The sequence below is a fragment of the Microbacterium sp. 10M-3C3 genome, from assembly GCF_003931875.1.
GTDB lineage: Bacteria > Actinomycetota > Actinomycetes > Actinomycetales > Microbacteriaceae > Microbacterium.
Map to the genome: position 1 here is coordinate 1,360,251 of NZ_CP034245.1, position 54,814 is coordinate 1,415,064.

62 protein-coding genes and 2 pseudogenes (2 of these 64 only partly in view) are annotated in these 54,814 nt (G+C 71.2%); 34 read left to right on the forward strand and 30 right to left on the reverse strand.

All coding sequences use genetic code 11. The features are described from left to right. Positions 1-270, forward strand: the final stretch of a protein-coding gene (locus tag EI169_RS06475) for a crosslink repair DNA glycosylase YcaQ family protein (RefSeq protein WP_125131602.1). The gene continues 822 nt to the left of window position 1, outside the view; 270 of the gene's 1,092 nt are visible here — the last part of the coding sequence; its start codon lies off the left edge, out of view; the stop codon is at positions 268-270. Here EI169_RS06475 and EI169_RS06480 read toward each other — a convergent pair whose 3' ends face one another. Further along, the gene (locus EI169_RS06480) at positions 271-1,188 is read right to left on the reverse strand and encodes a hypothetical protein (RefSeq protein ID WP_125131603.1); all 918 of its coding nucleotides are present in this window, start codon (positions 1,186-1,188) and stop codon (positions 271-273) included. It abuts the gene before it with no gap. Continuing rightward, the gene (locus EI169_RS06485) at positions 1,185-2,471 is read right to left on the reverse strand and encodes a crosslink repair DNA glycosylase YcaQ family protein (protein ID WP_125131604.1); all 1,287 of its coding nucleotides are present in this window, start codon (positions 2,469-2,471) and stop codon (positions 1,185-1,187) included. Before EI169_RS06485 ends, EI169_RS06480 begins: the two co-directional genes overlap by 4 nt. A 113-nt stretch (positions 2,472-2,584) precedes the next feature. Here EI169_RS06485 and EI169_RS06490 point away from each other — a divergent pair, with 113 nt between their 5' ends. After that, on the forward strand, positions 2,585-3,769 hold the full coding sequence (locus tag EI169_RS06490; protein WP_125131605.1) for an AI-2E family transporter: 1,185 nt from the start codon (positions 2,585-2,587) through the stop codon (positions 3,767-3,769). Continuing rightward, a complete protein-coding gene (ilvA, locus tag EI169_RS06495) occupies positions 3,766-4,998 on the forward strand; it encodes a threonine ammonia-lyase (protein ID WP_125131606.1) in 1,233 nt (410 codons plus the stop codon). The genes EI169_RS06490 and ilvA overlap by 4 nt, the downstream gene beginning before the upstream one ends. A gap of 8 nt (positions 4,999-5,006) precedes the next feature. On the opposite strand, the gene greA is transcribed toward ilvA, so the two are convergent. Both greA and EI169_RS06505 read right to left on the reverse strand, forming a co-directional pair. Next, positions 5,007-5,498: a transcription elongation factor GreA gene (gene greA / locus EI169_RS06500; protein ID WP_125131607.1), complete on the reverse strand. Its 492-nt coding sequence runs from the start codon at positions 5,496-5,498 to the stop codon at positions 5,007-5,009. 96 nt (positions 5,499-5,594) lie between these two features. After that, positions 5,595-5,993, reverse strand: coding sequence for a DUF4307 domain-containing protein (locus EI169_RS06505; RefSeq protein WP_346427094.1), 399 nt, complete (start codon positions 5,991-5,993; stop codon positions 5,595-5,597). Between the two features lie 59 nt (positions 5,994-6,052). On the opposite strand from EI169_RS06505, the gene EI169_RS06510 reads away from it, so the two are divergent. After that, the gene (locus tag EI169_RS06510; protein WP_125131609.1) at positions 6,053-6,352 is read left to right on the forward strand and encodes a hypothetical protein; all 300 of its coding nucleotides are present in this window, start codon (positions 6,053-6,055) and stop codon (positions 6,350-6,352) included. A gap of 33 nt (positions 6,353-6,385) precedes the next feature. Here the strand turns inward: EI169_RS06510 and EI169_RS06515 are convergent, their stop codons facing one another. Beyond that, on the reverse strand, positions 6,386-7,078 hold the full coding sequence (locus EI169_RS06515; RefSeq protein ID WP_125133357.1) for a hemolysin III family protein: 693 nt from the start codon (positions 7,076-7,078) through the stop codon (positions 6,386-6,388). A 169-nt stretch (positions 7,079-7,247) separates the two neighbouring features. Between EI169_RS06515 and EI169_RS06520 the strand changes: the two genes are divergently transcribed. Together EI169_RS06520 and EI169_RS06525 are read left to right on the forward strand one after the other, a co-directional pair. Beyond that, on the forward strand, positions 7,248-8,033 hold the full coding sequence (locus EI169_RS06520) for an isoprenyl transferase (protein WP_125131610.1): 786 nt from the start codon (positions 7,248-7,250) through the stop codon (positions 8,031-8,033). A 292-nt stretch (positions 8,034-8,325) separates the two neighbouring features. After that, positions 8,326-9,639: a PhoH family protein gene (locus EI169_RS06525; protein ID WP_125133358.1), complete on the forward strand. Its 1,314-nt coding sequence runs from the start codon at positions 8,326-8,328 to the stop codon at positions 9,637-9,639. Between the two features lie 310 nt (positions 9,640-9,949). On the opposite strand, the gene EI169_RS06530 is transcribed toward EI169_RS06525, so the two are convergent. The 7 genes from EI169_RS06530 to xseA are packed head-to-tail and all read right to left on the reverse strand — an operon-like array spanning position 9,950 to position 16,312. Continuing rightward, on the reverse strand, positions 9,950-10,606 hold the full coding sequence (locus EI169_RS06530; RefSeq protein WP_125131611.1) for a response regulator transcription factor: 657 nt from the start codon (positions 10,604-10,606) through the stop codon (positions 9,950-9,952). After that, positions 10,603-12,009 (reverse strand): HAMP domain-containing sensor histidine kinase, encoded by a 1,407-nt coding sequence (locus EI169_RS06535; RefSeq protein WP_125131612.1) that lies wholly within the window; start codon positions 12,007-12,009, stop codon positions 10,603-10,605. The genes EI169_RS06530 and EI169_RS06535 overlap by 4 nt, the downstream gene beginning before the upstream one ends. A gap of 58 nt (positions 12,010-12,067) precedes the next feature. Then, positions 12,068-13,462 carry a class II fumarate hydratase gene (locus EI169_RS06540; RefSeq protein WP_125131613.1) on the reverse strand — a complete coding sequence of 465 codons (1,395 nt, stop codon included), beginning with the start codon at positions 13,460-13,462 and terminating at the stop codon, positions 12,068-12,070. A 34-nt stretch (positions 13,463-13,496) separates the two neighbouring features. Further along, the gene (locus tag EI169_RS06545; RefSeq protein WP_125133359.1) at positions 13,497-14,105 is read right to left on the reverse strand and encodes a carbonic anhydrase; all 609 of its coding nucleotides are present in this window, start codon (positions 14,103-14,105) and stop codon (positions 13,497-13,499) included. Between the two features lie 38 nt (positions 14,106-14,143). After that, entirely contained in the window at positions 14,144-14,773 is a 630-nt protein-coding gene (locus EI169_RS06550) for a DUF4245 family protein (RefSeq protein ID WP_125131614.1), read from the reverse strand. Continuing rightward, positions 14,773-15,006, reverse strand: a complete 234-nt coding sequence (locus EI169_RS06555; RefSeq protein ID WP_205783889.1) for an exodeoxyribonuclease VII small subunit — start codon at positions 15,004-15,006, stop codon at positions 14,773-14,775. Before EI169_RS06555 ends, EI169_RS06550 begins: the two co-directional genes overlap by 1 nt. A 10-nt stretch (positions 15,007-15,016) precedes the next feature. Then, positions 15,017-16,312 (reverse strand): exodeoxyribonuclease VII large subunit, encoded by a 1,296-nt coding sequence (gene xseA / locus EI169_RS06560; protein ID WP_125131616.1) that lies wholly within the window; start codon positions 16,310-16,312, stop codon positions 15,017-15,019. An 86-nt stretch (positions 16,313-16,398) separates the two neighbouring features. Here xseA and EI169_RS06565 point away from each other — a divergent pair, with 86 nt between their 5' ends. Genes EI169_RS06565 through EI169_RS06585 form a run of 5 tightly spaced genes read left to right on the forward strand, consistent with a single transcriptional unit; the run spans position 16,399 to position 19,827 of the window. Next, positions 16,399-17,460 carry a 4-hydroxy-3-methylbut-2-enyl diphosphate reductase gene (locus EI169_RS06565; RefSeq protein WP_205783890.1) on the forward strand — a complete coding sequence of 354 codons (1,062 nt, stop codon included), beginning with the start codon at positions 16,399-16,401 and terminating at the stop codon, positions 17,458-17,460. Next, a complete protein-coding gene (locus EI169_RS06570) occupies positions 17,457-18,008 on the forward strand; it encodes a DUF6264 family protein (RefSeq protein WP_125131617.1) in 552 nt (183 codons plus the stop codon). The genes EI169_RS06565 and EI169_RS06570 overlap by 4 nt, the downstream gene beginning before the upstream one ends. 51 nt (positions 18,009-18,059) lie before the next feature. Continuing rightward, a complete protein-coding gene (locus EI169_RS06575; protein WP_125131618.1) occupies positions 18,060-18,563 on the forward strand; it encodes a sigma-70 family RNA polymerase sigma factor in 504 nt (167 codons plus the stop codon). Then, positions 18,560-19,246, forward strand: coding sequence for a zf-HC2 domain-containing protein (locus EI169_RS06580; protein WP_125131619.1), 687 nt, complete (start codon positions 18,560-18,562; stop codon positions 19,244-19,246). The genes EI169_RS06575 and EI169_RS06580 overlap by 4 nt, the downstream gene beginning before the upstream one ends. A gap of 35 nt (positions 19,247-19,281) precedes the next feature. Next, positions 19,282-19,827, forward strand: coding sequence for an MOSC domain-containing protein (locus EI169_RS06585; RefSeq protein WP_125131620.1), 546 nt, complete (start codon positions 19,282-19,284; stop codon positions 19,825-19,827). 87 nt (positions 19,828-19,914) lie between these two features. Here the strand turns inward: EI169_RS06585 and fbaA are convergent, their stop codons facing one another. Then, positions 19,915-20,946 (reverse strand): class II fructose-bisphosphate aldolase, encoded by a 1,032-nt coding sequence (gene fbaA / locus EI169_RS06590; RefSeq protein ID WP_125131621.1) that lies wholly within the window; start codon positions 20,944-20,946, stop codon positions 19,915-19,917. A 184-nt stretch (positions 20,947-21,130) separates the two neighbouring features. Between fbaA and glpX the strand changes: the two genes are divergently transcribed. After that, complete coding sequence (gene glpX, locus EI169_RS06595; RefSeq protein ID WP_125131622.1) at positions 21,131-22,120, forward strand: class II fructose-bisphosphatase; 990 nt, start codon at positions 21,131-21,133, stop codon at positions 22,118-22,120. 219 nt (positions 22,121-22,339) lie between these two features. Beyond that, positions 22,340-22,549, forward strand: coding sequence for a UDP-N-acetylmuramyl pentapeptide phosphotransferase (locus EI169_RS06600; protein ID WP_125131623.1), 210 nt, complete (start codon positions 22,340-22,342; stop codon positions 22,547-22,549). Between the two features lie 107 nt (positions 22,550-22,656). Here the strand turns inward: EI169_RS06600 and EI169_RS06605 are convergent, their stop codons facing one another. Together EI169_RS06605 and EI169_RS06610 are read right to left on the reverse strand one after the other, a co-directional pair. Continuing rightward, a complete protein-coding gene (locus EI169_RS06605) occupies positions 22,657-23,982 on the reverse strand; it encodes a DNA recombination protein RmuC (protein ID WP_125131624.1) in 1,326 nt (441 codons plus the stop codon). A 32-nt stretch (positions 23,983-24,014) separates the two neighbouring features. After that, the gene (locus EI169_RS06610; protein ID WP_125131625.1) at positions 24,015-24,611 is read right to left on the reverse strand and encodes an exonuclease domain-containing protein; all 597 of its coding nucleotides are present in this window, start codon (positions 24,609-24,611) and stop codon (positions 24,015-24,017) included. Between the two features lie 173 nt (positions 24,612-24,784). On the opposite strand from EI169_RS06610, the gene EI169_RS06615 reads away from it, so the two are divergent. Genes EI169_RS06615 through ychF form a run of 3 tightly spaced genes read left to right on the forward strand, consistent with a single transcriptional unit; the run spans position 24,785 to position 27,285 of the window. Continuing rightward, positions 24,785-25,537 (forward strand): class I SAM-dependent methyltransferase, encoded by a 753-nt coding sequence (locus EI169_RS06615; protein WP_125131626.1) that lies wholly within the window; start codon positions 24,785-24,787, stop codon positions 25,535-25,537. Then, complete coding sequence (locus tag EI169_RS06620; RefSeq protein WP_125131627.1) at positions 25,534-26,157, forward strand: dihydrofolate reductase family protein; 624 nt, start codon at positions 25,534-25,536, stop codon at positions 26,155-26,157. Before EI169_RS06615 ends, EI169_RS06620 begins: the two co-directional genes overlap by 4 nt. A gap of 51 nt (positions 26,158-26,208) precedes the next feature. Then, complete coding sequence (gene ychF, locus EI169_RS06625; protein ID WP_125131628.1) at positions 26,209-27,285, forward strand: redox-regulated ATPase YchF; 1,077 nt, start codon at positions 26,209-26,211, stop codon at positions 27,283-27,285. Between the two features lie 9 nt (positions 27,286-27,294). Here the strand turns inward: ychF and EI169_RS16550 are convergent, their stop codons facing one another. Together EI169_RS16550 and EI169_RS06630 are read right to left on the reverse strand one after the other, a co-directional pair. Continuing rightward, positions 27,295-27,471 (reverse strand): hypothetical protein, encoded by a 177-nt coding sequence (locus EI169_RS16550; protein WP_164515454.1) that lies wholly within the window; start codon positions 27,469-27,471, stop codon positions 27,295-27,297. A gap of 523 nt (positions 27,472-27,994) precedes the next feature. After that, a complete protein-coding gene (locus EI169_RS06630; protein WP_125131629.1) occupies positions 27,995-28,384 on the reverse strand; it encodes a VOC family protein in 390 nt (129 codons plus the stop codon). A gap of 236 nt (positions 28,385-28,620) precedes the next feature. Here EI169_RS06630 and EI169_RS06635 point away from each other — a divergent pair, with 236 nt between their 5' ends. Further along, positions 28,621-29,889 (forward strand): IS256 family transposase, encoded by a 1,269-nt coding sequence (locus EI169_RS06635; RefSeq protein ID WP_125129915.1) that lies wholly within the window; start codon positions 28,621-28,623, stop codon positions 29,887-29,889. Positions 29,890-30,217: 328 nt separating this feature from the next. Further along, a complete protein-coding gene (locus EI169_RS06640; RefSeq protein WP_125131630.1) occupies positions 30,218-30,466 on the forward strand; it encodes a DUF4287 domain-containing protein in 249 nt (82 codons plus the stop codon). Positions 30,467-30,484: 18 nt separating this feature from the next. Here EI169_RS06640 and EI169_RS06645 read toward each other — a convergent pair whose 3' ends face one another. Then, complete coding sequence (locus EI169_RS06645; protein WP_125131631.1) at positions 30,485-30,853, reverse strand: VOC family protein; 369 nt, start codon at positions 30,851-30,853, stop codon at positions 30,485-30,487. Positions 30,854-30,909: 56 nt separating this feature from the next. On the opposite strand from EI169_RS06645, the gene EI169_RS06650 reads away from it, so the two are divergent. From EI169_RS06650 to EI169_RS06665, 4 genes and pseudogenes are all read left to right on the forward strand, one after another. After that, positions 30,910-31,365, forward strand: a complete 456-nt coding sequence (locus tag EI169_RS06650) for a MarR family transcriptional regulator (protein WP_125131632.1) — start codon at positions 30,910-30,912, stop codon at positions 31,363-31,365. Positions 31,366-31,455: 90 nt separating this feature from the next. Then, a complete protein-coding gene (locus EI169_RS06655) occupies positions 31,456-32,322 on the forward strand; it encodes an AraC family transcriptional regulator (RefSeq protein WP_125131633.1) in 867 nt (288 codons plus the stop codon). A gap of 58 nt (positions 32,323-32,380) precedes the next feature. Beyond that, positions 32,381-33,157 (forward strand): alpha/beta hydrolase, encoded by a 777-nt coding sequence (locus EI169_RS06660; RefSeq protein WP_125131634.1) that lies wholly within the window; start codon positions 32,381-32,383, stop codon positions 33,155-33,157. A 27-nt stretch (positions 33,158-33,184) separates the two neighbouring features. Continuing rightward, a pseudogene (locus tag EI169_RS06665) lies at positions 33,185-34,300 on the forward strand (ATP-binding cassette domain-containing protein); the annotation flags it as partial. 201 nt (positions 34,301-34,501) lie between these two features. On the opposite strand, the gene EI169_RS06670 reads toward EI169_RS06665, so the two are convergent. Continuing rightward, complete coding sequence (locus tag EI169_RS06670) at positions 34,502-35,068, reverse strand: zinc ribbon domain-containing protein (protein ID WP_164515455.1); 567 nt, start codon at positions 35,066-35,068, stop codon at positions 34,502-34,504. A gap of 255 nt (positions 35,069-35,323) precedes the next feature. Here EI169_RS06670 and EI169_RS06675 point away from each other — a divergent pair, with 255 nt between their 5' ends. Continuing rightward, positions 35,324-36,592 (forward strand): IS256 family transposase, encoded by a 1,269-nt coding sequence (locus EI169_RS06675; RefSeq protein ID WP_125129915.1) that lies wholly within the window; start codon positions 35,324-35,326, stop codon positions 36,590-36,592. Between the two features lie 302 nt (positions 36,593-36,894). On the opposite strand, the gene EI169_RS06680 is transcribed toward EI169_RS06675, so the two are convergent. Beyond that, positions 36,895-37,437: an ATP-binding protein gene (locus tag EI169_RS06680; RefSeq protein ID WP_240640692.1), complete on the reverse strand. Its 543-nt coding sequence runs from the start codon at positions 37,435-37,437 to the stop codon at positions 36,895-36,897. Positions 37,438-37,530: 93 nt separating this feature from the next. Here EI169_RS06680 and EI169_RS06685 point away from each other — a divergent pair, with 93 nt between their 5' ends. The 6 genes from EI169_RS06685 to EI169_RS06710 all read left to right on the forward strand — a co-directional run bounded on the left by EI169_RS06685 (position 37,531) and on the right by EI169_RS06710 (position 41,832). Next, entirely contained in the window at positions 37,531-37,815 is a 285-nt protein-coding gene (locus tag EI169_RS06685) for a metal-sensitive transcriptional regulator (protein ID WP_125131636.1), read from the forward strand. Positions 37,816-37,864: 49 nt separating this feature from the next. Next, positions 37,865-38,221 (forward strand): heavy-metal-associated domain-containing protein, encoded by a 357-nt coding sequence (locus EI169_RS06690; protein ID WP_125131637.1) that lies wholly within the window; start codon positions 37,865-37,867, stop codon positions 38,219-38,221. After that, positions 38,218-40,509, forward strand: coding sequence for a heavy metal translocating P-type ATPase (locus tag EI169_RS06695; protein ID WP_125131638.1), 2,292 nt, complete (start codon positions 38,218-38,220; stop codon positions 40,507-40,509). Before EI169_RS06690 ends, EI169_RS06695 begins: the two co-directional genes overlap by 4 nt. 26 nt (positions 40,510-40,535) lie before the next feature. Further along, positions 40,536-40,814, forward strand: a complete 279-nt coding sequence (locus EI169_RS06700; RefSeq protein ID WP_125131639.1) for a YHS domain-containing protein — start codon at positions 40,536-40,538, stop codon at positions 40,812-40,814. Between the two features lie 30 nt (positions 40,815-40,844). Beyond that, positions 40,845-41,105 (forward strand): hypothetical protein, encoded by a 261-nt coding sequence (locus EI169_RS06705; RefSeq protein WP_125131640.1) that lies wholly within the window; start codon positions 40,845-40,847, stop codon positions 41,103-41,105. A gap of 106 nt (positions 41,106-41,211) precedes the next feature. Next, entirely contained in the window at positions 41,212-41,832 is a 621-nt protein-coding gene (locus EI169_RS06710) for an alpha/beta hydrolase (RefSeq protein ID WP_346427095.1), read from the forward strand. A 28-nt stretch (positions 41,833-41,860) separates the two neighbouring features. On the opposite strand, the pseudogene EI169_RS06715 reads toward EI169_RS06710, so the two are convergent. The 10 genes and pseudogenes from EI169_RS06715 to EI169_RS06760 all read right to left on the reverse strand — a co-directional run. Then, positions 41,861-42,367 (reverse strand): annotated as a pseudogene (locus EI169_RS06715) (nitrilase-related carbon-nitrogen hydrolase); the annotation flags it as partial. Between the two features lie 79 nt (positions 42,368-42,446). Continuing rightward, complete coding sequence (locus tag EI169_RS06720) at positions 42,447-42,722, reverse strand: hypothetical protein (RefSeq protein ID WP_125131641.1); 276 nt, start codon at positions 42,720-42,722, stop codon at positions 42,447-42,449. Between the two features lie 89 nt (positions 42,723-42,811). Further along, a complete protein-coding gene (locus tag EI169_RS06725) occupies positions 42,812-43,540 on the reverse strand; it encodes a cytochrome c biogenesis CcdA family protein (RefSeq protein ID WP_125131642.1) in 729 nt (242 codons plus the stop codon). Beyond that, a complete protein-coding gene (locus tag EI169_RS06730) occupies positions 43,540-44,160 on the reverse strand; it encodes a TlpA disulfide reductase family protein (protein ID WP_125131643.1) in 621 nt (206 codons plus the stop codon). The genes EI169_RS06725 and EI169_RS06730 overlap by 1 nt, the downstream gene beginning before the upstream one ends. 21 nt (positions 44,161-44,181) lie before the next feature. Further along, positions 44,182-44,457, reverse strand: a complete 276-nt coding sequence (locus EI169_RS06735; RefSeq protein ID WP_125131644.1) for a hypothetical protein — start codon at positions 44,455-44,457, stop codon at positions 44,182-44,184. 26 nt (positions 44,458-44,483) lie between these two features. After that, a complete protein-coding gene (gene ccsB, locus EI169_RS06740) occupies positions 44,484-45,479 on the reverse strand; it encodes a c-type cytochrome biogenesis protein CcsB (RefSeq protein ID WP_125131645.1) in 996 nt (331 codons plus the stop codon). Further along, complete coding sequence (locus EI169_RS06745; RefSeq protein WP_125131646.1) at positions 45,463-47,109, reverse strand: cytochrome c biogenesis protein ResB; 1,647 nt, start codon at positions 47,107-47,109, stop codon at positions 45,463-45,465. Before EI169_RS06745 ends, ccsB begins: the two co-directional genes overlap by 17 nt. Continuing rightward, positions 47,087-47,971, reverse strand: coding sequence for a prolipoprotein diacylglyceryl transferase (gene lgt / locus EI169_RS06750; protein WP_125131647.1), 885 nt, complete (start codon positions 47,969-47,971; stop codon positions 47,087-47,089). Before lgt ends, EI169_RS06745 begins: the two co-directional genes overlap by 23 nt. Next, positions 47,971-48,642 (reverse strand): M23 family metallopeptidase, encoded by a 672-nt coding sequence (locus EI169_RS06755; protein ID WP_164515456.1) that lies wholly within the window; start codon positions 48,640-48,642, stop codon positions 47,971-47,973. The genes lgt and EI169_RS06755 overlap by 1 nt, the downstream gene beginning before the upstream one ends. A gap of 366 nt (positions 48,643-49,008) precedes the next feature. Beyond that, the gene (locus tag EI169_RS06760; protein ID WP_125131649.1) at positions 49,009-49,473 is read right to left on the reverse strand and encodes a DUF6153 family protein; all 465 of its coding nucleotides are present in this window, start codon (positions 49,471-49,473) and stop codon (positions 49,009-49,011) included. Positions 49,474-49,623: 150 nt separating this feature from the next. On the opposite strand from EI169_RS06760, the gene EI169_RS06765 reads away from it, so the two are divergent. The 5 genes from EI169_RS06765 to EI169_RS06785 form a co-directional block, all read left to right on the forward strand. Next, on the forward strand, positions 49,624-50,094 hold the full coding sequence (locus tag EI169_RS06765) for a DUF6153 family protein (protein ID WP_125131650.1): 471 nt from the start codon (positions 49,624-49,626) through the stop codon (positions 50,092-50,094). Positions 50,095-50,198: 104 nt separating this feature from the next. Then, on the forward strand, positions 50,199-50,813 hold the full coding sequence (locus EI169_RS06770) for a DUF305 domain-containing protein (protein WP_125131651.1): 615 nt from the start codon (positions 50,199-50,201) through the stop codon (positions 50,811-50,813). Positions 50,814-50,930: 117 nt separating this feature from the next. Then, a complete protein-coding gene (locus EI169_RS06775) occupies positions 50,931-51,791 on the forward strand; it encodes a F510_1955 family glycosylhydrolase (RefSeq protein ID WP_125131652.1) in 861 nt (286 codons plus the stop codon). Positions 51,792-51,849: 58 nt separating this feature from the next. After that, positions 51,850-54,303, forward strand: a complete 2,454-nt coding sequence (locus EI169_RS06780) for a phosphoketolase family protein (protein WP_125131653.1) — start codon at positions 51,850-51,852, stop codon at positions 54,301-54,303. Next, on the forward strand, positions 54,300-54,814 hold the beginning of the coding sequence (locus EI169_RS06785; protein WP_125131654.1) for a heavy metal translocating P-type ATPase. Its footprint extends 1,993 nt past the window's final position; 515 of the gene's 2,508 nt are visible here — the first part of the coding sequence; it begins with the start codon at positions 54,300-54,302; its stop codon lies off the right edge, out of view. Before EI169_RS06780 ends, EI169_RS06785 begins: the two co-directional genes overlap by 4 nt.

Sequence of the window (54,814 nt, forward strand, 5' to 3'; positions counted from 1 at the left end):
CGGGAGATCTTCGATTTCGAGTACATCGTCGAGATGTACAAGCCCGCGGCCCAGCGGCGGTGGGGGTACTTCGCGCTGCCGATCCTGGTGGGTGACGACCTCGTCGGCAAGCTCGACGCCCGCGTCGACCGCAAGGCCGGGGTGCTCCGCGTCAACGCCGTGCACGAGGACGGTGCGTGGGACGACGACGACCGCGACGCCGTGCACGCCGAGGTGCGGGAGCTGGCCGCGTGGCTGGGCGCCGAGGTGGTCGGGCTCCCGGAGCGCTGATCAGCGGACCGACAGCGTCATCCCGGTGTCGTCGACGGTGACGTCGCCGCGCAGCGCCCACGCGTCGTTGCGGTAGGTCGCGCTCGTCTCGCGACCGTCGCGCGCGACGCCGCTGACCGTGACGACGACGGACCCGTTGACGGCCTCGAACGTGCGGCCGTCGTCGGAGACGGTGACGACGGGCCGGCGCTCGACGCGGTACGCGAAGGATCGGGCCTCGCGGAGGTCGGCCTGCCACGGGATGTGCAGGGCGCACGCCTCGGGCACCCGGCCGGCGGTCTGCGTGCACGCATCCGCGTAGGCGTCGATCTGCTCCTGGGCGCGGGTGCGGGCCTCGGCGGTGAGGGCGGCGGGCACGCTCGCCGACGCGGCCGCGCCGTCGTCGGCGGGAACGTCGATCACGACGGCACCGGACAGCAGCGTGCCGGGCGCCGCCGTCACCCGGTACTGCGCGGGTAGGAGCGAGAGCGCCCCGGCGGGGAGCACCGTGCCGCCGATCCCGATGCTCGTGCCGATCGACGTCGTGACCGTCACGGTGCGCAGCGCGTCGTCGGCCACGAGCCATCGGCCGTCGCGCCGTTCGAGCGAGAATCCGACGTCCACTGCACGCCCGTCGAGCGTCGCGGTCGCCGCCGCCCGCGCGCGGTCGTCTTCGACGTCGACCGCGGTGACGTGCGCGTCGGTCACGTGCGCCTCGGCGGCCGCGAATGCGTCGGCGAGCCCCGGATGCGCCGCCGCATCCGCGAGCGCTCCGACGGCCGCGGCGCCGTCGCCGCTCTCGAGGGCGGCGACGAATCCGGCGGCCGCCTGCGCGGGGTCGGGGGAGCGTGTGAGCGACCACACGGCGGCCGCGGTCACCGCCGCGGCGACGACGGCGGCGACGACCGCGGCGATCGTCCACGCCCGCCGGCGGCTCATGCGGTCGGCTCGTCCGGCGCGAGCGGGACGGGCTCGACGTCGGCGCGGTCGTGCCGGGCGGCCTCGGGCAGCTCCGCGGCGATGCCGTCGACCGCGTCGCCCCAGCGCGACACCGAGATGCGTTCGAGACCCTGCCATCGCGCGGCGCGCCGGAGCTCGGCGGCGACGCGCTCGGCGGCTCCGGCCGGCGCATCTGGCTCCCACCACGCCGACTGCACGAGGAGGGTCCCGGCCGCCCGGTCGGCCTTGAGGTCGGCGCGGCCGACGATCCGGTCGCCGACGAGGAGCGGGAGGGAGTAGTACCCGTAGCGTCGCTGGGGCCCGGGCGTGTAGATCTCGATGCGGTACTCGAACGAGAACAGCCGCTCGGCCCGGTCGCGGAACCACACCACGGGGTCGAACGGCGTCAGCAGCGCCGCCGCGTCGATGCGACGGGGCACGATCGCGTCGCGATGCAGCCACGCGGGGGCCGGGCGCCCCGCGCTCGTCCACCCCTCGACCGTGACGCGGGTGAGCTCGCCCGCGTCGGTCAGGTCCTCGAGGGCGGCGGTGACGGCGCGGCGGTCGCGGATGCGCCAGTAGTCGGCGACGTCGGACGCCGTCGCGACGCCGTACGCGCGCGCCGCCCGGCGCACCAGCTCCCGGACCGCCTCGTCGCGGGGCACGCGCACGGCCAGCGCGTCGGCCGGCAGGACGTCGCGGGCGAGTGCGTAGCGCCGTTCGAATCCGCGTCGGCCGGCGATCGCCACCTCGCCGAACATCCACAGATACTCCATCGCGCGCTTGACGTCGTCCCATCCCCACCAGCCGCCGCGCGGGCGGTCGCCGAGATCGCGCTCGATCTCCGCCGGCCGGAGCGGGCCGCGCTCGGCGAGTTCGGCGCGCACCCAGTCGACGGTCTCGCGGTGACGCGCGAACCACGTGTCGTCGGCGCCGTACTTCGCCCGCATGTCGTCCATGCGGAATGCGAACAGCGGCCAGTCGGCGGAGCGGATGAAGGCGGCGACGTGCGCCCAGTACTCCACCCACGGCGGGCGCCGCGCGAACAGGAGCGCGTCGAGCGTCGCCGTGTCGTACTCGCCGAGGCGGGAGAACAGCGGCATGTAGTGCGAGCGCGCGAAGACGTTGACGGAGTCGATCTGCAGCGTCGCCATGCGACGCAGCGCGTCGTTCAGCTGCCGCGTGCCCGTCGCGGCCGGATGCGGGCGTGCGAAACCCTGCGCCGCGAGCGCGACCCGCCGAGCCTCCGCTGCACTGAGGGTGCGGCTGCCGCTGCTCTTCACGCGGTCAGCCTAGCCGCGGGGCCCGACACGGACCCGACCGACGCCGCGGACGCCCTCTCCCCGCCCCGCCGGGCGGCCACCGGGGAGGGTGGGACGCGGCCTAGACTGCTGGGATGAGCGCGCCTGACCCCGAGTCCCGCGGGACGCTGTGGGACGCGCTGCGCCGCCGCACGGTGGCCACGGAGGTGAGCGGTTCCGTGCCCCGCGGCCTGCGCATCGCGACCGCCTACGCGTGGCGCCTCCTCATCGTCGCCGCCGCCCTCGCCGTCGTCATCTGGCTCGTCATCCAGCTGAAGCTGCTCATCATCCCCCTCCTCATCGCGATCCTCGTGACGGCGCTGCTGTGGCCGGTGTTCTCGTGGATGCTGCGCCACCGGTGGCCGCGCTGGCTCGCGATCGTCGTGTCGGTGATCGGCACGATCGCCGTCGTCAGCGGCCTGCTGTGGCTGGCGGTGTGGCAGATCACCCAGCAGTGGGGGTCCGTCCGCGCCCGCACAGTCGCCGCCGTCGAGCAGTTCCGCCAGTACCTCATCGACGGGCCGCTGCACCTCACCGCGCAGCAGATCGACGACGTGCTGGCGCAGGTCGGACCGTTCCTGCAGCAGCAGACCGAGACCCTGTGGACCGGCGCCCTCGCGGTCGGCAGCACGGTCGGCCACGTGGCGACCGGGCTGCTGCTGACCCTGTTCATCCTGCTGTGCCTGCTCGCCGACGGCGGCGGCATCTGGCGCTGGACGACGCGCCTGTTCCCGCGCGCCGCGCGGCCCGCCGTCGACGGCGCCGGCCGGGCCGGGTGGCGCACGGTCGTCACCTACGCGCGCACGCAGCTGCTCGTCGCCACGATCGACGCGGTCGGCATCGGCGGCATCGCGTTCCTCCTCGGCGTGCCCTTGGCGGTCCCGATCGGCGTGCTGGTCTTCCTCGGCGCCTTCATCCCGTTCGTCGGGGCGGTTATCACCGGCGCGCTCGCGGTGTTCGTCGCGCTCGTCTACAACGGCCCGCTGATCGCCCTGTTCATGCTGATCGGTGTGCTGGGCGTGCAGCAGCTCGAGAGCCACGTCCTGCAGCCGATCCTCATGGGCTCCGCCGTCAAGGTGCACCCGCTCGCGGTCGTGCTGGTCGTCGCGGGCGGCGCGCTCATCGGCGGCATCGCGGGCGCGCTGTTCGCCGTGCCTCTGGCGGCCTTCGTCAACGTCGTCGCCGTGTACCTCTCGCGCCGCGGGTGGGAGGGCGCCGACGGCACCCCACCCGACCTCATCTGGCGCACCGTGCCCCGCACCCGCGGAAGGAACGCATGATCACGACCGCCCCGACGCTCGCCGAGTTCGAGGACGCCGCCGCCGTCCTGGCCGGCATCATCGCCCGCACGCCGCTCGACGAGTCCCAGCACCTCGGCGAGCTGCTCGGCGTGCCGGTACATCTCAAGCTCGAGAATCTGCAGCGCACCGGGTCGTTCAAGATCCGCGGGGCGACCTACCGGCTGTCGCGCCTGACGGCCGAGGAGCGCGCCCGCGGCGTCGTCGCCGCATCCGCCGGCAACCACGCGCAGGGCGTCGCGCACGCGGCGCAGCAGCTGGGAATTCCGGCGACGATCTTCATGCCGCTGGGCGTGCCCGTCCCGAAGCTGCTGGCCACCCGCGGTTACGGCGCGCACGTGATCCTCGAGGGAGCCACGGTCGAGACGCCGCTGCGCCTGGCCGCCGAATACGCCGAACGCACCGGGGCGGTGCTCATCCACCCCTTCGACCACCGTGACATCATCGTCGGTCAGGGCACGCTCGGTCTCGAGCTCATCGAGGACGTGCCCGACCTCGAGACGCTCGTGATCGGCATCGGCGGGGGAGGCCTCGCCGCAGGTGTGGCCGCCGCCGTGAAGGCGCGCGCCGCCGCCGTGGGCCGCAGCATCCGCATCATCGGCGTGCAGGCGGAGAACTCCGCGGCCTATCCCACCTCGCTCGCGTCGGGCTTCCCCGTCGAGGTCGAGACGCGTCCGACGATCGCGGACGGCATCGCCGTCGCCCGGCCCGGGGACCTGCCCTTCGCGCTCATCCGCGAGTTCGTCGACGAGGTCGTCACCGTCAGCGAGGACGACATCGCCCGCGCGCTGCTCGTGCTGCTCGAGCGCGCGAAGCAGGTCGTCGAGCCCGCCGGCGCGGTCGGCGTCGCCGCGATCCTCGCCGGCAAGGTGCGCGCGACCGGGCCCACCGTCACGGTGCTGTCGGGCGGCAACATCGACCCGCTGCTGCTGCAGCGCGTCGTCGCGCACGGGCTCGCCGCGTCGGGGCGGTACATGACCCTGCGCGTTCCGCTGCCCGATCGCCCGGGTCAGCTGGCCCGCGTGTCGGAGCTGCTCGCGCAGGCCGGTGCCAACGTCGTCGAGGTGCTGCACACCCGTCACGGCCAGGGACTGCAGATCAGCGAGGTGATCCTGCAGCTCAGCGTCGAGACGCGCGGCGAGGAGCACCGCGCGCTCGTGATCGAGACCCTCGAGCAGGCGGGGTTCGCGCCGACCGTCGTGGCCGACTAGAGCTGCGCCTACTGCCCGGAATAGGTCTCGACCTTGACGATCTCGACGGAGATCTCGCGACCGTTCGGTGCAGTGTACGAGCCCTTCTCGCCCTCGCGCATGCCGAGGATCGCCGCCCCGAGCGGCGACGCCTCGCTGTAGACGTCGAGCTCGGAGTCGGCCGCGATCTCGCGGTTGCCGAGGAGGAACACCTCTTCGCCGCCGGCGATGAGGGCCGTCACCACCGTGCCGGACTCGACCACGCCGGTGCTCTCGGGCGCCTCGCCGACCTTCGCGTTCTTCAGCAGCTGCTGCAGGGTGCGGATGCGCGCCTCCTGCTTGCCCTGCTCGTCCTTCGCAGCGTGATAGCCGCCGTTCTCCTTGAGGTCGCCCTCCTCGCGGGCGGCCTCGATGCGCTTGGCGATCTCCTCGCGGCCCGTCGTGGAGAGGTGCTCGAGCTCGGCGGCGAGCCGGTCGTAGGCCTCCTGGGTGAGGAACGTCACCTGTGCGTCGCTGGACACGTCGCTCTCCTTCGATCAGGGGTGCCGGGCGATTCGCCGCCCGGTATGTCGAAACGCCCCGGCAGCAGCCGGGGCGTCGAGTGGATGTCCGTCAGCCTACGGGAGCCAGCAGGAGTTCACCAAACCCGTCGTGGCCTCCGCGACGGTGGGCACGATCTCGGTGAACTGCTGTCCGTGCGACTCGGCGGCGGGGTAGCGCACGATCCGCCAGCCGACGATGCCGTGCTCCTCGTCCTGTGCTTCGATCGCGCACGCGATGTCGCGGCCGGGCGGCGCGGTCAGCTGGAACGTGACCGACACGGTGCGCGCATCCTCGACGGCGTAGGAGAGCCCGTCGATGTTGACCGACTCGATCGAGCGCTGCACCGTCGTCCAGCCCAGGGCCGCGACGGCCGCCGTCGCCAGCACGCCGAGCACGCTCCAGCCCACGATGCGACGGCGTCGCGAGCGGCTGCGGCCGTAGCGCTCGTCGAGCATCTGCTGCGTCGTCATCATTCCCCGGACATCTAAGCTGATGTTCCTAGGCTAAGCGCTCCCCCGAGGATCGAGGACACATGCACGACGCGCTCGTCGCCCTCGCGGCGACCCCCGCACCCACTCCCTCGTCGCCGCCTGACGACCTCGTGACCCCCGGTCCGTGGGGCTTCGCCGTGATCGCGGTGCTGGGCATCGTGGTGATCCTGCTGATCCTCGACATGCTCCGCCGCATCCGCCGAGGTCGGTACCGCGAGGAGATCCGCGCGGAGCTGGATGCGCAGGAGCAGGCGGACGCGGCGGTTCGTGCGAGCGACGTCGACGACCAGGACATCGACAAGGACGAGGACGGGTCGGGGGACCACCCCGCGCGACGCTAGCGCGCGCGTCCGCCCGCGGGTGCGGGACGGGCGTCAGCCCCCGTGGAACGCGGGGTGCAGCGCGATGAGCAGGCTCGCCGTCCAGTGACACAGGAACGCCAGCACCGTGCACACGTGGAAGATCTCGTGGAACCCGAAATGTCCCGGCCACGGGTTGGGGCGCTTGAGGGCGTACACGACCGCACCCACCGTGTAGAGCACGCCGCCCACGACGACGAGGACCATCATCGCCGCGTTGGCCTGGAACAGGTCGACGATGTACATCACGGCCGCCCAGCCGAGCGCCAGATACAGCGCGACGTAGAGCCATCGCGGCGCGTGGATCCAGAACACGCGGAAGAAGATGCCGAGGATCGCCCCGCTCCACACGATCGACAGCAGGATGATCGTCTTGTCGGTGGGGAGGGCGAGCACCGCGAGCGGGGTATAGGTGCCGGCGATCAGCAGCAGGATGTTCGCGTGATCGATCCGCTTGAGGACGCTCTTGGTCTTCGGCTTCCAGTTGAAGCGGTGGTACAGCGCCGAGTTGCCGAACAGCAGCATCGAGGTGAGCATGAACACCGCCGACGCCCACTTCGCCGGCGCGCCCTGCGCGAGCGAGACGAGGACGATCCCCGCGGCGATCGCGACGGGGAACGTGCCGGCGTGGATCCAGCCGCGCCACGTGGGCTTGAGCTCGTCCTGCGCCGACACGGCGGCCGCGTCGATGAGCGGGAGCTGAGGCATGTCCGCGCCGTCGACGGGCGCATCGGGGGAGGGCGTGCGTCGGGTCACGAAGGAAGCCTATGCAACGACGCATTCCGCTTCGCGCACGGGAGCGCTTTCCCCATGCGTTGCACAGGTCCCCTCGCCGCACAGGAGGGGCACGGGCGTGCGCGCGCGATAGCGTAGGGGCGTGACGACGAGCCGAGAAGGTGCGGGCCAGGGCCCCCTCTACCGGCTCTACATCAACCGGCTCCGCCGACGCCTGCGGCCCGAGGCCGTGCCGCACCACGTCGCCATGATGATCGACGGCAACCGCCGCTGGGCCCGCCAGCTCGGCTATGACTCCGCCGCCCACGGCCACCGCGCGGGCGCCGCGAAGATGCGCGAGTTCCTCCGCTGGTGCGACGACCTGGGCATCCAGGTCGTGTCGCTCTATCTGCTGTCGACCGACAACGTGCGCAAGCGCGACTCGCGCGAGCTCGCCGACCTCATCGAGATCATCGCCGAGCTCGCCGACGAGATCTCCCGTGAGCCGAACTGGCGCGTGCAGCACGTCGGCCGCGCCGACCTGCTTCCGCCGGAGCTCGCCCGCGTCCTCGCCGAGGCCCAGGAGCGCACACGCGCGCACACCGGCCTGCATGTGAACCTCGCGGTCGGCTATGGGGGGCGCAGCGAGATCGTGGACGCGGTGCGCAGCATCATCGCCCAGCACCGGAGCGAGGGCGGGTCGCTGGAGGAGCTCGCCGCGAGCCTCACGCCCGAGCAGATCGGCGAACACCTGTACACCGGCGGACAGGCCGACCCCGATCTCGTGATCCGCACGTCGGGGGAGCAGCGTCTCAGCGACTTCCTGCTGTGGCAGTCGGCGCACAGCGAGTTCTACTTCGTCGAGGCGCTCGGGCCGGATCTGCGCGAGGTCGACTTCCTCCGCGCCATCCGTGACTACGGCGACCGCGACCGCCGCTACGGCGGCTGACGCCCGCATCGCGGCAGCCGGGCGCCCGCGCGGACCCGCGCCGAGGAATTCACCTCGGCGTAACAATCCCGTCGGGGCGTGTCGCTCGCGCCGATCCGCACCCCGGTCCTACGGTGATCGCATCGGGCAAGGAGCCCGGTCGAGTCGGCCATTCAGGATCACGGCTCGTGACCCACGGTCGACTCGTGACTGCCGGGACGAAGTCCCGGGTCGGGAGTGGGTTGTGACCGCACGAGCACCACAGAAGCAGCGCCGCACGATCGCCGAAGACGGGTACGCGGACGCGTACGCCGTGGAGCCGCGAGACCTCTCGCAGGATCTGCGCACGTACGTCCTCGACACCTCGGTCCTCCTGAGCGATCCGCGCGCGTTCTTCCGCTTCGCCGAGCATTCCGTTGTGATCCCCGTCGTCGTGATCACCGAGCTCGAAGGCAAGCGCCACGATCCCGAGATCGGCTACTTCGCCCGTCAGGCGTTGCGCCACCTCGACGAGCTGCGCGTCGAGCACGGCCGCCTCGACTTCCCGGTGCCGGTGGGTGAGGGCGGGACGCTCCGCGTGGAACTGAACAACACCGACCCCACCGTCCTGCCCTCGGGCATCCGACTCGGCGACAACGACAGCCGCATTCTCGCCGTCGCCGCGCATCTCGCGCAGGACGGCGCCGAGGTGACGATCGTGTCCAAGGACCTCCCGATGCGCGTGAAGGCCGCCTCGCTCGGCCTCACCGCCGAGGAGTACCTCGCCGAGCAGGCCGTGGACTCGGGGTGGACCGGCATCGCCGACCTGGACGTCAGCGGCGACGAGATGAGCGACCTGTACGAGTCGGAGGTCTCGCACAGCGACGACGTCGTCGGGCTGCCGGTGAACACAGGTCTCATCATCCACTCCGAGCGCGGCTCGGCGCTCGGACGCGTCATCGGCGACGGCGCCTTCAAGCTCGTCCGCGGCGACCGCGAGGTCTTCGGCCTCCACGGCCGGTCGGCCGAGCAGCGCATCGCGATCGACCTCCTGCTCGACCCCGAGGTGGGGATCGTCTCCCTCGGCGGCCGAGCCGGCACCGGCAAGTCCGCGCTCGCGCTGTGCGCCGGGCTCGAGGCGGTGCTCGAGCGCCAGCAGCAGAAGCGGATCATCGTGTTCCGCCCGCTGTTCGCCGTCGGCGGTCAGGAGCTCGGCTACCTGCCCGGCGACCAGGCCGAGAAGATGAACCCGTGGGGCCAGGCCGTGTTCGACACGCTCGGCTCTGTCGTGTCGGGCAACGTGCTCGAGGAGGTGCTGGCGCGGGGGCTCCTCGAGGTGCTGCCGCTCACGCACATCCGCGGCCGGTCGCTGCACGACGCCTTCGTGATCGTCGACGAGGCGCAGTCGCTCGAGCGCAACGTGCTGCTGACCGTGCTCAGCCGGATGGGCCAGAACTCGCGCGTCGTGCTCACTCACGACGTCGGGCAGCGCGACAACCTGCGCGTCGGGCGGCACGACGGCGTCGCCTCGGTCATCGAGACGCTGAAGGGCCACGGCCTGTTCGGACACGTCACGCTGACGCGCTCGGAGCGGTCGGCGATCGCCGCGCTCGTGACCGATCTCCTGGAGGCCGGCGAGCTCTCCTGACGCACGCGGTTCCGAGAGCCGGGGATGAGAGACCTCTCATCCCCGGCTCTCATCGTTCTCACGTCCCTCGCGCACGATGGAGGCATTGCGGGAAACCGCATCCGTCCCCGCGACGGATTCCCCCCACGGAGAGGAACGGATCCGACTCGATCCGACCATGGTGAGACCCCACCGCGTTTTCGGGTGACGCAGTGGGGCGAACCCCGGAGTTTCCCCCGACTCCGGTGCTCCCACAGCCCCCGGCGTTCCCCCGACGCCGGGGGCTCTCCACGTCTGCGGGCGGTTCCCGATCGGCGCGGGAGCAGGATGCTCACTCCCAGCGGTAGCCGGCGCCGCGCACCGTCGTGATGCGCTCGTGCCCGAACTTGCCGCGCAGATACCGCACGTACACGTCGACCACGTTCGAGCCGGGATCGAAGTCGAGGCCCCACACGCGGCTGAGCAGCTGCTCGCGGCTGAGCACCTGACCCGGATGCCGCAGGAACTGCTCCGCGAGCGCGAACTCTCGCGCGCTCAGGTCGATCTCCCGGCCGGCGACCGTCGCGCGGCGCGTGAGCACGTCGAGCGAGACATCGCCGTGCACGACGGCGATCGTCCCGGTCTGCACGTTCTCGCGCAGGCGAGAGCGCACACGTGCGAGAAGCTCGTCGAACTTGAACGGCTTCGCCATGTAGTCGTTCGCGCCGGCATCGAGGCCATCGACGGTGTCGCGCGTGCTCGAGCGCGCCGTGAGCATGATCACCGGCACGGTCGAACCCTGACCTCGCAGATGCCGGAGCACCTCGAAGCCGTCCATCGTGGGCAGCCCGACGTCCAGCAGCACGAGGTCGACGTCGCCGGCGAGGGCCTCGTCGAGCGCCTCACCGCCGTCCTCGACGATGTGGGTGAGGTAGCCGGCGGACTCGAGTCCCCGACTGACGAAGGCGGAGATGCGCGGTTCGTCTTCGGCGATGAGGATGCGTGTCATCCGGAGGCCTCTCGCTGTTGGACCACGTCGCCGGCACGCACGGGCGCCGGCAGGTCGGCGGATGCCCGGCCGACGCCGGGCGGGAGGTGGATCGTGAAGGTCGCGCCGCCGCCGGGGGTGTCGGTCACGGCGCAGTGGCCGTCGTGACCCTTCGCGATCGCGTCGACGATCGCGAGGCCCAGCCCCGACCCGCCCACGGTGCGGCGGCCGTCGGCACGGTCGAAGCGGCGGAAGATGCGGTGCCGCGCGGCCGGCGGGATTCCCGGCCCGTGATCGCGCACCCAGAGCCGGGCGCCGCTGTCGTCGAGGGCGCTGCCGATCTCGATGCCGGAGCCCTCGGGCGTGTATTTGACGGCGTTGTCGGCCAGTTGGAGCCACGCCTGCAGCAGGCGGTCGTAGTCTCCGTCGATGCGGCCGTAGCCGCGCGCCTCGACGCTCCAGCGGTGGCCGGGGATGACCGACACGAGATCGCCCACACGCGTCGTGAGGGCGTCGACATCGACCACGCCCATCTCGAACCCGCCGCCCTCGACCGTGGCGAGCAGGTCGATGTCGTCGACCAGACGCGTCATGCGGTCGAGCTCCGCGATGCCGATCTCGCGTGTGGCGGCGACCTCGTCGGGGTCGGTCGTGTCCATCGTCTCGAGGTGGCCGCGCACGATCGTGATGGGCGTCTTGAGCTCGTGCCGCACGTCGTCCAGGAGCTGGCGCTGCACGTCGACGGAGGTCTCGATCCGGTCGAGCATGGAATTCACGGTGCGGGTGAGGCCGTCGATCTCGTCGGTGCCCGCCGGCGGCAGACGTGCGCCGAGGTCGCCGATGGAGATCGCGTCGGCGGTGGCGCGCAGCTCGCGGATGGGGGAGAAGAGGCGGCCGGCGACGAACCACCCCACGATCGCGATCGCCACGAGCATGACCGCCCCGGCGACGGCGTACGTGCCGACGCCGAGGGTCACGAGCTCCATGCGTGCGTCCAGGGACACGGCGTGGACGACGACGAGGCCCTGGATCGGGATCGCGACATACCGGATCGTGCCGAGATCACCCGACACCTGGCCGTACCGCACATCTTCGATGGGAGCGGAGGCCAGGGTCCGCACGAGCGCGGCGTCGCCGGACAGATCGATGCCCACCGGCGGTGCCGTGGCCACGACCGTCTCGCCGCGGAGGGCGAGGGTGTCGTCGGTACGACCAGGCACGATCGACTCGACGGCGTCGACGACCGCGCTCTGGGAGTCGAGCCGCTGCGCGACGAGCGTCGCCGCGAACCCGCGCAGCTGCGTATCGGTGTTCGCGAGCACGCGATCTCGCTGGATCCAGAAGGTGATCCCGCCCACGACGACCAGCCCGACGCACGCCACGGCGAGGACTGCCCCCAGGATCCGCGCGCGCGCCGAGGTCATCCTCGGCGTCCGACTCACGGATCGATTATGGCCCGCTCGTGCGCCGCCCGGTGACGCGTCAGCCCGCGTGCGTCATCGAGAGCAGGTCGAGCTTGGCGTCCAGCTGCTCCTCGGTGATCTCGCCGCGCTCGACGTAGCCGAGGTCGATGACGGCCTCGCGCACCGTGATGCCCTTGGCCACCGAGTGCTTCGCGATCTTCGCCGCCGCCTCGTAGCCGATGAGCTTGTTCAGCGGCGTGACGATCGACGGCGACATGCCGGCGAACGCGGCCGCTCGCTCGACGTTGGCCTGGAGGCCCGTGATGGTCTTGTCGGCGAGCACGCGCATGCTGTTGGCGAGCAGGCGGATCGACTCCAGCAGCGCGGTGCCCATGACGGGGATCGCGACGTTCAGCTCGAACGCGCCGGATGCGCCGGCCCACGCGATGGTCGCGTCGTTGCCGATCACCCGCGCGCACACCATGAGGGTCGCCTCGGGGACGACGGGGTTGACCTTGCCCGGCATGATCGACGAGCCCGGCTGCAGGTCGGGGATGTGCAGCTCGCCGAGTCCGGTGTTCGGACCCGAGCCCATCCACCGCAGGTCGTTGTTGATCTTCGTGAGCGACACCGCGATCGTGCGCAGCGCCCCGGAGGCCTCGACCAGGCCGTCGCGGTTCGCCTGCGCCTCGAAGTGGTCGAGCGCCTCGGTGATCGGCAGCTCCGTCTCCGACACGATCAGCTCGATGACCTTCTGCGGGAAACCGAGCGGCGTGTTGATGCCGGTGCCCACGGCGGTGCCGCCCAGCGGCACCTCGGCGACACGGGGGAGCACCGCCTGCACGCGCTCGATGCCCAGGCGCATCTGCCGCGCGTAGCCGCCGAACTCCTGACCGAGGGTGACGGGCGTGGCGTCCATGAGGTGCGTGCGGCCGGACTTCACGACCGACTTCCACGCCTGCGCCTTCTCCTCGAACGCCACGGCGAGGTGGTCGAGCGCGGGGATCAGATCGTCGATGAGCGCCTGCGTGACGGCGATGTGCACGGAGGTGGGGAAGACGTCGTTCGACGACTGCGAGGCGTTGACGTGGTCGTTCGGATGCACCGCGCTGCCGAGGTCGCGCGACGCCAGCGTGGCGAGCACCTCGTTCATGTTCATGTTCGAGGACGTGCCGCTGCCGGTCTGGTACACGTCGATCGGGAACTGGTCGGCGTGCTCGCCCGCGATGATGCGGTCGGCGGCGCGGGCGATCGCGTCGGCGATCGTGCCGTCGAGCGTGCCGAGCTCCTTGTTCGCGAGGGCCGCGGCCTTCTTGATGCGCGCGAGCGCGACGATCTGCGCGGGGTCGAGGGCGTCGCCCGAGATCGGGAAGTTCTCCACGGCCCGCTGCGTCTGCGCGGCGTAGAGCGCGTCCTTCGGAACCCGCACCTCGCCCATGGTGTCGTGCTCGATGCGGTATCCGGTGTCGGTCACGTCGTCGTCCTCCTGTTGCCGATGGTGGGAAAAGTCACGCGGCGGGCTGGTCCCCGGCGTCGCCGATGATGACGACGGGGCTCGCGGTGCCCTCGGCGAGGCGGTAGTTCGCCCCGACGATCGCGAGGCGCCCGTCCGCGACGGCCTGCGAGATGAGCTCGGAGGCGTGCAGCAGCTGAGCGACGGTGTCGCGCAGGTGCTCGCGTCCGACCTCTTCGGGGTCGAGCGCGGTCGCGGCGTCGCGGCCCCCGAGCACGCGTCGCACCGCGGGGACGATGGGTGCGATCTGACGCCAGATGAGCGGCGGCAGCGCCGGCGCATCCGGTCGCACGCTCTCGATCGCGGCCCCCACGGCGCCGCACGCGTCGTGCGCCAGCACGACGATGAGGGGAACTTCGAGCACGCCGACCGCGTACTCGAGGCTGCCGACGACGGAGTCGGAGATGACCTGCCCCGCGTTGCGCACGACGAAGAGGTCGCCGAGACCCTCATCGAAGATGATCTCGGCGGCCAGACGCGAGTCGGAGCAGCCGAACAGCGCGGCGCGCGGACGCTGGCCGCCGGCGAGCTCGTTGCGACGCTCGACGTCCTGCCGCGGGTGACGCGGTTCGCCGGCGACGAAGCGCGCGTTGCCCTCGGTCATCTCGTCCCAGACCCGGCGCGGAGTGGGGGTGGTCACGGTCACTGATCCTCCTGGAGCGCTTGGATGCCGTCGGCGAGGGAGGCGGCGACGGCGGCCGCCTGCTCGGGCGCGACCGAGCCGAGGACCATCACGCGGTCGGTGCCGGCGGTGGTCGCCAGCGCATATGAGACGTTCCCCGCCGTGGATGCGTCGGCGATGCGGTACTCGTCCCACGTGATGCCGCCGGCATCCACGGTCCCGCTCGAGCGCGTGCCGGCGACGCGCTCGGTCACCCAGGCGTCATCGGCGTCGAAGCCCTGCTCGACACGGAGGAAGCCGGAGTCGCCGGGCGGCGCATAGGCGACCGTCCACGTCTCGACGGTCTCGCTGTCGAGGACCGCGGAGTTGACGCGCCAGTCGTCGGGGACGCGGGCCACGAGGACGGGGCGGTCGAGGGTGTCCGAGAGCGCGGAAGCCTCGGCGGAGACGTCGATCTCCGGCGTCGGGGCGGGGGTTCCGCGCGGGACGCCGAAGACGACGACGGCGACGATCGCGAGGGTCGCGAGCAGCGCCGCCACGAGATTGCGGACGTTCTGACTGGAGCGATAGATGCGCGAGGACTCCGCCTTGCGCGCGGCGGTCTCCTCCGGGGTCTCCGGGCGGCCGAGCTCGGCGACGACGCGGGCCATCACGCCTCCGCGGCGCCCGCGTCGGCGCGGGCCGCGTCCAGGCGCCGCTTGGCGCCGAGGAGCCATTCCTCGCAGCGGGCCGCGAGCGCCTCGCCGCGCTCCCACAGGGCGAGCGATTCCTCGAGCGTCGGCGCGCCCTGCTCGAGCTCGGCGACCACGCGGACCAGCTCGTCGCGGGCCTGCTCGAACGACAGTGCCGCGACGTCGGCGGAGCCGGGGGTCGACGCGGTCATGCCGTCCATTCTAGGCGGGACCGGCGGACGCGTCGGACTCGGGCACCTCGCCCTCGGAACGTGCGGCGATCGAGCCGCGGCCGACCGTCACGGTCATCTCGGCCCCGGCCGGCGCCTGTGCGGCGTCGCGCACGATCACGCCGCCGTGGAGGTGGGCGATCGCGTATCCGCGGGCGAGTGTCGCCAGCGGCGACAGCGCGCGCAGCGACGCCCGCAGCTCCGTGGTGCGGCGATCGTGTGCCGCCACGAGCCGGTCGACGACGTCGCGGCCGCGGGTCGCGAGCATCCACACCTCCTGAGCGCGTCCCGTCAGCAGCGTGTCGGGGGAGCGCAGCACGGGCCGGGAGCGCAGCTGCTCGAGCTGTGCGATGTCGTGCGTGATGCGATGCGTGAGACGACCGGCCAGGCGCGCGCGCAGCTGCGCGACGAGGGCGCGCTGCTCGCTGACATCCGGCACGACGCGCTTGGCGGCGTCGGTCGGCGTCGACGCGCGGACGTCGGCGACGTCGTCGAGGAGCGGATGGTCGTTCTCGTGCCCGATCGCGCTGACGACCGGCGTCTGCGCCGCGGCGACCACCCGCACGAGCCGCTCGTCGCTGAATCCGAGCAGAGTCTGCGGGTCGCCCCCGCCGCGCGCGATGACGATGACGTCGACCTCGGGATCGGCGTCGAGGGCTTTGAGCGCCGCGATCGTCTCGGGTACGCACCGGTCGCCCTGGACGGCGGCGTGCTTGGTGCGGAAGCGCACGTGCGGCCAGCGCAGCTGGGCGTTGCGGTGCACGTCCTTCTCGGCGTCGGAGTTCTCGCCGGTGATGAGGCCGATGAGGTGCGGCAGGAAGGGCAAGGACTTCTTGCGGGCGGGGTCGAACAGTCCCTCGGCGCGCAGCGTGACGCGCAGGCGCTCGAGACGCTCCAGCTGGTCGCCGAGCCCGACGTGGCGCAGCGCCGACACGGCGAAGCTGAAGTCGCCGGTACGCGGGAAGTAGTCGGCCTTCACGCACGCGATGACATGGTCGCCGACCTTCCAGTCCTTCGGCAGGCGGGCCAGAGTGCTCGACCACACGCGGAAGGAGATCGTCGCGTCCGTCGCGAGGTCTTTGAGGCGGCCGAACACGTTGCCGCCCCGCACGTTCCACGACGTGATCTCGCCCTCGACCCATACCGACCCCCAGCGGTCGACGAACCCGCGGATCGTGTCGTTCAAGCGGGACACCGACGTCGGCGCCTGCGGGCTCGAGTCGCGCGGGGCGACCGAGTCGGGCGGGGGCGCCTCGCCGGGAACCGTGTCGGGCTGGAAGGTGGTCATCGAATCTCGCAGATCGCTCGGCGCCCGATCTCTCGACGAGGGGGCGGATGCGGCCGTCGTTCAGGGGCGCCTCGTAGAATCGAGGGGTGAGCTCACCGGTCGTGTCGCTGCCCGTTCCCCGCATCCCGGAGCGCCGCGGGCGCCTCCAGGATATCCCCGTCGAGGGACGCAAGAAGGTGCTGCTGGCCTCACCCCGGGGATACTGCGCGGGTGTGGATCGCGCGGTGGTCGCGGTGGAGAAGGCGCTCGAGCGCTTCGGTGCGCCCGTGTACGTCCGCAAGCAGATCGTCCACAACGTGCACGTCGTCTCGGAGCTCGAGGCCAAGGGTGCGATCTTCGTCGAGGAGGTCGACGAGGTGCCCGAGGGCGCCCATGTCGTGTTCAGCGCGCACGGTGTCTCGCCGGCGGTCGTGTCCTCCGCCGCGGAGCGCGGCCTGCAGGCGATCGATGCGACATGCCCGCTCGTGACGAAGGTGCACCGCGAAGCGGTCCGCTTCGCCCGCGACGACTTCGAGATCCTCCTGATCGGGCACCTCGGGCACGAAGAGGTCGAGGGCACCGCGGGCGAGGCACCCGACCACGTGACGATCGTCAACTCGCCCGACGAGGCCGACACCGTGCAGGTGCGCGATCCCGAGAAGGTCGTGTGGCTGTCGCAGACCACGCTCTCCGTCGACGAGACGATGGAGACGGTGCGGCGCCTGCGCGCCCGGTTCCCCCAGCTGCAGGACCCGCCCTCCGACGACATCTGCTACGCGACGCAGAACCGGCAGGTCGCCATCAAGAAGGTCGCCACCGGCGCCGACCTCGTCATCGTCGTAGGGTCGGCGAACTCGTCCAACAGCGTCCGCCTCGTCGAGGTCGCCCTCGAGCACGGGGCGAAGGCGGCTTACCGGGTCGACTATGTCGACGAGGTGAAGCAGGAGTGGCTCGAGGGCGTCGAGACCGTCGGCGTCACCAGCGGCGCGTCCGTGCCGGAGGTGCTCGTGCAGGAAGTGCTCGAGGAGCTCGCCGGCGCCGGCTACCGCGACGTCGAGGAGGTGCGCACCGCCGAGGAGGACCTCATGTTCTCGCTGCCCAAGGAGCTGCGCTCCGATGCGGCGGGCCGCCGCGACGCGCGAGCCCTCGGCGGTCGAGGCCGCGGATGAGCGATCCCGACGGGCGCCCGCGCCCCCAGTACGGCGAATACGCCACACCGGAGGAGCAGCGCGCGCGGATCGCACGTCCCGATACGACCGACGCGCTCGACAGCGGGCAGCGTCCCGCGGCGGATCCGCCGCATCCGCTCGCGCAGCCCGTCCCCCCGCCGGCGTCGGGGCCGCGCCTGGCCGACCGCATCGTCACGATCGCCCTCCTGGCGTACGGCCTCGTCAACGTCGCGTTCACGGTGCCACGCCTGTTCGACTTCACGACCTTCACGAACGACTACCTCGCCGTGCTCGGCGTCGGGGGCACCTTCACGAACACCGCCGGGGCGTCGGTGTGGGGCCCCGCCGCGGCGATGACCTACGCGGTGGGATTCGCCGTGACGGCGATCCTGTCGTGGCGCCGCGTCCGCCGCGGCGGTATCGCCTTCTGGATGCCGCTCGTCGGGGCGGTCGCCACGACCACCGTCGTCGCGGTGCTCCTCACGATCCCGCTCCTGTCGGATCCTGCCTTCCTCGACGCGATCCGATCGGCGTCCGCTCCGCGGTGAACCGCACCGCGCCGCGTCTCGTGTCACCGGTGAGGGACTCCAGGAGGCACGATGCGCACCGGCGATGAGCGCGGACTCGCGGCGCTGTACGACGCCCACGCGGCGCCGGTCTGGCGGTACGTCGTGAGCCTCACCGGAGACCGCGCCGGTGCCGAGGACGTCGTGCAGGAGGCGCTGCTGCGCGCGTGGCGCTTGCCGCGGATCCTCGACGATCCGGCGTCGGCGCGGGCGTGGCTCATGACCGTCGCGCGCAACCTCGTCATCGACGAGGCGCGCAGCGCGCGGCGCCGGCACGAGGCGGTCGTCGCTGAGCTGCCGGAGACCGAGCGCCCCGACGACACCGACGCGCTGTTCGACGCGCTGCTCATCGAGGACGCGCTGGCGACGCTCAGCAACGACCACCGCGCCGTCATCGTCACGGCCTACTACGGCGGGCGCAGCACGGCGCAGACCGCACAGGAGCTGGGGATCCCCGAGGGCACCGTGAAGTCGCGGCTGCACTACGGGATGCGTGCGCTGCGGCTCGCGCTGCAGGAGAGGGGGGTGACGCGATGAGCGCCGAGCACGACCGCGTCGCGGAATGGGACGGCGCCTACGTCCTGGGGGCGCTGTCGCCGACCGATCGACGGATCTTCGAGGAGCACATGGCCGAGTGCGCTGCGTGCCGAGACGCCGTGGCGCGGCTCGCGCCTACGGCGGGCCTGCTCTCCCGCGTGCCGGCGGAACGCGCCCGCGCGCTCGGCGACGTCGCCGACGAGCCGCCGGCGCAGCTGCGGGCCGGCGTCGTGCGGGCGTTCGGCCAGCGTCGCGCGCGCCGGCGCGCGATCTGGACGCTCGCGGCCGCCGCCGCGCTCATCATCGGCAGCATCTCCATTCCGGTCGCGGTCGCCCTGACGCAGCCGCAAGGCGTCACCCACGTGCTCGACGACGTCGCCGGGGCGCCGCTGGAGGCTTCGGTGCGCTTGACGGATGCGCCGTGGGGCACGGAGATCGAGCTCGTGTGCCAGTACACCGGCGCGGTGCTCGACACGCCGGAGGACGGCTTCCCGTACGCGCTCGCGGTCGTCGGCCGGGATGGGACGACGTCGACGCTGTCGACATGGCGCGCCGCGCCCGGATCGACCACGCGGCTCAGCGCGGGCACCGACCTCCCGCTCGGCGACATCGGGTCGATCGAGATCCGCCGCCTCGACGGCACGCAAGACGTCGTCATGCGCTACGACGCGGCCTCGTCCTGATCGGTCGCGCGGCGAACCGCCGATACGATCGCGGGATGCCCGTCCTCCTCGCCGCCTGCGTCGTCCACGAGCTGCACCGCGATTCCGGTTCGGTCGGCGTCACCGCGATCGACAAGCGCCCCGTCGCCGGGGCGGTGCGCGTCGGGGTGTACGGACTGCGCGGTGACGTGCAGGCCAGCCGCAAGCACCACGGCGGCCGCGAGAAGGCCGTCTACGCCTACGCGCAGGACGACGCCGCCTACTGGGAGGGCGAGCTCGGCCGCGATCTGCCGCCTGGATGGTTCGGCGAGAACCTCCGCATCGACGGCCTCGACGTCAATCGGGCGCGCGTGGGCGAGCGCTGGCGCATCGGCGGCTCCGTCGAGCTCGAGGTGACCTCGCCCCGCACTCCGTGCGCCACGTTCGCCCGCTGGGTCGGCGGTCGCGACGAGCGCGGCTGGGTGCGACGCTTCGGTGACGCACGCCGGTTGGGCGCCTACCTGCGCGTCGTGCGGGCGGGGGAGATCAGCGCCGGCGACGCGATCGCGGTCACGCCGGCGCCGGAGGGCGCGCCCACGATCCTCGACGTGTACGACGCCTGACCCGACCGCCGTGGCGGGGGCCGGCGCCCGGGACGCCGGATGCCCCGGCCTCGCGCGAACGCGGGACCGGGGCATCCGGGATCGGCGTCAGGCGCCGAGCGACTTGCCGTGCGAGCCGAGCTGCTGCGTGGCCTCGACGACGCGCGCGGCCATCGCCGACTCCGCGACTTTGCCCCACGCGCGCGGGTCGTACTGCTTCTTGTTGCCGACCTCGCCGTCGACCTTGAGGACGCCGTCGTAGTTGCCGAACATGTACCCGGCGATCGACCGGGTGAAGGCGTACTGCGTGTCGGTGTCGATGTTCATCTTGACGACGCCGTTGGCGACGGCCTCGGCGATCTCGGCGTCGGTCGAGCCGCTGCCGCCGTGGAAGACGAGGTCGAGGGGCTTCGGGCCGGTGCCGAAGCGCTCGGCGATGCCCGCCTGGATCTCGCCGAGGAGCTCGGGGCGCAGCTTGACGTTGCCCGGCTTGTACACGCCGTGCACGTTGCCGAACGTGAGCGCGGCGATGTAGCGACCCTGCTCGCCGAGGCCGAGCGCCTCGACGGCCTTCGTGACGTCGCCGACAGTCGTGTAGAGGGCCTCGTTCGAGCCCTCGTGCTGCACGCCGTCCTCCTCGCCGCCCACGACGCCCACCTCGATCTCGAGGATCGCGTGGATGTTCTTCATGCGGGGGAGGAGGTCCTTCGCGATCGCGATGTTCTCGTCCAGCGGCACCGCCGAGCCGTCCCACATGTGGGACTGGAAGATCGGGTTGCGGCCGGCGCGCACCTCCTCCTCGGACGCCTCGATGAGGGGCAGCACGAAGCCGGGCAGCGCGTCCTTCGGGCAGTGGTCGGTGTGGAGGGCGACCGTGATCGGGTAGTTCTTGGCGACCTCGGTGGCGAAGCGCGCGAAGGCGAGCGCCCCCGAGGCGCGGGCCTTGACGCTCTGGCCGGCGAAGTAGTCCGCGCCGCCGGTCGTGACCTGGATGATGCCGTCGGATCCGGCTTCGGTGAGGCCCTGCAGGACGGCGTTGATCGTCTGCGAGCTCGACACGTTGATGGCGGGATAGGCGAAGCCTCCGGCCTTGGCGCGGTCCAGCATCTCTGCGTACTGGTCGGGAGTGGCGACGGGCATGGGTGCTCCTCGGGGAAAGCGTGTGGATTCCCGGTCAGCCTAGCGAAGGCCGATCCCGGCGGACGCTCGCTCATCCGGCCTGGGAGCGCCCGCGACCTTGCCAGCTGGAAAGAATCGCGATTCCTTCGTTGAACGTCCGTGCGATACCGGTCGATTCCTTTACCCCGCTGGCTAGGCTGACCGCATGGTGAGCCTTACAGCCGACATGAGCCCGCTGCATCCGGATCGCAACCTTGCCCTCGAGCTCGTGCGCGCGACGGAGGCTGCCGCGATCCGCGCCGTCCCCTTCATCGGTCGCGGCGACAAGGAGGCCGCCGACGGCGCCGCCGTCGACGCGATGCGGGCCTTCTTCTCGACGGTGAACTTCGACGGCACGATCGTCATCGGCGAGGGTGAGAAGGATCACGCGCCGATGCTCTACAACGGCGAAAAGGTCGGAAACGGACGCGGCCCACAGTGCGACGTCGCCGTCGACCCGATCGACGGCACGTCGCTGACCGCCGCGGGGCGCCAGAACGCGCTTTCGGTGATCGCGGTCTCCGACGCCGGCACGATGCTCGACGCGTCGAGCGTGTTCTACATGGACAAGCTCGTCACCGGCCCAGCCGGGGTCGGCGTCGTCGACATCCGCCTGCCCGTCGGAGAGAACATCCGTCGCCTCGCCACGGCGCTCGACAAGCCGGTCGACGAGATCGTGGTGTCGGTGCTGAACCGCCCGCGGCACGAGAAGCTCATCGAGGAGATCCGCGAGGCCGGCGCGGGCACCCGCCTCATGAGCGACGGCGACGTGGCGGGCGGCATCAACGCCGCTCGGCACAACGCGCGCACCGACATGTGCATCGGCATCGGCGGCAGCCCCGAGGGCATCGTCACGGCGTGCGCGATCAAGGCGCTCGGCGGGCACATCCAGGGGCGGCTGTGGCCGCAGACCGACGACGAGAAGCAGCGCGGCATCGACGCCGGCCTGAAGTTCGACGACTACGTCTACGAAGCGGACGACCTGGTGACCGGCCGGAACACGATCTTCGTCGCGACGGGCGTCACCGACGGTCAGCTGGTCGCCGGCGTCCGTCGAGAGCGCGACTACGTCTACACCGAGAGCGTCGTGCTGCGCGGCGCCTCGGGCACCCTGCGGCGCATCTCGTCGGAGCACCTCACGTCGAAGTGGCTCTGACCGGTCGCGGTGCATTCCCGCAACCCGCGCTGAGGGGCGATCACTACGGCAACCCGACGCGCCGCGCAAGAGGCCACGTGGCGAGCGCGCACGGGTGGATGATCGCTTCGGCACCGTCGTGATCGAGTCGTGACGACCTCTTCCAGGGTTCTCTGGCAAAATTGCCTGCGGTGTCGATGGGGATGCTGGTTCATCTGACCGATCATCGAGGGGTAGTCAATGTCCGCCACGACAGGCACGCCCGCACCGAAGACGGGTGCCCACGCTGTCATCGCCGACGCAGTCGACCCTGCGCGCCGGCCCGACGTGCTGTTCCGCGTCCGCCGCGACGAAGGTCACCAGCCGAGCGCGTGGTGGATGATCGGGGCGTTCGTGCTCGTCTCCACGGCCGTCATCGCGCTCCTGAGCTTCGTCCCCGGCGGCGCCTGACCCGCCGCATCCGTCGCGCCTTCGAGTGGCGCGTCGCGCCGCATCCCCTGGGCGGATGCGGCAACAACTGACACCCGTCGCGGCGCTCGGCCGCGGGGCTGCGGGTGTCAGTCCTGCAGGCGCCCGCGCAGGTCGCCGACGTCGGCGCTGAGCGCCGGATCCGGCGCCGGCTCAGCGTCCGCGTCAGGCACGACGGACCCTGCGGCGAGGAAGTCGGGGGCGACGAGCTCGGGCGCCGTCCACCGGCGCATCGGCTTGTCGACGAGCGCCGGCGCCGCGACGGCGTCGAGCTTCGTGTCGTCGACGCCCGGGAAGCGGCGCGCGCTCGCGAGCACGCGCGACTCGAGCGACCCGGCGAAACGGTTGTAGCTGTCGACCGTGCGCTCGAGCGCGCGGCGGAGGTCGTCGGCGTGGCCCGCGACCGTCCCGATGCGCTCGTACAGTTCGGTGCCGAGCGCGAACAGGCGCCGCGCCTCGTCGGAGACGTCCTGCTGCGTCCACGTGAAGGCGACCGTCTTGAGCACCGCCCACAGGTTCACGGGCGAAGCGAGTGCGACCCGCTTGCCGAACGCGTAGTCGAGGAGCCCCGCGTCGGCGTCGAGGGCGGCGGCCAGCAGCGACTCGCTGGGGATGAAGCAGATGACGAACTCGGGGCTCGTCTCCAGCGCCGACCAGTACGCCTTCTTCGCCAGGGCGTCCACATGCGCGCGGACCGCCTTCACGTGACGCTCGACCAGCTGGGCGCGGCGGGCGGCCTCGGCGCCGGTGGCGGTGTGCGGGAGGGCGCTGGCCTCGAGGTACGCGTCGAGCGGCACCTTGGCGTCGACCGCGAGCGACTTGCCGCCGGGAAGACGCACGATCATGTCGGGTCTCGCCGTGCCGGCGTCGGTCGCGACGGTCGCCTGCACGTCGAAGTCGACGTAGCGCGTGAGGCCCGCCGCCTCCACGACCCGGCGCAGCTGCGTTTCGCCCCACACGCCGCGCGTGCTCCCCGACCGCAGCGCGGATGCCAGCGACTCGGTCGTCGCGCGCAGCGACTCCTCCGCGGCGTGCGCGCGGCGCAGCTGCTCGCTGAGCGTCGCGAACTGCGTGCCACGCTCGCGCTCGAGGTCTTCCACCTTGCGCTGCATCGTCGTGAGCGTCTCCTGCACCGGGACGAGCGCACGCAGCACCGTCTGCTCGCGACGCTCGCGCTCCTCGCGCGAGGCCTGGTCGGCGCGCGTCTGCGACGCGAGCTCCCGGTAGAGCAGCTGCTGGTGCTCGAGCTGCGCCTGCACGCCCGAGCGGGCGGCCTCGGCGGCGGCGACGCGTGCGGCGAGATCGGATCGCTCGCGCGCTGCGCGACCGGCGGCGCGCGCGGATCCGACGGCGAACCCGGCGACGAGGCCGACGAGTGCGCCGACGATCAGCAGGAGGAGGGCGAATGCGTCCATGGCACGAGCATGAGGGGGGCCTCCGACACGCGTCAGGCGACGGCGAGCAAGGCCGCTTCGGTCGCCGCGAGCTGCGACACGCGGACCCCCACGACCGCGGCGAGGCCCGCTACGTCGTCGGCGCCGGCCCGGGCGGCGGCGTCGATCACGATGTGCGCGCAGGCCGTGGCATCCGCCAGTGCGTCGTGATGCGCGAACCCGGTGAACCCCGCGGCCGCGGCGGCCGACGGCAGGCGGTAGGAGTCGAGGTCGTACGTGCGCCGGGCGACCTGCAGGCTGCACAGGTACCGGTACGGCGGGCACGCGTCGCCGGTCACCTCGCACGCGCGGCGGAGGACCGCCATGTCGAAGCCCGCGTTGTGCGCGACGAGCACGTCGGCGCCGGCGAACGCCGTCAGGCGCGACAGCTGCGTGCTCCAGTCGTCGGCGTGCGCGACGTCGGCGGCGCGGATGCCGTGGATCCCGGTGTTGAACTCGGAGAACGCATCGTGCCCCGCGGGCGGGCGGATGAGCCATTCCGCGGAGGCGACGACCCGACCGTCGCGCACCCGCACCATCCCCACCGCACAGGCCGACGCGTTGCTGGCATTCGCCGTCTCGAAGTCGATCGCGGTGAAATCCAGTGGCACGACTTCAGCGTCGCGGGCCGCCGCCGTCGGGCGCGGAGGCGCGCCGGGCACGTCACGAACTCAGGCTGCGGATGCGGCGGGCCGGTGCCGTCCGCCGCCGATCCGCGGTCCGCGGCGGTCGGATCGGCGGCGGAGCCTGAGTACGTGACGCCGAGCGGGCGTACGGTGGCCGTATGGCGAGCCGCGAAGAGATGTCGACGTCGTTCGGGGCCGTGGCCGCCGAGTACGAGGCGGGCCGGCCGGGCTACCCGGCCGAGGCCATCGCGTGGCTGCTCGAGCCCGTGCGCGCACCCGAGCGGCCGGCGCGTGTCGCGGATGTGGGCGCCGGCACCGGCAAGCTCACGCGCGTGGCGGTGGAGCTCGGCGCCGAGGTCGTCGCGATCGACCCGGATGCGGCGATGCTCGAGACCCTGCGGACCCATGTCGCGGGCGTCCCCACCTTCGTCGGACGCGCCGAGAGCCTGCCGCTCCCGGATGCGGCGGTCGACGCCGTGCTGTTCGGACAGGCGTGGCACTGGGTCGACGTCGCAGCGGCGTCCGCCGAGGTCGGCCGGGTCGTGCGGGCCGGGGGAGTGCTCGGGATGGTGTGGAACATCCGCGACGACCGGGTGCCGTGGGTGGCCGAGCTGTCCGCGGTGATGCATGGCAGCCACGCCGAGGAGGTGCTGTCGGAGGAGGGCGGGGTCGCGGTGGCCGCGCCCTTCGCGGACATCGAGCGCGAACGCTGGGAGTGGTCGCGCGCCATGACCCGCGCCGACCTGCTCGCGATGGCGCGCTCGCGCAGCTACATCGTCACCGCCGCCCCCGATGAGCGCGCCCGCATCGAGGCCGCGCTCGGCGACCTCCTCGACCGCGTCGGCGCCGTCGGGGAGGCGACCGTCGAGCTGCCCTACGTCACCCACGCCTTCCGGAGCATCCGCCCATGACCACCGCACGCCCGCTCATCGTCTGCAACTTCGTCACTGTCGACGGCCGGTACGAGGACGACGACCACGACATCGCGTCGTTCTTCGAGTTCCACCACCCGGACTACGACGGTGCCGACTCCTTCGACCACTACACGCTGTCGCTGCTCGAGGAGGCCGGCACCCTGCTGCTCGCGGGGAAGCGCTCGTCGCTCGGCAACCTGAGCTACTGGTCGGGTGTGCGCGACAACCCGTCGGCGACGCCGGTGCGGCGACGCTTCGCCGAGCTGTTCCTCGCGGCGGAGAAGTTCGTCGTGTCGGACACCCTCACCGCCGACGACCTCGCGCCCTATCCGTCGACGCGGATCGTGCGCCTCGCCGACGCGGTCGCCGAGGTGAACCGGCTCAAGACGACCGGGTCGGGCACGATCCTCATCCTCCTCGGCCGGCGCCAGTGGAACGACCTCATGCACGAGGGTCTCGTCGACGAGCTGCACCTCGTGACCTTCCCTCTCATCGCCGGCACCGGGGTGGCGCTGTTCGATCGGCGTCCACCTGTCGCGCTGCGCCTTCTGGAGACGCGCACGTGGGCGGAGTCGGCCAACGTGCTCATGCGCTGGCGGGTGGACGCCGCCGGCTGACGACGCCGCCCGCGGCGGGCCGCCGCATCCGCCCGCCTAGACTGGACTCCCGTGGCTCTCACCATCGGAATCGTCGGACTGCCGAACGTCGGCAAGTCCACTCTCTTCAACGCGCTGACCAAGAACTCGGTGCTCGCGGCGAACTACCCGTTCGCCACGATCGAGCCGAACGTGGGCGTGGTGAACCTCCCCGATCCGCGGCTGGACAAGCTCGCCGAGGTGTTCCACTCCGAGCGGGTCGTGCCGGCCACGGTGTCGTTCGTCGACATCGCCGGGATCGTCCGCGGTGCGAGCGAGGGCGAGGGCCTCGGCAACCAGTTCCTCGCCAACATCCGCGAGGCCGACGCGATCGCGCAGGTCGTGCGCGGATTCTCCGACGACGACGTCGTGCACGTCGAAGGTGCAGTCAATCCCGCGAGCGACATGGAGACGATCAACGCCGAGCTGCAGCTCGCCGACCTCCAGACGCTCGAGAAGGCGATCACGCGGTACGAGAAGGAGGTCAAGGGCCGCAAGCTCGACCCCGCCGTCCTCGAGACCGCGCTCGCCGCGCAGGACGCCTTGCAGAAGGGGCAGCTGCTGTCGGCAACAGGCCTCGACCTCGCGCCGATCCGCGAGCTGGGCTTGCTCACCGCCAAGCCGTTCATCTTCGTCTTCAACGTCGACGAGGCGGTGCTGACGGATGCGGCGCGCAAGGCGGAGCTCGCGGCCCTCGTCGCGCCCGCCCAGGCGGTGTTCCTCGACGCCAAGATCGAGTCTGAGCTCATCGACCTCGACCCGGAGGAAGCCGCCGAGCTCCTCGCCTCGACCGGGCAGGAGGAGTCGGGCCTCGATCAGCTGGCCCGCATCGGGTTCGACACGCTCGGGCTGCAGACGTACCTGACCGCAGGGCCGAAAGAGGCGCGCGCGTGGACCATCGGCAAGGGGTGGAAGGCGCCGCAGGCGGCCGGTGTCATCCACACCGACTTCGAGAAGGGCTTCATCAAGGCCGAGGTGATCTCGTTCGACGACCTCGTCGCGCTCGGGTCGGTGGCCGAGGCCCGTGCGAAGGGCAAGGCGCGCCTCGAGGGCAAGGACTACGTCATGCAGGACGGCGACGTCGTGGAGTTCCGCTTTCAACGTGGATGATGACATGCATCAGCGCTGAGCCTTCCGCATCAGGAAGACCGCCCTCGCCTCCCGCGCGGCGGACACTCCGGCGCACAGGCTGAGCAGCCCGTACACCAGCGGCGAGGGCAGCACGTAGGTGGTGTAGCCGAAGCTGGCGAAGGTCAGGACGACGAAGCCGATGAAGAGCACCCCTAAGACGCTCATAAAGACGATGTGGACGGGAAGGTAAAGCCGTTCATCTTCTGCTTCGCGGTGAGGGTACCGCGCGACGGCAGACGGGCGAACTCGGCAGATCGGTGGAGTTCCGTTTTCACGTGGATGACGTGGCGAGCGCCCGAAGCTGGTCGGAGCTTGGCGTCGTGGCCCTGAATGCACCGACGGTGCCGCCGATGACAAAACCCACTGCGCCGCACACAATGGCCCACGTGGCGCACCACGCTAGAAGAGAGAGGCGCGGATCAACGTAATTCGGGTGCTCGGCAAATGCCGCCATAGCACCGGGAAACCACCCGATCAGCACACACATGACACCGAGGATCGCGCCGCACGCGAACCCGATTGCCGCGCAAGTTAGCAGGTGACGACTTACGGAGAGCGCTCGGCGCACGGACGGAGCCATGGGCTAAAGATAGGGCGTACTGTCGCCGATAGCGACGCGCTCGTGTTGACACATGACAACAACACGGTGGAGTTCCGCTTCAACAACTGAGCGCTCGCCGGGCCGCCGTCAGCGGGTGGCGTGCACGATCTGCACGAGATGGCCGTCCGGGTCTTCGACCCATGCGATGAGGAGCCGGTCGAGCCACGGCTCCGGTGGTTTCGCCGAGCGCGCGCCGAGGCCGGCGAGCCGCGCATACCCGGCGTGGACGTCGTCCGTCCACAGGATCACCGCGGCGCGTTGACCGTGCGCGACCGGCTGGAGCCCGTGGTCCTCGCGGGTGCTGGTCTCGGTGGCGAGTCCGACGCGGTAGCCGTCCAGGACGAGGTCGACGTGGATCGGCGTCCCGGTCGACGGCGTGCGGAACGCCTCCTCGAAGCCGACCGCGCGGTAGAAGGCCACCGCGCGGTCGATGTCCCGGGTGAACAGCACGATCTGAGGAGTGCGGAAGTCTCCCATGCCGCGATTGTGGCACGGGAGCTCGGCGGCGGCGTCGATCTCGGGCCGCCGCCAGGCGGGACGCCGAGCGGCGCTACACCGTCCGCGGCCGGGTGACCCGGAGCCGGTTATCCGAGTCGGGGCTGAGTCCCTTAGCGTGGTGTCACTTCCCGCGGGGTTCTCGTCGTCGTAGGCGATGAAGGGCCACCGTGGGATGACCAGTTGTTTCCGCCAAGAAGCAAAGAAGAGATCCCACGATGACCCACCACCAGTCTGCCTTGACGACTCTGATCGGCGAAGTCCTTGCCGACCCCGACCTGGCTCACTCGGACGTGTTCCGTCGGATGCTGCAGGCGGGCCTGCAGGACCTGATCAACGCGGAAGCGACCGTGAAGATCGGCGCGGCCCCGCATGAGCGCACCCCTGAGCGCACCACACGCCGCAACGGCACCCGACCCAAGACGCTGGCGACCCCGGCCGGGGAGGTGGACCTGCAGATCCCGAAGCTGCGGGAGGGGTCGTTCTTCCCGAGCCTGCTGCACCCGCGTCGCCGGGTCGATAAGGCCCTCTACGCCGTGATCTGCCAGGCATGGATCGACGGGGTCTCCACCCGCAAGGTCGACCAGCTGATCCGCGCGCTGGGCAACGACACCGGCATCTCCCGGTCGACGGTCTCTCGGATCTGCTCAGAGATCGACGAAACCGTGCACGAGTTCCTGCACCGCCGACTCGATCACACCTGGTTCCCGTACCTGTTCCTCGACGCCACCTACCTCGACGTCCGCCACCGCGGCCGCGTCGTCTCCCAAGCCCTCGTGGTCGCCACCGGCGTCAGCGGCGACGGGCGCCGCGAGATCCTCGGCATGAGCCTCGGGGATGCGGAGACCACCGACTTCTGGACCGAGTTCCTCCGCAGCCTGCGCGACCGGGGACTGAAGGTCGCCACCGACGCCGATCCGCTCGGCGTCGCCCTGGTCACCTCCGATGCCCACGCCGGCCTGAAAGCCGCGATCAAGGCGATCCTGCCCGGATCCGGGTGGCAGAGATGCCGAGTCCATTTCGCCCGCAACGTCACCCAGAAGCTCGGCTCGGCCCGCTCCAAGCCCGTCAACGCGCTGATCTCGACGATCTTCGCGCAGACCACCTCCGAGGCGGTGCTTGCCCAATACAAAGCCGTCGCGGACAGCCTGCGCAGCTCCTTCCCGGAGGTCGCCGAGATGCTCGAGGCCGCCGAACCCGACCTCACCGCGTTCGCACCACTACCCCGCGAGCACTGGCAGAAAGTCTGGTCCAACAACCCCATCGAACGCCTCAACCGCGAGATCAAACGCCGCGCCGACGTCGTCCAGATCTTCCCCGACCAAGGCTCCGTGACCCGCCTGATCGGCGCCGTCATCCAAGAGCAGCACGAGGAATGGTCCTACGGCGAACGCCGCTACTTCTCCGACATCTCCATGCGCAAACTCGTCCACACCCTCCACGACCACGCAGAGCCGGCACGCCCCGAGCTCTACCTCACCGCCTGACCACCACCCACCACAGGGAACAACTGGAGTGACACCACGCAAAGGGACTTGACCCGAGTCGGCGGACGTCGACGCAACCCAGAGGAGATCCGCCGCAGCAGCATCGCGCGTGACGCGACGCGCCCGCGACAGGTCGCGGTTCGTCCGCGGGCAAAGCCGGGCGGAATTCAGGCTCAGCGGCTCCATCGAGGCGTGATCGTGGCGCCGAACGTCGCTTGAGCCTGAATTCTGCGCGGCACGAGACGAAGTAAGGGGCCGTGGCGGGGGGCAGACGCGAATTGTCAGCCGGGTGAGGCGCGCGTCGGCGCTCGCCGCTAGCGTGGGCGGCATGGCCGAGCATCGCGTGACCGCCCCCACCCCGCCCGCCGACGGGACGAAGGTGAAGGGGCCGGCGTCGTACTTCCCGAGCATCGAGAAGACGTACGGCCGGCCGGTCCAGGAGTGGCTCGATCTCATCGTCGAGCGCTGGGATGGGCAGAAGCACATGGAGGTCGTCGACTGGCTCAAGACCGAGCACGGACTCGGTCACGGTCACGCCAACGCGCTCGTCGCCTACGTGAAGGCGAAGCTCGCCTGACCTGTCGCGGTGTGCCCGTCAGCCGCGGTCGTGGAGGGTGACGTGGTACCCGTTGGGGTCGGCGAAGGTGAAGGTCCGCCCGAAGGGGCCGTCGATCGGCGCGGAGACGATCGTGTGACCGTCGGCGGCGAGGGCGTCGTGGATCTGCTGCACGTCGGTCGCCTGCAGCCACAGCGCGACGCCGACGCCCGGCCGCGCGACGTCGGTCAGGTCGGTGCCGGGAGCCAGGTCGCGCAGGGCGAACGCGATCGGGGTGGTCTCGAAGACGACCGCGTGCGGTGGCCCGGCGGGGGAGCGGGTGAGGCCGAGATAGCGGGCGTAGAAGGCGTGCGCCGCATCCAGATCGCGGGTCTGCAGGGAGATGAAGTCGGGGCCGGTGACAGGCATGTCGCGTCCAATCGTGTGTCAGATAACTGACATCGAATATATGTCAGAATACTGACATGAGTCAAGGCGTCGACGGCATCGATCTCGAGACCTCGGTGGGGTACGCGCTCAAGGAGGCTTCCAGCGCGTTGCGCACGGCGATGGAGGCCGTGCTGCGTCCACTCGGAATGACGATGACGCACTACTCGTGCCTCGAACTGCTCGCGCAGCGTCCGGGCATGTCGAATTCCGAGCTCGCGCGCGGCGCCTTCGTGACCCGGCAGTCCATGAACGTGCTGCTGCAGGCGCTCGAGCGCGACGGCGACGTCACGCGCCCCGACGCGGCCCCGAGCGGCAAAGCGCTGCCCACGCAGCTCACCGAGCGCGGGAGGCGGCGCCTCGCCGCTGCGACGGCGGCCGTCCGGGATGTCGAGGCGCGCATGCTCGCCGACCTCGACGCCGACGACCAGGCGCGGCTGTTCCGGATGCTGCGGGGCATGACCGCGGCGCTCCGCGACGACGGGCGCCCCTGACCGAGCGCCGCCACCCGATCGCATCGGGCACGGGAAGTCGGGTGCCCCACGGCGCGGCAGGCGAGAGTCGAAGGAGAAGGGAGGCCGGCCGTGATCGAGATCCTCAACGGACTCGTCGAGGAGATCGAGGCGCACCTCGACGGTGACCTCGACGTCGACGCTTTCGCCGCGGCATCCGGGACCACCGGCCACCACCTACGGCGGATGTTCTCGTCTCTCGCGGGCATGCCCGTGTCGGAGTACGTCCGGCGGCGCCGGATGACCGCGGCCGCGGTCGATGTCGTCGGTGACGAGGATCTGCTCACGATCGCGGTGCGCTACGGCTACGGCTCGACCGAGGCGTTCGGACGCGCCTTCCAGGCGGTGCACGGCGTCAGCCACGGCGACGTCCGTCGCGGCGGCGGCCCCCTTCGAAGTCAACCTCTCCTCCGGTTCCGCCTGACTGTCGAAGGGAGCACCCCCATGGATGCCCGCATCATCGAGAAGCCCGGTTTCCGCCTCGTCGGCCACGCCGCCCGCGTGCCGCTCATCCACGACGGCATCGATCCCCATATCCAGGCGCACATCGCCGCGCTGCCTGCCGACGAACACGAGCGGCTCAAGGCCCTGAGCAGCACGGAGCCGGCAGGCCTGCTGCAGGTGAGCGCTGACGTCGATCCCGACTACACCGAGGGGAGCGAGCTCACCTACCTGCACGGTGTGGCCGTTGCAGGCGACGCGGAGGTGCCCGATGATCTCGCGGCGATCGAGGCCCCCGGGGGCGTATGGGCGGTGTTCCGCACCTCGGGCGAATATCCGGCCGCGTTGCAGACGACGTGGGCGGCGACCGCGACGGAGTGGTTCCCGTCGAACCCGTGGCGCCTGCGGCCGGGCCCGTCTATCGTCGCGGTGCTCGAGCGTTCGCCCGACTTCGCTGCGGCGACGACCGAGCTCTGGCTGCCCGTCGAGCGAGCGTGAGCGGCGCTGCACGCTCGCCGCGTTCGGAGCGGCCGGGCGTGTCCGGGAGAATGGACGCATGACTTCCGACAGCACCGAGATCTTCGAGCCCGACGGACGCGCCATCCCGGTCGCCGAGGAAGGCGACGGTCCGGTCGCGGTCGTGCTGCTGCCCGCCCGCGGGTTCGGGATCGACTCGCTTGGAACGATCGCGCACGTGCTCGAGGAGGAGGGCTTTCGCACGCTCCGCATCGGCGTGCGCACGGCGCAGACCGACGGCGTGACCCTGCACGACCTCGCCCGCGACGTCGCCGACGTGCTCGATGACCGCGGCGTGAAGAGCGCGTACATCGCCGGCCACGCGTTCGGCGGAGCGCTCGCACGCGTCGTGGCGCTCGATCACCACGATCACGTCGAGGGGCTCATCCTGCTCGGCGTCGCCGAGCCCGGTGCGCTCGAGGGTGATGTCGCCGAGGCGATGCGCACCGCGATCTCGGATGCGCCGGCCGCCGACGTGCGCGAGGCGACGCGCGTGCTCGCCGGCGACGCCGCGAACCTCGACCTCGCCGTCGCGCACCTCGTCCGCACGCGCGATGTCGTGGCGGCCGCCGTGCAGGATGCCGCGCTCGCCGCGACGCCGGCCGACGAGTGGACGCCGCTCGCGCCGAGCCTCGCGGTGCTCGTGATCCAGGCGGGAGCCGATCCCGTCACCCCGCCGGCAGCCGCCGAGCGGCTGCAGGCGTCCGAGCCCGCCCGCGTCAGCCTCGCGCGTGTCGACGGTGCCGGCCATCTCTCCCCGCTCACCCACCCCGGCGAGACGGCGTGGGAGATCGAGGACTACCTCGCGTGGGACTGACCGCCCGCCGCATCCGGAGGTGACGCCATGACCGCGACGCTCGTCGCCACGCACCTCGCCGGTGGGTACGGCCACCGCATCCTGTTCGACGAGCTCGACCTCACCGTCGCGTCGGGCGATGTGGTGGGTGTCGTCGGCGTCAACGGCGCCGGCAAGTCGACGCTCCTGCGCGTGCTCGCGGGCGTGGAGGCGCCGCAGGCGGGCACGCTCGCTCTCGCGCCGACCGACGCGTTCGTCGGCTTCCTCCCGCAGGAGCACGAGCGGGTGCCGGAGGAGACGGTCGCGCAGTACATCGCGCGCCGCACCGGATGCGCCGACGCCACGCGTGCGATGGACGCGGCGGCGGCAGCCCTCGCCGATGCGGCCGGCGCCGAACCCGCCGCGTCCGTCGCCGCCGATGCCTACTCCGCGGCACTGGACCGCTGGCTCGCCAGCGGCGCCGCCGACCTCGACGAGCGGATGCCGGCGGTGCTGGCCGACCTCGGTCTCGAGCTGCCCGACGCGGCCGACGCCGCGCTCATGACCGGCCTGTCGGGCGGGCAGGCCGCGCGCGTCGGACTCGCGGCGCTGCTGTTGTCGCGCTTCGACATCGCGCTGCTCGATGAGCCGACGAACGACCTCGACCTCGACGGGCTGGAGCGGCTCGAGGCGTTCGTGCGGGGCCTGCGCGGGGGTGTCGTGCTCGTGAGTCACGATCGCGAGTTCCTGGCCCGGTGCGTCACGCGCGTGCTCGAACTCGATCTCGCGCAGCGCACGACGCGCCTGTACGGCGGCGGCTACGACGCGTATCTCGAGGAGCGCGCGACGGTGCGGCGCCACGCGCGGGAGAAATACGACGAATTCGCGGCGACGAAGGCCGACCTCGTTGCGCGGGCGCGCACGCAGCGCGAGTGGTCGAGCCAGGGCGTCCGCAATGCGATGCGCAAGGCGCCCGACAACGACAAGATCCGCCGCAAGGCAGCGACCGAGTCCAGCGAGAAGCAGGCGCAGAAGGTGCGGCAGATGGAGAGCCGCATCGCGCGGCTCGAAGAGGTCGAGGAGCCGCGCAAGGAGTGGCGCCTCGAATTCACGATCGGCGCCGCGCCGCCCTCCAGTGCGGTCGTGGCGACGCTGAACGGCGCCGTCGTGCGGGAGGGGTCGTTCATGTAACCGAGGTGGGCGGCGAGGGCGGTGCAGTCGGCTCGTTGTTGCTCTATAGAGGCGTGTTCGCTGGTGCGGTTCGCGGAGATCCGCAGGTAGAGCAGCGCGGTCGTTGTTCTGATGGGGATACTCCGAGCAGGCGCAGCCCACACCTGCTTCCCGCGGGGGCGAGAGCATCAGACCGGACCGCGGGTGGGCGGTTGGTCAGGGACGGTAGGTGATGCGGACGCGGCCGGGGTCGAAGCTTCGCCCGGGGCGTCCGGGAGTGATCCGGAGGCGGGTGATCAGCGTGGTGATCACCGCGCGCCGGTCGGTGACATCCAGGGCGTCCCACCAGGCCTGTAGCGCGTGCCGGTTCCCGATCGGTGCCGCGTAGAGCGCGATCGCCCCGTTGGCGGTGACAAGGCGCCGCTCGATATCGCGAAGCGCAGCAGTGGCGGCCTCGACCCCGCTGCGGTGTTCCCCGCGGGTGATGACACGGTCCTGGTAGTCCTGATCGAGTTGCCCGATCCGCGTGTTGATCTCCACGACCTGCCGCAGTAGCCCGCTGGTCGACGCGTTGTCCGCGCCGGCTCGCGGATGGGTGAGGCGGTGCAGGACGCGTTCGGTGACACAGGCATCGAGATGGGCGGCGTTGATGCTCAGCCCGCCGCGTTCCGGACGGGACGGGTTCTTCTGGCAGGCGTATCGCCGCGTGTCGCCGGCGGGAGAGAGCTTCCCGGTGATGGTGAGTCCGGCGCCGCACTTCCCGCACCGCGCGATCCCACCCAACAGCGTCGGGCGGGCCGGTGCGGTGCGGCGGCGGGTGGGGTCGGTGAGGATCGCCCGGATCTGCGCGGTCTCCTCCCCGATTTCGGATCTTCATCCTCGCTCGGCGCGCTGTTCCGCACCCCGCTAGCCTCGGACGTCGGGCTGAGTCCCTTAGCGTGGTGTCACTTCCCGCGGGGTTCTCGTCGTCGTAGGCGATGAAGGGCCACCGTGGGATGACCAGTTGTTTCCGCCAAGAAGCAAAGAAGAGATCCCACGATGACCCACCACCAGTCTGCCTTGACGACTCTGATCGGCGAAGTCCTTGCCGACCCCGACCTGGCTCACTCGGACGTGTTCCGTCGGATGCTGCAGGCGGGCCTGCAGGACCTGATCAACGCGGAAGCGACCGTGAAGATCGGCGCGGCCCCGCATGAGCGCACCCCTGAGCGCACCACACGCCGCAACGGCACCCGACCCAAGACGCTGGCGACCCCGGCCGGGGAGGTGGACCTGCAGATCCCGAAGCTGCGGGAGGGGTCGTTCTTCCCGAGCCTGCTGCACCCGCGTCGCCGGGTCGATAAGGCCCTCTACGCCGTGATCTGCCAGGCATGGATCGACGGGGTCTCCACCCGCAAGGTCGACCAGCTGATCCGCGCGCTGGGCAACGACACCGGCATCTCCCGGTCGACGGTCTCTCGGATCTGCTCAGAGATCGACGAAACCGTGCACGAGTTCCTGCACCGCCGACTCGATCACACCTGGTTCCCGTACCTGTTCCTCGACGCCACCTACCTCGACGTCCGCCACCGCGGCCGCGTCGTCTCCCAAGCCCTCGTGGTCGCCACCGGCGTCAGCGGCGACGGGCGCCGCGAGATCCTCGGCATGAGCCTCGGGGATGCGGAGACCACCGACTTCTGGACCGAGTTCCTCCGCAGCCTGCGCGACCGGGGACTGAAGGTCGCCACCGACGCCGATCCGCTCGGCGTCGCCCTGGTCACCTCCGATGCCCACGCCGGCCTGAAAGCCGCGATCAAGGCGATCCTGCCCGGATCCGGGTGGCAGAGATGCCGAGTCCATTTCGCCCGCAACGTCACCCAGAAGCTCGGCTCGGCCCGCTCCAAGCCCGTCAACGCGCTGATCTCGACGATCTTCGCGCAGACCACCTCCGAGGCGGTGCTTGCCCAATACAAAGCCGTCGCGGACAGCCTGCGCAGCTCCTTCCCGGAGGTCGCCGAGATGCTCGAGGCCGCCGAACCCGACCTCACCGCGTTCGCACCACTACCCCGCGAGCACTGGCAGAAAGTCTGGTCCAACAACCCCATCGAACGCCTCAACCGCGAGATCAAACGCCGCGCCGACGTCGTCCAGATCTTCCCCGACCAAGGCTCCGTGACCCGCCTGATCGGCGCCGTCATCCAAGAGCAGCACGAGGAATGGTCCTACGGCGAACGCCGCTACTTCTCCGACATCTCCATGCGCAAACTCGTCCACACCCTCCACGACCACGCAGAGCCGGCACGCCCCGAGCTCTACCTCACCGCCTGACCACCACCCACCACAGGGAACAACTGGAGTGACACCACGCAACGGGACTTGACCGGACGTCGCCCGCGGTAGGGAGACGCTGGAACAGGTGCGAGCCCGACGCGGCACGATCGCCCTCTCGCATCAGATCATCGACCTGGCGCAGAACGGCCCCCGACCCAGGCGAGGCCAGGAGCCGGTCGGACTGTGGCCGCTGATCGAGCAACTGTTCGACGATGGGGACACTACGCCGGAGCCATCCGACGATGGGAACACCTCAGCGGATGACCCGCCCCAGCTCCGGCGGTGCTGAACCATGACGGTCAGCTCCGCCCCGCGCCGCGCTTCCTGGAATGGCTCATGGGCCTGCCAGACGGCTGCGCCCCGAGCACTGGGACGTGCGCGATCGGGAACGGCAGCGCCGCGTATACCTCGGTGAGCAGGTGATGGATCCGCTGTTGGGCGGCGGTGTCCTCGGTGCGGGCGTAGTCCGGCGCCAGCGGCAGTAGGTCCAGGATGAACGTCGTGCGGTAGTCCACCTGCTCGAGCGCGGCCACCAGGATCGGGTCGGATTCGAACTGCAGGAAGCGGTAGTAGGCCAGCGAGTCTGGGATGGCCCGGTCCAGAAACACCGTCGTGGCCGGATCGAGGGCGGCTTCCTCGGCGAGCCGCATGTCCAGCACACCGCGCTCGAACTCGCGCTGCTTGGCGCGGACCTCCTCGACGGTGCGACCGGCGATGCGCTGCAGGTCAAGGTAGTGGCGGGCGTGCTCGATCGTCGTCGTGGAGCCGCGGTCGCGCAACAGATTCACGGTGGTGATCTTCCCTGAGCTCGGCCCACCCGTGATCACGTACCAGTTGGTCACGTTCGCCCTCCTGTCTGTGCGGTCGGGAATATCCGACCGCGAAGGCACCTTATACCCCCAGCGGGTATAGCATCGGGATCGGAGGTGATCGGAATGGCACACGGATATGTCGACGACAAGCAGGCGCTGCTGGCGCGGTTGCGGCGCGCGGAGGGGCAGGTGCGCGGGATCGCGCGGATGGTCGATGAGGACGTGTACTGCATCGACATCCTCACCCAGGTGTCCGCGGTGACCAAGGCGCTGGAGTCGGTGGCGCTGACACTGCTGGAGGACCATCTCGGGCACTGCGTCGCGCAGGCGACCGCGGAGGGCGGCCCCGTTGCGGCGGAGAAGCTCCGTGAGGCCAACGCCGCGATCGCCCGGCTCGTGCGCTCCTAACCCCACCCCCGCATTCGCATTCACTCGACGCTCTTGAAGGGAGCACATCATGACCGGACAGGGTTTCCAGGACCTCGGCCTGCAGGCGACCAGCGGGGGCGGGTGTGCGTGCTGCAGCCCCACCTCCCACGGCACGGGAGCCAAGGACACCGGCACGCCGGTGCAGCGGACGGCGGCGGGTGAGACCGTGTCGGCGCAGTTCCTGGTGGAGGGGATGACCTGCTCGCACTGCGTGCGCAGCGTGACTGAGGAGGTCTCCGCGATTGAGGGAGTCTCCGATGTCGCGGTCGATCTGCACGCCGGCGGCGTGTCCACGGTGACGGTGTCCAGTGCCGCGCCGGTGGATGCGGAGCGGGTGCGGGCGGCGGTGGAGGAGGCCGGCTACAGCCTCGCCTCAGCATCATGACCACGACGACCACGGATGTTGATCTCGACATCACCGGGATGACCTGCGCGTCGTGCGCGGCTCGGGTGGAGCGGAAGCTGAACAAGCTGCCCGGGGTGGCGGCGACGGTGAATTTCGCCACCGAGAAGGCGCGCGTGCACGCCGAGTCCCCGGTGCCGGTGGAGGAGTTGATCGCGGCGGTCGAGCAGGCCGGGTACGGGGCATCCGTCCCCGCCCCACCGGCCACCGAAGCCACCGACGAACAGGCCACGGTGCCGCGGGATGCGGAGTTGGTGTCGCTGCGGCAGCGGCTGATCGTCTCGACGATTCTGGCGGTGCCGGTGGCGGTGTTGTCGATGATTCCGGCGCTGCAGTTCACCTACTGGCAGTGGCTGACCCTGACCCTGGCTGCGCCGGTGGTGGTGTGGGGGGCGTGGCCGTTCCACCGTGCCGCGGCGATCAACGCCCGCCACGGTGCGGCGACGATGGACACCCTGATCAGCCTGGGCGTGCTGGCCGCGTTCGGCTGGTCGCTGTATGCCCTGTTCTTCGGCGGCGCCGGGATGCCCGGCATGCGGATGAGCGTCACCTTCGTCGGCACCCCGCAGTCCGGCGGCCATGAGGTGTATCTGGAGGTCGCCGCCCTGGTGACGGTGTTCATCCTCCTCGGCCGCTACCTGGAGACCCGCGCCAAGCGGCAATCCGGCGAGGCCCTGCGTGCCCTGCTGGAGCTGGGTGCGAAAGACGCCGTCGTCCTCCGCACAGGTAGCGAGCAGCGCGTCCCCGTCGCCCAGCTCGTCCCCGGCGACATCGTGGTGGTGCGGCCCGGGGAGAAGATCCCCGCGGACGGCGTCGTCACCGAGGGTGTCTCCGCGGTGGACGAGTCGATGCTGACCGGCGAGTCCGTCCCCGTCGAAGTCGCCCCCGGCTCGAAGGTGGTCGGCGCGACGGTGAACACCGGCGGCCGGCTGCTGGTGGAGCTCACCCGGGTCGGCGCGGACACGGAGCTGGCCCGGATGGCCAGGTTGGTGGAGGAGGCGCAGACCGGGAAGGCGCAGGTGCAGCGCCTCGCCGACCGGGTCTCCGCGATCTTCGTCCCCATCGTCATCGTCCTTGCCATCGTCGCGTTCACGGTGTGGTTGCTGGTCGGGGCTTCCCCGGAGGTCGCGTTCACCGCCGCGGTGACGACGCTGATCATCGCGTGCCCGTGCGCGCTCGGCTTGGCGACCCCGACCGCGCTGCTGGTCGGCACCGGTCGGGGCGCGCAGCTGGGCATCCTCATCCGCGGACCCCAGGTGCTGGAGCAGACCCGCCGCATCGACACCGTCGTGCTGGACAAGACCGGCACCATCACCGCCGGCACCATGACCGTCACCGTTACGCATCCGACTCCCGGCACCGACAAGGCGGAGCTGGTGCAGATCGCCGCGGCGCTCGAGCACGGCTCGGAACACCCCATCGGCCGCGCCATCACCACCGCCGCCACCGGGCCGCTCGCGGCAGTGGAGTCGTTCGCCGCGGTGGCCGGGCAGGGCGTGCAGGGCATCGTCGACGGCCGCCTGGTCGCCGCCGGCCGCGCCTCCTGGATCACCACCCAATGGGCACTTCCCGTCCCTACCGACCTCGCCGCGACCATCGCGGCGGACGAGGCGGCGGGGGCGACGGTAACGGTAGTGGCGTGGGACGGGCAGGTGCGCGGGGCGATCAGCGTCGCCGATACCATCAAACCCACCAGCCGTGAGGCGGTCGCACGGCTCCGGGAACTCGGGTTGACCCCGATCCTGCTCACCGGCGACAACCCCGGCGCCGCGGGCGCGATCGCCGACCAGGCCGGGATCGATGACGTCCGCGCCGGTGTCACCCCGCAGGGCAAGCTCGACACCATCCGCGACCTGCAGACCGTGGGCCGGGTGGTCGCGATGGTCGGCGACGGCGTCAACGACGCCGCCGCCCTCGCCGCCGCCGACCTCGGGATCGCGATGGGCACCGGCACCGACGCGGCCATCACCGCCGCCGACCTGACCATCGTCTCCGGCGACCTCGTGCTGGTCCCGGACGCGATCCGGCTGGCCCGCCGCACCTTGGGCACGATCAAGGGGAATCTGTTCTGGGCGTTCGCGTACAACGTCGCCGCCCTCCCGGTCGCGATGCTCGCCCTGCTCAACCCCATCCTCGCGGGAGCGGCGATGGCGTTCAGCAGCGTGTTCGTCGTCACCAACAGTCTCCGACTGCGCCGCTTCCGCCCCCTCCGCACCCCGACGCCCGCCACCGCGCCGGTGACCCGGGAATCCGCCCCGGTTCGCGTCTGAACCGCCCGCATCAGAAGGAGCACACCATGACCCACGACCACACCGACCACGAGCACGGGTCGCACCATCACCACGACCACGGCTCGCATGACCATGGCTCTCACGAGCCCCACCACCATGAGCCGCGGGCCGGGGCGACGAACCTGGTGACCTGTCCGGTGATGCCCGGCAACCAGGTCGACCCGGCCTGGGCCGAGCAGCGCGGCCTGTTCCGCGACTATGAGGGCACCCGGTACTGGTTCTGCTGCGCCGAGTGCGGGCCGCTGTTCGACGCCGACCCCGCCCGCTACACAAGCGCCGCCTGACCGGCCAGATAACTCGGTCGGAGATAGAGGGTGGACACGGCGGTCGGGCTGGTGCAGGCATACCTGCGGGTCAACGGCTACTTCACCGTCGCCGAATACCCGGTGCTGGACGCCACCGGGCCCGGCGGGCCGCGCACCATCACCGACCTGGACATCCTCGCCGTACGGCTGCAACGCGCACCGGGAGCGTCCGGGGTCGTCGACGCACCGCTGGACCCCGCCCCGGCCAGGACCACCGGGGTGCCGACGGTGGTGTTCGAGGCGGGATCGGCGGCGACCCGCTCCACCTGAACGTTGGTGCAGGCCAGGGTCGCCGCGTTCACGCGGGCAGTGGTTCATGACCGGGCAGGGGCTGGGCCGGTCCGCCCCGGATGGGTTAGGGCGCACACTGGACCGGATGGCCGACGACCTGAACGATCTGCTGGACGGCCTCGAGTCGAGCAGCGGGTTCGTGCTGGTGGGGCATTCGGCAGGCGGTCCGATCGTGCGGCTGGCCGCGTCCCGCCGCCCGGGCCGGGTGGCCGGGCTGGTGCTGGTGGATCCGACCGATGAGGCCGCGTATCTCCTGTTCGGTGTGCCGTTCCGGGTCGGGGAGAAGATCGTGATCGCCGTCGAGTGGGTGCTGGCCCAGGTGGGGTTGCTGGAGCGGTTCTTCCGGCTCCGCGGGGAGGGGATGCCCGAGGATGTGCGGGCGGATCTTCACCGTGAGGCGTTCCGGCCCGCGGTGGTTATCACCCAGGGTCGGCAGGCGCGCACGTTCCTCACCGAGCTGCACGCCTGGCGCGGCGACCCGCCGGTGCTGCCCGATGTCCCGGTCACCGTCATCTCCGGCAGTCTCGCGGACGGGATGCCGCGACGGGTCCGGGATGCCGCGACCGCCGCCGGGTGGTATCGGGCCGCACAGTCCCGGCAGGGCCGGCACGTGGTCGCTGCCCGCTCCGGCCACTACATCCCCGCCACAGAACCGGACCTGATCGCGGGGGAGATCCGCCGCCTCATCCTCCCGCCCGCAGGATAGCCCCGGGTCCTCTGGCGGGCATGCCTGGTCAGGCCACGGCAGGGGTGCGTCGCCGCCGGGCGATCACGCCGGTGAGGGCGAGACCACCCAGCCCACCCCACAGGGTGACAGTGGAGACACCTTGCCCGATGAGGACGGCGGGGGTGAGCCCGGCGCGCAGGTCAGTGTCGGCGATCATCGCCCCGGCTTGCCCGGCGGGCAGACCTTTGAGGGTGCTGCCGTCGGGGCGGATGATCTGGCTGGTGCCGACGGTGGAGATGTTCACCACGGTGCGGCCGGTCTCCACCGCGCGGATCCGGGCGACCGCGAGCTGCTGCAGGTTCTCGTCCGTGCCGCGGAAGTCGGCGTTGTTGGTCTGGAACACCAGCAGCTCCGCACCGGCGGTGACGCTCTCGGCGATGACTTCGTCGTAGATCACGTCGAAGCAGATCGCCAACCCCACCGGCACGTCGCCGACGGTGATCAGCGGCACGTCCGTGCCGTGCGCGTAGTCGCGTTGTAGCAGCCCGACCAGGTCGGGGGCGAGCAGGGTGTAGCGTCGGCGGGGGCGGCCGCCGCGGTCGCGACCGCCGCGGCGACCGCGAGGGCGAACCCGGGCGTGCGGAACACGGCGGTCACGGAGCGTGTCGCGGCCAGCCGCCGCCACCCCCAGCCGCGATCACGACCCCGACGGTGGGGATCGACGCATACAGCAGCAGGTGGGGAGGGATGAAGGTGCTGTCCCGGCCGAGGGTGGTGTGCCAGGAGTCGTCCCAGTACGCCGACCCGACCCCGGCGGCTGCGGCGGCGGCGGCGACCCAGACGCCCCCGGCCCCCAGCGCCGGGGAGCCGCGGGCCGGGTCCGGCTCGGACGGGATGGGGGCGCGGTCACGGCTGCCGTGTGGTCGCATGATCTGTCCTTTCTGCGATGCGGCAGGGAGCCGGTCCGCCCCTGCCAGGCGGCTAACGCCATGGCGTCGCTCCCGGCGGCAGCGGGGTGTTAGAGGGGGAGCACGGTGGCTCCGATGAGGTTCTGGATGCTGGAGATGAGAAGTGTCCAAGCTCCGCTGATCATCGCGATGCCGGTGGCGATCATGAGGACCCCGCCGGTGATGTTGATGGTGCGGATGTGGCGGCGCAGGAACGTGATGCTTCCGGTGGCCCAGTTCAGGCCGGCCGCGGCGGCGATGAAGGGCAACCCCAGGCCCAGGCAGTAGGTGACGGCGAGGAGGGCGCCGCGGGCGGGGTTGCCGGTGGTGAGGCTGAGCGCGGAGATCGCGGCGAGGGTCGGGCCCAGGCACGGGGTCCAGCCGAGCCCGAACGCGATGCCGAGCAGGGGAGCTCCGGCCAGCCCGCTGGGCGGGTGGATGGCGGGTTTCGCGGTGCGTTGGAGAAGCCGGAACACGCCGAGGAACACAAGCCCCATCAGCAGGACCATGATCCCGAGGACGCGGGTGAGGAGATCTTGCCAGCGGATGAGCCAGCCACCCAGGGCGCCGAACGCGGCCCCGTAGCCGATGAACAGGACGGAGAAGCCGAGGGTGAACAGCCCGGTCCCGGCCACCGCCCGCCACCGGGAGACCCCCGCGGTGGTGGTGGTGCCGGTGAGGTAGCCGAGGTAGCCGGGCACGAGGGGAAGCACGCAGGGGGAGGCGAAGGACACCAGCCCGGCGAGGAGGGCGAGGGGGAGGGCGGCCCAGATGCTGCCGGCGGTGATGATCTCCCCCATCAGGGGCTCGTCTCGGCGAGGACGGTGTCGATGAGGGCGGCGAGGGTGGTGCGGGTAGGCAGCTGCCCGATGATACGGGCGGCCATCCGGCCGGTGCGGTCCAGGACGATGGTGGTAGGCACGGCGCCGGGGGCGGCTTTCCCGGCGAACGCGGCTTGCACCGTGCCGGTGGTGGCGTCCAGGATCGACGGGTAGGTGATGCCGAACTGGTTCTCGAACGCGGCGGCGGTGTCGGCGCTGTCGCGCACGTTGACGCCGATGAACACGACACCGTCGGGCTGGTAGGTCTGGGCGAGGGCTTCCAGGTCCGGCGCTTCGGCACGGCAGGGCGGGCAGGCGGCGTACCAGAAGTTCACCACAACGACCGAACCCGCCCACGCGGTGGAATCCGCCTGGACCCCGGTGCCGGTGGTGCCGGTGAAGGTGACCGGGTCGTCGCGCTGATCGGCGGGGATCTCCCGCACGGTCTCGTCCGCGGACAGATACCCCGGAGACGGGGAGGAAGACAACAGGCCAGGCGTCTGGGCGGTGCACCCGACCAGAAGCAGGGCGAACACGGCGACCGCGGCGGCGGTGACCGTGCGGCGGGGTGGGCGTGTCAGGGCGGTGGGGGTGCGCATGCGGGGATCACTCCGGTCGGGTCAGGTGTTCGTGCTCTTGCGGGTGGGGCGGCGACGGCCGGCGAGGATCGCGCCGGTGATCAGCAGCAGCGCCCCGGTCGGGTACCCGGCGACCAGGTCGAGCCAGCCGGGGGGCTGGCCGGGGCCGAACACTTCCAGGTGCGCGAGCCAGTGGATGATCGCGACGATCGCGCCGGCGGCCATCAGGGCCTGGCCGACCCGGACGAGCAGGCGGTGTCGCCGCCAGGCACGTTGCGGGTCCTCGGCCGGGGCGGGGCGGGGGGTGGTGCGGGTCATGAGCGGGTCCTTTCGCAGGGGGCGGGTCACAGTCCGGAGTAGGAGTGCAGGCCGGTGAAGAAGACGTTGACGACGCCGAAGTTGAACAGCACGGCGGCGAAGCCGACGATGCACAGCCAGGCGGCGCGGGTGCCGGCCCAGCCACGGGTGGCGGTGGCGTGCAGGTATCCGGCGTAGAGCACCCAGATGATGAACGTCCACACCTCTTTCACGTCCCACCCCCAGAACCTGCCCCAGGCGCGGCCGGCCCAGATCGCCCCGGCGATCAGGGTGAAGGTCCACAGGATGAACCCGACGATCGTCAGCCGGTATGCGATCCGGTCCAGATCCTCCGGCCCGGGCAGACTGTCACGCAGCCGGGTGAGCCGGGAGGGGAGGCTGCGGCGGCGGGTGGTGAGCAGGTAGGTGAGGGAGACGAGGAACGCGAGCCCGAAGAACGCGGTCGCCAGCAGCGCGACCAGCACGTGGATGACCAGCCACCCGGATTGCAGGGCGGGCATCAGGGGGACGACGGGGACGTAGAAGCTGACCGTCGCGACGCCGAGCAGCAGCACGGTCAGCCCGAGCACGGCGCTGCCCAGGTACGCCAACCGCACCCGCAGCGACACGGCCAGGAAGGTGGCGATGATCAGGGCGGTGCCGGTGAGGGAGAACTCGAACATGTTCGCCCACGGCACCCGGTCCGCGGCGACCCCGCGCAGCACCACCCCGGCAAGATGGAACACCCAGCCCAGCACGGTCAACGCGAACCCGACCCGCGCCGCCTTCCCCGCCCCCCGGCCGCCCCCCGGGGCAGGGGCGGCGGGTGCGGTGTCGGGGGCGGGGGCGGTGGGTGTGCCTGCCAGGTCCGGGTCGGTGGTGCTGGTGGCGCCGGCGGTGACCGGCACCCGGGCGGTGACCGGGACGGCAGGGGTGCTCGCGCGGCGGGCGAGGTGAAGGGTGTAGGCGACGAACGCGGCGGCGTAGATCGCGATCGCCGAGTACACCAGCAGCAGGGACAGGGCGTCAAGGAACGGGGTCATCAGAGCCTCCTCGAGGGGGTGTGGGGGTCGGGGTGAGGCGGGTGGCGAGGGTGTCGACGGTGGGTTGCAGGCGGGGGTCGTCGCCGCGGGCGAGCCCGGCGACCTCGAGCACCGTGCCGCCGTCCGGGCCGGTGCTTGTGCGGACCCAGAGGCGGCGGCGGGGCACGAACAGGGACAGGGCCAGCCCGGTCATCGCGGCGACCGCGGCGATCAGGGTGGGGGTTTGGGTGGGGTCGGCGGCGATCTCCAGCGACGCGAACCGGGGGATCGGGCCGAGCTCGATCGTGCCCAGCCCGTCCGGCAGTGGAACCGGGGTGCCGGGGACCAGCTGCAGGGCGGGGGTGGGGGTGCCGCGCCCGGCGATCTGGGTGAGGGTGCTGGTGTCCAGCGCGTACACCGACACCGGGACCCCGGTGTTCAGGCCCAGGTCGCCGACGTACACGTTGAAGGTGACGACCGGGTCCAGCAGGTCTGGGTAGCTGGACGCGAACGCCCCGGTGGGGGTAGTGGCGCGGGTGGGGTACAGCATCCCGACCAGGCCGACCTGCTCGGCCAGCCCGTCGGGAACCTTCACGATGCCCAGGCTGGTCATCTTCGCGTCCTGCGGCAGGAACGGGACCGTGTCACTGAACACGATCTTCCCAGCCGGGTTTCGGACGGTGAGGGTGGGGGCGTACCCGTTGCCGAGCAGGTAGATGTCGGTGCCGGCCACCGGCAGCGGCTCGTTGACCCGGATGCTGGAGGCCTGCCGGGTGCCGCCTGTGGTGGTGGTGACCTGCGCGTCGAAGCTCTTCGGCATGCCGAGCGCGTTGACGTTGTCCAGGACGTAGTCGACGCGGAACCGGTCCAGGGTGAGGGAGAACGTCGGGATCTGCGTGTCGGTGATGAACCGGCCGGCGGTGAACGAGTCGTACGCGATCCGGGTGGACGCGAATGTCTGTCCCTCGACCAGCACCCGCTGCCCGGTGAACCGGAACCCGCCGCCGACGCCGACCACGACCAGCACCGCCAGCAGCGCCACGTGGAACAGCAGGTTCCCGGTCTCCCGCAGGTAGCCGCGTTCGGCCGCGACTGAGTCCCGTCCGTCGTCGCCGCGGATCCGGCGGGTGCGGTACTGCTGCCGGCGCAGCGCCTTTTCGGCCGCGTCCAGGACCGCACCGGGGGGCGTGTCGGGGAGGACGCGGCGGGTGTGGGCGGGCAGGTGGGACAGGTTGCGGGGGGTGGCCGGGGGCGGGGCGAGCAGCGCGGTCAGGTGGTGGCGGATGCGGGGGATGACGCAGCCGATCAGCGACGCGAACAGCAGCAGGTAGATCGCGGAGAACCACACCGACCCGAACACGTCGTGCAGCTGCAGCAGGTCCACCGCCCACATCCAGCCCGGGTTGGTCTTGTCGAACTGGATCACCCCGTTCGGGTCGGAGGAGCGTTGCGGGATCAATGACCCGGGGATCGCGGCCACCGCGAGCAGCAGCAACAACACCACGGCGGTACGCATGCTGGTCAGCTGCCGCCACGCCCATCGCGCCCACCCCGAAACGCTCAGGCGCGGATTCGTAGGCTCGTCCACCGGCCGGTCGACGTGATCGGCGGGCAGCTGCGGGGCCTGCTCACTGCGGATCGACACGCGCATCCCCCCTCTCCCGGACGGGTGCGCGGCGGCGGGCGCGCCAGGAGGCGTGGGCGAGCAGCCCGACCCCCAGGGCGGCGGCCACCAGGGCGGTGAGCACGTTCGCTTTGAGCCCGCCGGCGAGCAGCTCGGTGGGATCCAGCCGGATGGACTCCAGCACCGCCCGCCCCGCCCCGTACCACAGCAGGTACATGCCCAGACTCCGCCCGGTGCCCAACGTGATCCGGCCGTGCCTGCGGCGGTGCTGCTCGAGCAGCACGATCACGGCGGCCCCGGCCAGGTTCCACAGCAGCTCGTACAGGAACAGCGGATGAAACAGGGTCCCCGCCGGGGTCCCCGGCGGGATCGCGGGAGCGGAGGGGTCGATCTGCAATCCCCACGGCAAGGTGGTGGGTGGGCCGAACAGTTCCTGGTTGAAGTAGTTCCCCAGCCGCCCCACCGCTTGGGCGACCAGCATCCCCGGGGCGAGCGCGTCCAGGAACAGCAGCATCGGGATCCCGGCGCGACGGGTGCCGATCACGATGCCGACCAGCCCGCCCAGGATCGCACCGAAGATCGCGATCCCGCCCTCCCAGATGTAGAGCACCCGCCACAGGTCCGCGCCAGGGAAGAAGTAGTCGCCCGGATGGGTGAGCACATGGTAGATCCGGGCGCCGAGGATCCCGAACGGCACCGCCCACATCGCCACATCCACCACGACCCCGGCCGGGTGCCCGACCGCCCGCAACCGACGGCCGGTGATCAGCACCGCCAGCACGATCCCGGCCAGGATCGCCAGCGCGTAGAACCGGATCTGGAACGGCCCGACCTGCACGAAGCTGATCCCCGGGCTCGGGATCAGCGCTGGAACCACGATGGTGCGCATCAGGTTCTCCTGTTCGCGGGGATCCACACCAGCGGATCGACCGGTTCCCCGCCGACGCGCACCTCGAAATGCAGGTGCGCGCCGGTGCTGCGTCCACTGTTCCCGACCCGGCCGACCAGTTGCCCCACCCGCACGGTCTGCCCCGGGGTGAGCGCGAGGGACCCTTCCCGCATGTGCGCGTAGACGCTCTCCACGACCTGTCCGTCGATCTCGTGCCGGATCACCACATACACCCCGTACGCGCCGCCCTGCTCCGGCGCAGTGGTGACCACCCCGTCGGCCATTGCCTGGATCGGGGTGCCGATGCCCGGGGTCATATCCAGGCCGGCATGATCGCTGGAACACGACGGGCACGGCCGGGTGCGGTACCCGAACATGCTGCTGATCGGCACCCCCACCGTGAACGGCCACTGCACCGCCGACGCCGGGTCGTTGGTGAACGTGTCCGCGGTGTGCGCGTACGACTCGGTCCCGGCAGGGGCGGTCACCGCCACCGTGTAGTCCCCGCGAGCGATCACCGTCCCAGTGACGGTGTCGGGGGTGGTGAACGTCTGGGCGCGTACCGGGGTGCGGGGCGGCTCGGCGGCGAATGCCGGCTCCGGCGCCAACGGGATCAGCAACGGCAGTGCGGCGATGGAAGCGACCGTGAGCATCACGGTGCCGGCGAGCATCCGACGGTGGGCGAGCCTGCTGCGAGGCGTGTGTCGAGGTGTCCGCGCGGCACGGGTGGGCCGCCGGCGTCGATCGCGTCGCGTCGGGACGGGCGGGGAAGAGAGGGCGGGTTCGGGCATACAAGTCTTTCCTGAGGGAGGGGACGATGAAGGTGCGCACGGTCACCACCGCCGTCACACGGTCCAACCGGGCGCCGCGGCCGAGAGTGTGCCGCTTCCGCGGCGAGAATCTCGGATCGGGTCACACACGGTGCTGCCGCAGGCGCGGCGCGCTTACCTACGGGGCGCACATCGTGGCCGTCGGCGACATCACGCACACGGCCACACCAGCGGTGGCTCAGACGGCGGGCGCGGGCGGAGTGTTGATCAGGTGCGGCTGATCGACAAAACGATCAGGGAGGGCCGCAGAAGAGGCGACCCGGACGTGAACGAGGCCGACCTGCCGGGGAGGGATCGCAGCCACGCCAGCAGCGACATCCACCCGTCCCGGGTCGGTAGCACCAGGATGAGCAGGGTCAGCAACGCGAGCAGACACGTCACGGCAGCTACAGCATGAGATGTCCCGCAGACCGTCTCCTCGCACGAGGGCGTCGCCACCCCGCTGACCAGGACGTCAGCGGCGGCATCGGGGGCCGCAACGACTGCGGCGGCGGACACGACAGTGCCCGCCTGGTCGTCTTCCAGACTCAGCGAGTGCATTGCGAGCAGCCCCGCGATGATCGCGGTCACCGCGGCCAGGTAGAACCAGAGGGCACGCCGGGACCCGAGTGCCCGCCGTTGCGCCACCACCTGGTTCACCGTCGACGCCCCTTCCTCGATGACGCCCATCATACCCCGGGCGGGTAGCCATCCCCGAAGCGATCCCCATCCTGGATACCCCGGATGGGTATAAGCTGGGTGGAAGGACGTGCTCCCGGTGCGTGGTTCTGACCGTGTTGCGGGGGCAGGGCGCCGCTAGCCTGGACGGGAAGGAGGTCGGTCGTGAACGTGATTCGCTTGCACACGCGTCTGACCCCCGGGGTGCGCCGACTTCTGCTGGCCGCTCCGATCGCCCTGGCGATCATCACCGGGCTGCTGTCCATGCACGTCCTGACCGGTTCCCACCAGCCCGCCCTGGCATCAGAGACCAGCGCGATGAGCACGCACAGCCAGGTCGGCTCCGCGCCAGCCGCCGCCGACGATACGCCGATGACCGCAGCTGCGGCGGAGGGCGCTGGGGGGCATTGCCAGGACGGGTGCGGCAGCCCTGCGGGGATGCCGGATCACTCGATGCTGATGATGGTGTGTGTGCTGGCGCTGCTGGCCGCGGTGATCGTCCTGCTCGCCCCGACGTTCCGTGCCCTTCTCACATACGCCGTCGCCCGCTCGCGCTCCCATACCCGGACGCTGCTGGCCGGATTGCCGCATCCCCGCCCGCCTTCACTGCTTGTCCTGTCCATCAGTCGCACCTGATTCCGCCTGAACCCCGGCGACCCTCGCCGCCGGGGATGCTGCACTCTGCCCTCCCGGGCACCGAATCAGACCCTCACCGACTGAATAGATAAGGACAACCCCTGATGCGTTTTCGTACTCTCACGCTGACCGCCGGCGCCCTGGCCACCGTGGTTGTGCTCGCCGGCTGCGCCCCGACCGACGGCACCATGCCCGGCATGGACCACGGGCCTGGGGGGATGACCAGCACCGCCCCGTCCCAGTCCGCCGCGGCGTTCAACGCCGCGGACGAGATGTTCGTGACGATGATGATCCCGCACCACCAGCAGGCCATCGCGATGGCCGATCAGATCCTCGCGAAAGACGGCATCGACGAGCGGGTCGTCTCCCTCGCCGAGCAGATCAAGGCCGCACAGGACCCGGAGATCCAGACCATGAAGGGCTGGCTGGAGGAGTGGGGCGTCCCGTACGACGACTCCATGTCCGGTATGGACGGCATGGACATGGGCGACGGGATGATGTCGGAGGACGACATGGCCGCTCTGGATGCCGCGACCGGGGTCGAGGCGACCCGACTGTTCCTGAACGGCATGATCGCTCACCACCAGGGCGCCGTGACGATGGCGCAGTCGGTGCTCACCGACGGGCAGAACACGGACGTGGCCGCCCTCGCGCAGCAGATCATCGACGGGCAAACCGCCGAGATCACCACGATGCAGGACATCCTCGCCAGCCTCTGACCCGGTACCCCTCGGACGGGACCCGCGCTCCCGATGCCGGTCCCGTCCGAGGCCCCACCCTCGACCCCTGTGCGGTCACCGGTATCCGGCGTACCCGCACGGAAAGGCCCTCCGCCCATGATTCCCCCTGCCACCCGAAGAGTCGCGATCACGGCCACCGTCACCGTCGCGCTGCTGCTCACGGGCTGCAGCACCACCCCTGCGGAGCCCGATGCCCCCGCGAGCACCGCGGCCGGGCTCGGGCATGTGCACGGCATCGTCGACGCCGGTGACGGCACCGTGCTGCTCGGCACCCACACCGGCCTGTACACGCTGGGCGAGGACGGCACCGTCACCGGCCCGGTCGGTGGCATCGACCTGGACGCGATGGGACTGACCGCCACCGGTGACACCCTCTACGCGTCCGGGCACCCCGGCCCGTCCACCCCGGCGGAGCTCGGCGCCCCCAACCTCGGCATCATCCGCAGCCTCGACGCCGGCGCCTCGTGGGAACCGGTCGCGTTCACCGGGGAAGAAGACTTCCACGTCCTCACCGTCACCGGCGACGGCACCCTGTACGGGATCGGATCCTCCCGCCCGCTGCTGCGCACCAGCGGTGACGGCGGGCAGACTTGGGCGGACGGTGCCCAGCTGCCCGCCGTCGACCTGGCCGCCGCGACCGACGGCACCCTGTACGCCGCCACCCAGGACGGGCTGCAGCACAGCACCGATGGTGGCGCCACCTTCACCCCGGCCCCGGACGCGCCGGTGCTGTACATGGTGGAGACCGACCCAACCGGTGGGGTGGTCGGAGTGGACACCGACGGGACGTTGCGGCGCCTAGTCGGCACCGGCTGGGAGAACGTCGGCACCACCACGGGAACCGTCCAAGCCCTCGGGGTCACGACGGACGGTGCAATCGTCCTGGTCGATGACCGTGGCGTGGTCTGGATCCGCGACACCACCGCCACCGTCCTCATCCCGGCGGCAACACCATAACCACCGTCATTCGCACCTGGCGCGACCCGAGCGGCCGCGGATCGGAAGGAGACCGACCATGACCCCCACACCAGCAGCCCCGGCGTGGGCGCACCGCACCACCGATGCCACCGCCGAGCAGTTGGCGGAGGTGGATGCGTGGTGGCGGGCGGCGAACTATCTGAGCATCGGGCAGATCTACCTGCAAGGTAACCCGCTGCTGCGCCACCGCCTCAGCCGGGAGGACATCAAGCCGCGGCTGCTCGGCCATTGGGGCACCACCCCGGGCCTGAACTTCCTCTACGCCCACCTGAACCGCGCCATCCGCGACCGCGACCTGAACACCCTGTACGTGACCGGGCCCGGGCACGGCGGACCGGGCATGGTCGCCAACGCCTACCTGGACGGCACCTACACCGAACGCTACCCGGGCATCGACCGCACCGAAGAGGGGCTGCGGGCGCTGTTCCGCCAGTTCTCCTTCCCGGGCGGGATCCCCTCGCACGCCTCCCCGGAAACGCCGGGGTCGATCAACGAGGGCGGCGAGCTGGGCTACTCCCTCGTGCACGCCTACGGGGCGGCGTTCGACAACCCCGACCTGCTGGTCGCCTGCGTGATCGGCGACGGTGAGGCCGAGACCGGGCCGTTGGCGACCGCGTGGCACGGCAACAAGTTCCTCAACCCCGCCGCCGATGGGGTGGTGCTGCCGATCCTGCATCTGAACGGGTACAAGATCGCCAACCCGACCGTGCTGTCCCGCATCCCCGAGGAGGAGCTGGTCGCGCTGCTGCGCGGCTACGGCCACGACCCCCACGTCGTCACGGTCGGCTTCGACGACGAGACCCCGGCCGAGTCCCACGCGACGTTCGCGGCGGTGCTGGATACGGTGCTGGATGAGATCGCGGAAATCAAGGCCGCCGCGGCGGCCGGGACGTTGGAGGGGCGGCCGGCGTGGCCGGCGATCGTGCTGCGCAGCCCGAAGGGGTGGACCTGCCCGAAGATCATCGACGGTCTGCCGGTGGAGGGCACCTGGCGGGCCCACCAGGTGCCGCTCCCCGAGGTCCGCGACAATCCCGAGCACCTGCGGATCCTCGAGGACTGGCTGGCGTCCTACCGTCCGCACGGGCTGTTCGACGTGATCGGCGCCCCACGCCCGACCACGGTCGCGATCGCCCCGGATGGGGATCGGCGGATGAGCGCGAACCCGGCCGGCAACGGCGGACAACTCACGATCCCGCTGCGGCTCCCGGACTTCCGCGAGCACGCCCACCACGTCGACCCCGCCGCGCGCGGGGCGTTGACCGGCGAAGCGACCCGGACTTTGGGGGATTGGCTGGCGGGGGTGATCCGGGACAACCCGGACAACTTCCGCATCTTCGGCCCGGACGAGACCGCCTCCAACCGGCTCGCCCCACCCGTCTACTCGGTTACCGGCAAGCAGTGGAACGCGGCCGTGGAGCCCGTCGACGAGCACCTGGCCCCGACCGGGCGGGTGATGGAGGTGCTCAGCGAGCACCAGTGCCAGGGCTGGCTCGAGGGCTACGTCCTGACCGGCCGGCACGGCCTGTTCAACTGCTACGAGGCATTCACCCACATCGTCGACTCCATGTTCAACCAGCACGCCAAATGGCTCGAAGCGGCCCGGGAGGTGGCCTGGCGGGACCCGATCCCGAGCTTCAACTACCTGCTCTCCAGCCACGTCTGGCGGCAGGACCACAACGGGTTCTCCCACCAGGACCCCGGGTTCATCGACCTCGCCCTGAACAAGAGCCCCGACATCGTCCGCGTCTACCTCCCGTTCGACGCGAACACGCTGCTGTCCACCTACGACCACTGCCTGCGCTCCACCGGGTACATCAACGTCGTCGTCGCCGGGAAGCAGCCCGCCCCGCAGTGGCTCACGATGGACGAGGCGATCGAGCACTGCACCCGCGGGCTGGGCATCCTGCCGTGGGCGGGCACCGAAACCGAAGGCACCGAGCCGGATGTGGTGCTCGCCGCCGCCGGCGACGTCCCCACCCTCGAAACCCTCGCCGCTGCGGCGCTGCTGCGCGAGCACATCCCCGACCTGAAGGTGCGGGTGGTGAACGTGGTCGACCTGACCCGGCTGCAATCCGAGGACCAGCACCCGCACGGTCTCCCGGACCGGGAGTTCGATGCGATCTTCACCCCCGACAAGCCGGTGATCTTCGCCTACCACGGCTACCCGTGGCTGATCCACCGTCTCACCTACAAGCGCGCCGGGCACCAGAACCTGCATGTGCACGGCTTCCAGGAGCGGGGCACCACCACGACCCCGTTCGACATGGTCATGCTCAACGACCTGGACCGGTACCGGCTCGCGATCGACGTCCTCGACCACGTTCCGGGCCTCGCCGCCCGCCGCGCGGAGCTGCGGCAGGAACTGCAGGACGCGCGCCTGCATGCCCGCGCCCACACCCGTGAGCACGGCACCGACATTCCAGCCGTCGCCGACTGGCACTGGCCCCACCCCGACACCACCGACCCCGCCATCGGGAAGGAACCGAAATGAGTGACACCAGAACCGTGACCTTGCAGGTGGGCGGCATGATCCGCGCGACCTCTAAGAACGTCACCGAAGCCCACCTGGGCCGCCAGCCCGGGGTGATCGCCGTCGACGCGAACCCGGTCTCGCAGACCGCGACCGTCACCTACGACCCCGAGACCACCTCGGTCGCGCACCTGCAGCAATGGGTCATCGACTGCGGTTACCACTGCGCCGGCCAGTCCGTCCCCGACCACATCTGCGACCCCGCGCACGACCCGCAGGCCCACCCTGCCCAGGCCGGACCCGACGAGCACGCCGACCACGGTGCGCACGCCGGAGACGCTGCGCACGCAGGGCACGATGCGCACGCCGATGCCGACCAATCCGAGGCGCATCAGCACCACGACGGGGCCGCCGTCGCCGGCGGGCACGATCACGGTGGGAGTGCGGTGGCGGGCCATAGCGCGCAGGACATGATGGGTCACGGCGGGCATCACGGCGGCATGTCGATGGCGTCGATGATCCGCGACATGCG

Coding starts and splice junctions, on each gene's coding strand:
- EI169_RS06480 (WP_125131603.1), bottom strand. CDS start 1,188: ATGAGCCGCCGGCGGGCGTGGACGATCGCCGCGGTCGTCGCCGCCGTC.
- EI169_RS06490 (WP_125131605.1), top strand. CDS start 2,585: ATGAGCGCGCCTGACCCCGAGTCCCGCGGGACGCTGTGGGACGCGCTG.
- ilvA (WP_125131606.1), top strand. CDS start 3,766: ATGATCACGACCGCCCCGACGCTCGCCGAGTTCGAGGACGCCGCCGCC.
- EI169_RS06505 (WP_346427094.1), bottom strand. CDS start 5,993: ATGATGACGACGCAGCAGATGCTCGACGAGCGCTACGGCCGCAGCCGC.
- EI169_RS06510 (WP_125131609.1), top strand. CDS start 6,053: ATGCACGACGCGCTCGTCGCCCTCGCGGCGACCCCCGCACCCACTCCC.
- EI169_RS06515 (WP_125133357.1), bottom strand. CDS start 7,078: ATGCCTCAGCTCCCGCTCATCGACGCGGCCGCCGTGTCGGCGCAGGAC.
- EI169_RS06530 (WP_125131611.1), bottom strand. CDS start 10,606: ATGACACGCATCCTCATCGCCGAAGACGAACCGCGCATCTCCGCCTTC.
- EI169_RS06535 (WP_125131612.1), bottom strand. CDS start 12,009: ATGACCTCGGCGCGCGCGCGGATCCTGGGGGCAGTCCTCGCCGTGGCG.
- EI169_RS06545 (WP_125133359.1), bottom strand. CDS start 14,105: ATGACCGAGGGCAACGCGCGCTTCGTCGCCGGCGAACCGCGTCACCCG.
- EI169_RS06550 (WP_125131614.1), bottom strand. CDS start 14,773: ATGGCCCGCGTCGTCGCCGAGCTCGGCCGCCCGGAGACCCCGGAGGAG.
- EI169_RS06555 (WP_205783889.1), bottom strand. CDS start 15,006: ATGACCGCGTCGACCCCCGGCTCCGCCGACGTCGCGGCACTGTCGTTC.
- xseA (WP_125131616.1), bottom strand. CDS start 16,312: ATGACCACCTTCCAGCCCGACACGGTTCCCGGCGAGGCGCCCCCGCCC.
- EI169_RS06570 (WP_125131617.1), top strand. CDS start 17,457: ATGAGCGATCCCGACGGGCGCCCGCGCCCCCAGTACGGCGAATACGCC.
- EI169_RS06575 (WP_125131618.1), top strand. CDS start 18,060: ATGCGCACCGGCGATGAGCGCGGACTCGCGGCGCTGTACGACGCCCAC.
- EI169_RS06580 (WP_125131619.1), top strand. CDS start 18,560: ATGAGCGCCGAGCACGACCGCGTCGCGGAATGGGACGGCGCCTACGTC.
- EI169_RS06585 (WP_125131620.1), top strand. CDS start 19,282: ATGCCCGTCCTCCTCGCCGCCTGCGTCGTCCACGAGCTGCACCGCGAT.
- fbaA (WP_125131621.1), bottom strand. CDS start 20,946: ATGCCCGTCGCCACTCCCGACCAGTACGCAGAGATGCTGGACCGCGCC.
- glpX (WP_125131622.1), top strand. CDS start 21,131: ATGGTGAGCCTTACAGCCGACATGAGCCCGCTGCATCCGGATCGCAAC.
- EI169_RS06600 (WP_125131623.1), top strand. CDS start 22,340: ATGTCCGCCACGACAGGCACGCCCGCACCGAAGACGGGTGCCCACGCT.
- EI169_RS06605 (WP_125131624.1), bottom strand. CDS start 23,982: ATGGACGCATTCGCCCTCCTCCTGCTGATCGTCGGCGCACTCGTCGGC.
- EI169_RS06615 (WP_125131626.1), top strand. CDS start 24,785: ATGGCGAGCCGCGAAGAGATGTCGACGTCGTTCGGGGCCGTGGCCGCC.
- EI169_RS06620 (WP_125131627.1), top strand. CDS start 25,534: ATGACCACCGCACGCCCGCTCATCGTCTGCAACTTCGTCACTGTCGAC.
- EI169_RS16550 (WP_164515454.1), bottom strand. CDS start 27,471: ATGAGCGTCTTAGGGGTGCTCTTCATCGGCTTCGTCGTCCTGACCTTC.
- EI169_RS06630 (WP_125131629.1), bottom strand. CDS start 28,384: ATGGGAGACTTCCGCACTCCTCAGATCGTGCTGTTCACCCGGGACATC.
- EI169_RS06635 (WP_125129915.1), top strand. CDS start 28,621: ATGACCCACCACCAGTCTGCCTTGACGACTCTGATCGGCGAAGTCCTT.
- EI169_RS06640 (WP_125131630.1), top strand. CDS start 30,218: ATGGCCGAGCATCGCGTGACCGCCCCCACCCCGCCCGCCGACGGGACG.
- EI169_RS06645 (WP_125131631.1), bottom strand. CDS start 30,853: ATGCCTGTCACCGGCCCCGACTTCATCTCCCTGCAGACCCGCGATCTG.
- EI169_RS06650 (WP_125131632.1), top strand. CDS start 30,910: ATGAGTCAAGGCGTCGACGGCATCGATCTCGAGACCTCGGTGGGGTAC.
- EI169_RS06660 (WP_125131634.1), top strand. CDS start 32,381: ATGACTTCCGACAGCACCGAGATCTTCGAGCCCGACGGACGCGCCATC.
- EI169_RS06675 (WP_125129915.1), top strand. CDS start 35,324: ATGACCCACCACCAGTCTGCCTTGACGACTCTGATCGGCGAAGTCCTT.
- EI169_RS06685 (WP_125131636.1), top strand. CDS start 37,531: ATGGCACACGGATATGTCGACGACAAGCAGGCGCTGCTGGCGCGGTTG.
- EI169_RS06690 (WP_125131637.1), top strand. CDS start 37,865: ATGACCGGACAGGGTTTCCAGGACCTCGGCCTGCAGGCGACCAGCGGG.
- EI169_RS06695 (WP_125131638.1), top strand. CDS start 38,218: ATGACCACGACGACCACGGATGTTGATCTCGACATCACCGGGATGACC.
- EI169_RS06700 (WP_125131639.1), top strand. CDS start 40,536: ATGACCCACGACCACACCGACCACGAGCACGGGTCGCACCATCACCAC.
- EI169_RS06710 (WP_346427095.1), top strand. CDS start 41,212: ATGGCCGACGACCTGAACGATCTGCTGGACGGCCTCGAGTCGAGCAGC.
- EI169_RS06720 (WP_125131641.1), bottom strand. CDS start 42,722: ATGCGACCACACGGCAGCCGTGACCGCGCCCCCATCCCGTCCGAGCCG.
- EI169_RS06725 (WP_125131642.1), bottom strand. CDS start 43,540: ATGGGGGAGATCATCACCGCCGGCAGCATCTGGGCCGCCCTCCCCCTC.
- EI169_RS06730 (WP_125131643.1), bottom strand. CDS start 44,160: ATGCGCACCCCCACCGCCCTGACACGCCCACCCCGCCGCACGGTCACC.
- EI169_RS06735 (WP_125131644.1), bottom strand. CDS start 44,457: ATGACCCGCACCACCCCCCGCCCCGCCCCGGCCGAGGACCCGCAACGT.
- ccsB (WP_125131645.1), bottom strand. CDS start 45,479: ATGACCCCGTTCCTTGACGCCCTGTCCCTGCTGCTGGTGTACTCGGCG.
- EI169_RS06745 (WP_125131646.1), bottom strand. CDS start 47,109: ATGCGCGTGTCGATCCGCAGTGAGCAGGCCCCGCAGCTGCCCGCCGAT.
- lgt (WP_125131647.1), bottom strand. CDS start 47,971: ATGCGCACCATCGTGGTTCCAGCGCTGATCCCGAGCCCGGGGATCAGC.
- EI169_RS06755 (WP_164515456.1), bottom strand. CDS start 48,642: ATGCTCGCCGGCACCGTGATGCTCACGGTCGCTTCCATCGCCGCACTG.
- EI169_RS06760 (WP_125131649.1), bottom strand. CDS start 49,473: ATGATGGGCGTCATCGAGGAAGGGGCGTCGACGGTGAACCAGGTGGTG.
- EI169_RS06770 (WP_125131651.1), top strand. CDS start 50,199: ATGCGTTTTCGTACTCTCACGCTGACCGCCGGCGCCCTGGCCACCGTG.
- EI169_RS06775 (WP_125131652.1), top strand. CDS start 50,931: ATGATTCCCCCTGCCACCCGAAGAGTCGCGATCACGGCCACCGTCACC.
- EI169_RS06780 (WP_125131653.1), top strand. CDS start 51,850: ATGACCCCCACACCAGCAGCCCCGGCGTGGGCGCACCGCACCACCGAT.